This window comes from Pseudomonas sp. lyk4-R2A-8, from assembly GCF_030209095.1.
In the GTDB taxonomy this organism is placed as follows: domain Bacteria; phylum Pseudomonadota; class Gammaproteobacteria; order Pseudomonadales; family Pseudomonadaceae; genus Aquipseudomonas; species Aquipseudomonas quebecensis.
Map to the genome: position 1 here is coordinate 115,343 of NZ_JARVSS010000009.1, position 57,671 is coordinate 173,013.

Annotated in this window: 50 protein-coding genes (2 of these 50 running past the window's edge); 17 read left to right on the forward strand and 33 right to left on the reverse strand. The window is 62.3% G+C overall.

Translation table 11 applies throughout. The features are described 5' to 3' along the window. The 7 genes from QRN10_RS10145 to QRN10_RS10175 all read left to right on the forward strand — a co-directional run. On the forward strand, nt 1–45 hold the 3' portion of the coding sequence (locus tag QRN10_RS10145; RefSeq protein WP_285428332.1) for a transglycosylase SLT domain-containing protein. 1,368 nt of this gene lie to the left of the window's left edge; 45 of the gene's 1,413 nt are visible here — the last part of the coding sequence; the start codon falls outside the window, past its left edge; it ends in the stop codon at nt 43–45. Nucleotides 46–255: 210 nt separating this feature from the next. Beyond that, on the forward strand, nt 256–2,085 hold the full coding sequence (locus tag QRN10_RS10150; protein WP_181077184.1) for an extracellular solute-binding protein: 1,830 nt from the start codon (nt 256–258) through the stop codon (nt 2,083–2,085). Continuing rightward, the gene (locus QRN10_RS10155) at nt 2,082–3,917 is read left to right on the forward strand and encodes an extracellular solute-binding protein (protein ID WP_253506920.1); all 1,836 of its coding nucleotides are present in this window, start codon (nt 2,082–2,084) and stop codon (nt 3,915–3,917) included. The genes QRN10_RS10150 and QRN10_RS10155 overlap by 4 nt, the downstream gene beginning before the upstream one ends. Then, nucleotides 3,918–4,991: a microcin C ABC transporter permease YejB gene (locus QRN10_RS10160; protein WP_181077181.1), complete on the forward strand. Its 1,074-nt coding sequence runs from the start codon at nt 3,918–3,920 to the stop codon at nt 4,989–4,991. Nucleotide 4,992: 1 nt separating this feature from the next. Further along, the gene (locus QRN10_RS10165) at nt 4,993–6,012 is read left to right on the forward strand and encodes an ABC transporter permease (RefSeq protein ID WP_181077179.1); all 1,020 of its coding nucleotides are present in this window, start codon (nt 4,993–4,995) and stop codon (nt 6,010–6,012) included. Between the two features lies 1 nt (nt 6,013). Beyond that, nucleotides 6,014–7,615 carry an ABC transporter ATP-binding protein gene (locus tag QRN10_RS10170; protein ID WP_285428333.1) on the forward strand — a complete coding sequence of 534 codons (1,602 nt, stop codon included), beginning with the start codon at nt 6,014–6,016 and terminating at the stop codon, nt 7,613–7,615. 48 nt (nt 7,616–7,663) lie between these two features. Then, entirely contained in the window at nt 7,664–8,539 is an 876-nt protein-coding gene (locus QRN10_RS10175) for an AraC family transcriptional regulator (protein ID WP_253506914.1), read from the forward strand. Here QRN10_RS10175 and QRN10_RS10180 read toward each other — a convergent pair. After that, complete coding sequence (locus tag QRN10_RS10180; protein ID WP_181077174.1) at nt 8,481–9,068, reverse strand: LysE family translocator; 588 nt, start codon at nt 9,066–9,068, stop codon at nt 8,481–8,483. The two genes, QRN10_RS10175 and QRN10_RS10180, sit on opposite strands and share 59 nt — an antisense overlap. Nucleotides 9,069–9,162: 94 nt before the next feature. Continuing rightward, entirely contained in the window at nt 9,163–10,047 is an 885-nt protein-coding gene (locus QRN10_RS10185) for an NAD(P)/FAD-dependent oxidoreductase (RefSeq protein ID WP_285428334.1), read from the reverse strand. A 145-nt stretch (nt 10,048–10,192) separates the two neighbouring features. Here QRN10_RS10185 and QRN10_RS10190 point away from each other — a divergent pair, with 145 nt between their 5' ends. After that, nucleotides 10,193–10,630 carry an Rrf2 family transcriptional regulator gene (locus QRN10_RS10190; protein ID WP_253506906.1) on the forward strand — a complete coding sequence of 146 codons (438 nt, stop codon included), beginning with the start codon at nt 10,193–10,195 and terminating at the stop codon, nt 10,628–10,630. On the opposite strand, the gene QRN10_RS10195 is transcribed toward QRN10_RS10190, so the two are convergent. Next, the gene (locus QRN10_RS10195) at nt 10,627–11,256 is read right to left on the reverse strand and encodes a ribonuclease T2 family protein (protein ID WP_285428335.1); all 630 of its coding nucleotides are present in this window, start codon (nt 11,254–11,256) and stop codon (nt 10,627–10,629) included. The genes QRN10_RS10190 and QRN10_RS10195 overlap by 4 nt on opposite strands. Nucleotides 11,257–11,292: 36 nt before the next feature. Next, nucleotides 11,293–12,273: a Gfo/Idh/MocA family protein gene (locus QRN10_RS10200; protein ID WP_253506901.1), complete on the reverse strand. Its 981-nt coding sequence runs from the start codon at nt 12,271–12,273 to the stop codon at nt 11,293–11,295. A gap of 125 nt (nt 12,274–12,398) precedes the next feature. On the opposite strand from QRN10_RS10200, the gene QRN10_RS10205 reads away from it, so the two are divergent. After that, on the forward strand, nt 12,399–12,761 hold the full coding sequence (locus QRN10_RS10205; protein ID WP_181077164.1) for an NUDIX hydrolase: 363 nt from the start codon (nt 12,399–12,401) through the stop codon (nt 12,759–12,761). A gap of 329 nt (nt 12,762–13,090) precedes the next feature. On the opposite strand, the gene QRN10_RS10210 is transcribed toward QRN10_RS10205, so the two are convergent. From QRN10_RS10210 to QRN10_RS10230, 5 genes are all read right to left on the reverse strand, one after another. Then, nucleotides 13,091–13,351: a hypothetical protein gene (locus tag QRN10_RS10210; protein ID WP_253506898.1), complete on the reverse strand. Its 261-nt coding sequence runs from the start codon at nt 13,349–13,351 to the stop codon at nt 13,091–13,093. Between the two features lie 106 nt (nt 13,352–13,457). Beyond that, the gene (locus QRN10_RS10215; protein ID WP_181077158.1) at nt 13,458–13,787 is read right to left on the reverse strand and encodes a hypothetical protein; all 330 of its coding nucleotides are present in this window, start codon (nt 13,785–13,787) and stop codon (nt 13,458–13,460) included. A 185-nt stretch (nt 13,788–13,972) separates the two neighbouring features. After that, a complete protein-coding gene (locus tag QRN10_RS10220) occupies nt 13,973–14,410 on the reverse strand; it encodes a DUF3995 domain-containing protein (RefSeq protein WP_253506895.1) in 438 nt (145 codons plus the stop codon). An 84-nt stretch (nt 14,411–14,494) separates the two neighbouring features. After that, the gene (locus QRN10_RS10225) at nt 14,495–15,511 is read right to left on the reverse strand and encodes an ABC transporter substrate-binding protein (RefSeq protein WP_285428336.1); all 1,017 of its coding nucleotides are present in this window, start codon (nt 15,509–15,511) and stop codon (nt 14,495–14,497) included. 128 nt (nt 15,512–15,639) lie between these two features. After that, nucleotides 15,640–16,089, reverse strand: coding sequence for a hypothetical protein (locus tag QRN10_RS10230; protein ID WP_253511822.1), 450 nt, complete (start codon nt 16,087–16,089; stop codon nt 15,640–15,642). 797 nt (nt 16,090–16,886) lie between these two features. Between QRN10_RS10230 and QRN10_RS10235 the strand changes: the two genes are divergently transcribed. Together QRN10_RS10235 and QRN10_RS10240 are read left to right on the forward strand one after the other, a co-directional pair. Continuing rightward, entirely contained in the window at nt 16,887–17,117 is a 231-nt protein-coding gene (locus tag QRN10_RS10235) for a hypothetical protein (RefSeq protein ID WP_181077150.1), read from the forward strand. Between the two features lie 73 nt (nt 17,118–17,190). Next, complete coding sequence (locus tag QRN10_RS10240; RefSeq protein ID WP_181077149.1) at nt 17,191–17,433, forward strand: DUF2789 domain-containing protein; 243 nt, start codon at nt 17,191–17,193, stop codon at nt 17,431–17,433. A 24-nt stretch (nt 17,434–17,457) separates the two neighbouring features. Here the strand turns inward: QRN10_RS10240 and QRN10_RS10245 are convergent, their stop codons facing one another. The 12 genes from QRN10_RS10245 to QRN10_RS10300 form a co-directional block, all read right to left on the reverse strand. Further along, nucleotides 17,458–19,068: a methyl-accepting chemotaxis protein gene (locus QRN10_RS10245; RefSeq protein ID WP_502941391.1), complete on the reverse strand. Its 1,611-nt coding sequence runs from the start codon at nt 19,066–19,068 to the stop codon at nt 17,458–17,460. Nucleotides 19,069–19,232: 164 nt separating this feature from the next. Further along, nucleotides 19,233–19,637, reverse strand: coding sequence for a TraR/DksA family transcriptional regulator (locus QRN10_RS10250; protein WP_003191666.1), 405 nt, complete (start codon nt 19,635–19,637; stop codon nt 19,233–19,235). A 360-nt stretch (nt 19,638–19,997) separates the two neighbouring features. Then, nucleotides 19,998–21,020: an ABC transporter permease gene (locus QRN10_RS10255; RefSeq protein WP_181077147.1), complete on the reverse strand. Its 1,023-nt coding sequence runs from the start codon at nt 21,018–21,020 to the stop codon at nt 19,998–20,000. A 58-nt stretch (nt 21,021–21,078) separates the two neighbouring features. Further along, a complete protein-coding gene (locus tag QRN10_RS10260; protein WP_181077146.1) occupies nt 21,079–22,632 on the reverse strand; it encodes a sugar ABC transporter ATP-binding protein in 1,554 nt (517 codons plus the stop codon). Between the two features lie 65 nt (nt 22,633–22,697). Further along, the gene (locus QRN10_RS10265; RefSeq protein WP_181077144.1) at nt 22,698–23,630 is read right to left on the reverse strand and encodes a sugar ABC transporter substrate-binding protein; all 933 of its coding nucleotides are present in this window, start codon (nt 23,628–23,630) and stop codon (nt 22,698–22,700) included. A gap of 44 nt (nt 23,631–23,674) precedes the next feature. After that, nucleotides 23,675–23,839 carry a hypothetical protein gene (locus QRN10_RS10270; protein ID WP_285428337.1) on the reverse strand — a complete coding sequence of 55 codons (165 nt, stop codon included), beginning with the start codon at nt 23,837–23,839 and terminating at the stop codon, nt 23,675–23,677. Nucleotides 23,840–23,967: 128 nt separating this feature from the next. Then, nucleotides 23,968–24,996: a Gfo/Idh/MocA family protein gene (locus QRN10_RS10275; RefSeq protein ID WP_285428338.1), complete on the reverse strand. Its 1,029-nt coding sequence runs from the start codon at nt 24,994–24,996 to the stop codon at nt 23,968–23,970. 61 nt (nt 24,997–25,057) lie between these two features. Continuing rightward, nucleotides 25,058–26,068: a bifunctional inositol 2-dehydrogenase/D-chiro-inositol 1-dehydrogenase gene (gene iolG / locus QRN10_RS10280; RefSeq protein WP_253506886.1), complete on the reverse strand. Its 1,011-nt coding sequence runs from the start codon at nt 26,066–26,068 to the stop codon at nt 25,058–25,060. A 19-nt stretch (nt 26,069–26,087) separates the two neighbouring features. Next, on the reverse strand, nt 26,088–28,019 hold the full coding sequence (gene iolD, locus QRN10_RS10285; protein WP_181077137.1) for a 3D-(3,5/4)-trihydroxycyclohexane-1,2-dione acylhydrolase (decyclizing): 1,932 nt from the start codon (nt 28,017–28,019) through the stop codon (nt 26,088–26,090). A gap of 69 nt (nt 28,020–28,088) precedes the next feature. Continuing rightward, nucleotides 28,089–28,877, reverse strand: a complete 789-nt coding sequence (gene iolB / locus QRN10_RS10290; RefSeq protein ID WP_253506883.1) for a 5-deoxy-glucuronate isomerase — start codon at nt 28,875–28,877, stop codon at nt 28,089–28,091. A 3-nt stretch (nt 28,878–28,880) separates the two neighbouring features. Continuing rightward, a complete protein-coding gene (gene iolE / locus QRN10_RS10295) occupies nt 28,881–29,768 on the reverse strand; it encodes a myo-inosose-2 dehydratase (protein WP_285428339.1) in 888 nt (295 codons plus the stop codon). Nucleotides 29,769–29,870: 102 nt separating this feature from the next. Beyond that, nucleotides 29,871–31,808 (reverse strand): bifunctional 5-dehydro-2-deoxygluconokinase/5-dehydro-2-deoxyphosphogluconate aldolase, encoded by a 1,938-nt coding sequence (locus QRN10_RS10300; RefSeq protein WP_253506880.1) that lies wholly within the window; start codon nt 31,806–31,808, stop codon nt 29,871–29,873. Nucleotides 31,809–32,091: 283 nt separating this feature from the next. Between QRN10_RS10300 and QRN10_RS10305 the strand changes: the two genes are divergently transcribed. Further along, nucleotides 32,092–33,000, forward strand: a complete 909-nt coding sequence (locus tag QRN10_RS10305; protein ID WP_034096994.1) for a MurR/RpiR family transcriptional regulator — start codon at nt 32,092–32,094, stop codon at nt 32,998–33,000. A 19-nt stretch (nt 33,001–33,019) separates the two neighbouring features. Here the strand turns inward: QRN10_RS10305 and pdxR are convergent, their stop codons facing one another. Next, the gene (gene pdxR, locus QRN10_RS10310) at nt 33,020–34,435 is read right to left on the reverse strand and encodes a MocR-like pyridoxine biosynthesis transcription factor PdxR (RefSeq protein ID WP_285428340.1); all 1,416 of its coding nucleotides are present in this window, start codon (nt 34,433–34,435) and stop codon (nt 33,020–33,022) included. 92 nt (nt 34,436–34,527) lie between these two features. Between pdxR and QRN10_RS10315 the strand changes: the two genes are divergently transcribed. Then, nucleotides 34,528–35,763, forward strand: coding sequence for a multidrug effflux MFS transporter (locus QRN10_RS10315; RefSeq protein ID WP_253506874.1), 1,236 nt, complete (start codon nt 34,528–34,530; stop codon nt 35,761–35,763). A gap of 86 nt (nt 35,764–35,849) precedes the next feature. Here QRN10_RS10315 and QRN10_RS10320 read toward each other — a convergent pair whose 3' ends face one another. Continuing rightward, the gene (locus QRN10_RS10320; protein WP_253506871.1) at nt 35,850–36,743 is read right to left on the reverse strand and encodes a hypothetical protein; all 894 of its coding nucleotides are present in this window, start codon (nt 36,741–36,743) and stop codon (nt 35,850–35,852) included. Nucleotides 36,744–37,035: 292 nt separating this feature from the next. On the opposite strand from QRN10_RS10320, the gene QRN10_RS10325 reads away from it, so the two are divergent. Both QRN10_RS10325 and QRN10_RS10330 read left to right on the forward strand, forming a co-directional pair. Further along, on the forward strand, nt 37,036–37,719 hold the full coding sequence (locus QRN10_RS10325) for a response regulator transcription factor (RefSeq protein WP_181077123.1): 684 nt from the start codon (nt 37,036–37,038) through the stop codon (nt 37,717–37,719). Then, the gene (locus QRN10_RS10330) at nt 37,697–39,088 is read left to right on the forward strand and encodes a sensor histidine kinase (protein ID WP_181077122.1); all 1,392 of its coding nucleotides are present in this window, start codon (nt 37,697–37,699) and stop codon (nt 39,086–39,088) included. Before QRN10_RS10325 ends, QRN10_RS10330 begins: the two co-directional genes overlap by 23 nt. Before the next feature lie 21 nt (nt 39,089–39,109). Here the strand turns inward: QRN10_RS10330 and QRN10_RS10335 are convergent, their stop codons facing one another. The 4 genes from QRN10_RS10335 to QRN10_RS10350 all read right to left on the reverse strand — a co-directional run bounded on the left by QRN10_RS10335 (nt 39,110) and on the right by QRN10_RS10350 (nt 42,839). Then, nucleotides 39,110–39,526: an SRPBCC family protein gene (locus tag QRN10_RS10335; protein WP_181077120.1), complete on the reverse strand. Its 417-nt coding sequence runs from the start codon at nt 39,524–39,526 to the stop codon at nt 39,110–39,112. A gap of 192 nt (nt 39,527–39,718) precedes the next feature. Beyond that, nucleotides 39,719–40,819, reverse strand: coding sequence for an acetoin dehydrogenase dihydrolipoyllysine-residue acetyltransferase subunit (locus tag QRN10_RS10340; protein WP_285428343.1), 1,101 nt, complete (start codon nt 40,817–40,819; stop codon nt 39,719–39,721). Next, nucleotides 40,816–41,835 carry an alpha-ketoacid dehydrogenase subunit beta gene (locus tag QRN10_RS10345; protein ID WP_285428344.1) on the reverse strand — a complete coding sequence of 340 codons (1,020 nt, stop codon included), beginning with the start codon at nt 41,833–41,835 and terminating at the stop codon, nt 40,816–40,818. Before QRN10_RS10345 ends, QRN10_RS10340 begins: the two co-directional genes overlap by 4 nt. Before the next feature lie 26 nt (nt 41,836–41,861). Beyond that, entirely contained in the window at nt 41,862–42,839 is a 978-nt protein-coding gene (locus QRN10_RS10350) for a thiamine pyrophosphate-dependent dehydrogenase E1 component subunit alpha (RefSeq protein WP_266248952.1), read from the reverse strand. A gap of 309 nt (nt 42,840–43,148) precedes the next feature. Between QRN10_RS10350 and QRN10_RS10355 the strand changes: the two genes are divergently transcribed. Beyond that, complete coding sequence (locus QRN10_RS10355) at nt 43,149–45,023, forward strand: sigma-54-dependent Fis family transcriptional regulator (protein WP_266248951.1); 1,875 nt, start codon at nt 43,149–43,151, stop codon at nt 45,021–45,023. A gap of 182 nt (nt 45,024–45,205) precedes the next feature. Here QRN10_RS10355 and QRN10_RS10360 read toward each other — a convergent pair whose 3' ends face one another. Next, nucleotides 45,206–45,985 carry an acetoin reductase gene (locus tag QRN10_RS10360; RefSeq protein WP_253506860.1) on the reverse strand — a complete coding sequence of 260 codons (780 nt, stop codon included), beginning with the start codon at nt 45,983–45,985 and terminating at the stop codon, nt 45,206–45,208. A 169-nt stretch (nt 45,986–46,154) separates the two neighbouring features. Between QRN10_RS10360 and QRN10_RS10365 the strand changes: the two genes are divergently transcribed. After that, nucleotides 46,155–48,305 (forward strand): TonB-dependent siderophore receptor, encoded by a 2,151-nt coding sequence (locus tag QRN10_RS10365; protein ID WP_285428345.1) that lies wholly within the window; start codon nt 46,155–46,157, stop codon nt 48,303–48,305. Between the two features lie 4 nt (nt 48,306–48,309). Here the strand turns inward: QRN10_RS10365 and QRN10_RS10370 are convergent, their stop codons facing one another. The 5 genes from QRN10_RS10370 to QRN10_RS10390 all read right to left on the reverse strand — a co-directional run. Next, nucleotides 48,310–48,747, reverse strand: a complete 438-nt coding sequence (locus tag QRN10_RS10370) for a carboxymuconolactone decarboxylase family protein (protein ID WP_266248947.1) — start codon at nt 48,745–48,747, stop codon at nt 48,310–48,312. 140 nt (nt 48,748–48,887) lie between these two features. Further along, nucleotides 48,888–51,407, reverse strand: a complete 2,520-nt coding sequence (gene uvrA, locus QRN10_RS10375; RefSeq protein WP_285428346.1) for an excinuclease ABC subunit UvrA — start codon at nt 51,405–51,407, stop codon at nt 48,888–48,890. Nucleotides 51,408–51,415: 8 nt separating this feature from the next. Next, the gene (locus tag QRN10_RS10380) at nt 51,416–53,116 is read right to left on the reverse strand and encodes an ATP-binding protein (protein WP_181077102.1); all 1,701 of its coding nucleotides are present in this window, start codon (nt 53,114–53,116) and stop codon (nt 51,416–51,418) included. A gap of 108 nt (nt 53,117–53,224) precedes the next feature. Next, a complete protein-coding gene (locus QRN10_RS10385) occupies nt 53,225–56,317 on the reverse strand; it encodes an error-prone DNA polymerase (protein WP_285428347.1) in 3,093 nt (1,030 codons plus the stop codon). Continuing rightward, a protein-coding gene (locus QRN10_RS10390; protein WP_285428348.1) for a Y-family DNA polymerase crosses the window boundary here: on the reverse strand, nt 56,293–57,671 show its 3' portion. It continues 37 nt past the right edge of the window; 1,379 of the gene's 1,416 nt are visible here — the last part of the coding sequence; its start codon lies off the right edge, out of view — the gene reads right to left on this strand; it ends in the stop codon at nt 56,293–56,295. The genes QRN10_RS10385 and QRN10_RS10390 overlap by 25 nt, the downstream gene beginning before the upstream one ends.

Sequence of the window (57,671 nt, forward strand, 5' to 3'; positions counted from 1 at the left end):
GCGCTGAAGCCAGGCCAGATGCTGGTCGTTTCCGGGCCCCGCTAACGCCTGAAGAACGCCGCAGAACCCATGTGGGAGGGGGCTTGCCCCCGATGGCAGTGTGCCAGTCACCGGATTCACTGGCTGACACACCAACATCGGGGGCAAGCCCCCTCCCACATTGCTCTCCAGTGTTTGCGACTGTCTTTTTCCAACCGGAACAAGCTGTTACTGTACCGATCATAAAGCCCAAGCCGCCTGGATCGGATCTCTGACTTGAAGCGTCCCCTCCTTCTACTAATAAGTCTGGCCTTGAGCTTTGCTGCCAACGCGACGATTACCGAAAGCCACGGTTACGCGCAGTTCGGCACGCTCAAGTACCCGGCCAAATTCACCCACTTCGACTGGGTAAACCCTGCGGCGCCCAAAGGCGGCACCCTGCGGGTGATGGGGTTTGGCACCTTCGATACGCTCAATCCCTACACGTTCAAGGGCTCAAGCCCGGTTTCCACGCCCAATTTCTCGCAATACGGTATCAATGAGCTCAACGAGCCGTTGATGGTCGGCACCGGCCAATACGCGCCGTCCGGCGATGAACCCACCTCCAGCTATGGCCTGATTGCGCAATCGGTGGAGTACAGCGAGGACCGCAGCTGGGTGGTGTTCAATCTGCGCCCGGAAGCACGTTTCCATGACGGCAAGCCGATCACCGCCGATGACGTGGCGTTTTCCTATCGTACCCTGCTCACCGAGGGCCATCCGCAATACCGCACCAATCTGCAGGAAGTTGCGCGGGTGGATGTGCTCAACCCTCACCGAATCCGCTTTGTGTTCAAGCGCGCGGGCAACCCGCTGCTGATCCTGCGCCTGGGCGAGCTGCCGGTGTTGCCGCAGCATTACTGGAAGAACCGCGACTTCAAGGCCACCACCTTCGAACCCCCGCTGGGCAGCGGGCCGTACCGTATCAGCAAGGTTACGCCGGGCCGGCAACTGGTGTTCGAACGGGTCAAGGATTACTGGGGCAAGGACCTGCCGGTTAACCGGGGCTTCTACAACTATGACAAGGTCGACGTGGAGTTCTACCGCGACAGCGATGTCGCCTTCGAAGCGTTCAAGGCCGGCGAGTTCGACATCTATATCGAGCACCAGGCCAAGAACTGGTCCAATGGCTACACCTTCCCGGCGGTCAACCGCGGCGATGTGATCAAGGCGCAGATCGCCCACCAGATCCCGACCCAGAGCCAGGGTCTGTTCATGAACACACGACGCCCGACCTTCAGCCAGGTCAAGGTACGTGAAGCCCTGGGGATGATGTTCGACTTCGAGTGGACCAACCGCACCCTGTTCAGCGGCGCCTACAAACGCACCTTGAGCTACTACCCCAACAGCGAGTTCGCAGCGACTGGCGTGCCGGTGGGTCATGAATGGCTGATGCTCTCGCCCTACCGCGAACAGTTGCCAGCCAGTCTGTTTACTCAGCCCTTCAGCCTGCCCCAGACCGATGGGCGCGGCATCCCCCGCGAGACCTTGCGGCGTGCCCTGGCGTTGCTGGGCGAGGCCGGCTGGAAACTGTCCGGCCAACGCCTGCTCAACAAGGAGGGGCAGCCGCTGCGTTTCGAGATTCTGCTGGTCAACCCGAACCTGGAACGGATTCTGCAACCTTATATCGAGAACCTGATCAGCATCGGCGTCGATGCGCACCTGCGTACCGTCGACCGCGCCCAGTATAAGCAGCGCCTGGATCAGTTCGACTTCGACATGATCCTCATCACCCTCAACCAGACCTTGAGCCCCGGCCTGGAACAGTGGCAGTACTTCCACTCCAGCCAGGCCGCGATCAAGGGCAGCAAGAACTACGCCGGCATCGCCAACCCTGTGGTCGACCACCTGCTGGAACAACTGCTGGCGGCGCAGACCCGCGACGAACAATTGGCCGCCGGCCGCGCCCTGGACCGGGTGCTGCTGTGGCAGCACTACAGCATTCCCAACTGGTACCTCAACTATCATCGCCTGGCCTACCGCAACCGGTTCGCCTTTGTCACCACGCCGCCCTACAGCCTGGGCCTGAGCGCGTGGTGGCTGAAAGCTTCGGAGAAAGCCCAATGATGTACTTGCGTACTGCACTCGCCAGCCTGTTGCTGTGCACCGCAGCCCATGCCGCGCCGCAACATGCGCTGACGCTCTACAACGAGCCGCCGAAATACCCGGCGGACTTCAAGCACACCGATTACGTCAACCCCGACGCCCCCAAGGGCGGCACGTTCCGCGAATCGAGCCTGTCCGGTTTTGACAGTTTCAACCCGTTTATCAGCAAAGGCGTGCCCGCCGACAATATCGGGCTGATCTACGACACCCTGGCTACCCAGAGCCTGGACGAGCCCTTCACTGAGTACGGCCTGGTGGCCGGCAAAATCGAAAAGGCCCCGGACAACAGCTGGGTGCGCTTCTACCTGCGCCCCGAGGCACGTTTCCACGACGGCCACCCCATGCGCGCCGACGACGTGGTGTTCAGTTTCCAGACCTTGATCAAGGACGGCACCCCGCTCTACCGCACTTACTATGCCGATGTCGACGAAGTGATCGCCGAGGACCCGCTGCGGGTACTGTTCAAGTTCAAGCGCACCAATAACCGCGAACTGCCACTGATCCTCGGCCAGTTGCCGGTATTGCCCAAGCACTGGTGGGCCACGCGGGACTTCAACAAAGGCAACCTGGAGTTCCCCCTCGGCAGCGGCCCCTACAAAGTGGCGGAGGTCAACGCCGGACGCTCGGTACGCTATGAGCGCGTCAAGGACTACTGGGGTAAAGACCTGCCGATCAACAAAGGCCTGTACAACTTCGACCAACGCGTCACCGACTATTACCGCGATGCGACGGTGGCCCTGGAGGCGCTCAAGGCCGGGCAATTCGACTATTGGTCGGAGTTCAGCGCGAAGAACTGGGCCAACGCCTACAACGTGCCCGCCGTGGCGCAAGGCCGCCTGATCAAGGAAGAAATCCCCAACGGCAACCCCACCGGCATGCAGGGCTTCGTGTTCAACACGCGCAAGCCGATGTTCCAGGATGTGCGGGTGCGCAAGGCCATCAGCCTGCTGCTGGACTTTGAATGGAGCAACAAGCAGCTGTTCAACGGCGCCTACACGCGCACCCGCAGCTATTTCGAAAACTCCGACATGGCTGCCACCGGCCTGCCCGGCCCCGACGAATTGAAAATTCTCGAACCGCTGCGCGATAAAATCCCGCCGCAGGTGTTTACCGAAGCGTTCGAACCGGCCAGAACCGACGGCAGCGGGATGATTCGCGCCCAGCAGCGCGAGGCCTACCAACTCTTGCAGGAGGCCGGCTGGAAAATCGTCGACGACAAGATGGTCGACACCACCGGCAAACCGGTGACCATCGAATTCCTGTTGGCCCAGACCGAGTTCGAACGCATCCTGCTGCCGTTCAAGCGCAACCTGGCCGACCTGGGTATCGACCTGGTGATTCGCCGAGTGGACGTGTCGCAGTTCGTCACCCGCCTGCGTTCGCGGGACTTTGACATGCTGGTGGGCAGTTTTCCGCAATCCTCGTCGCCAGGTAACGAACAGCGCGAGTTCTGGAAATCCACCAGTGCCGACAAGCCGGGCAGCCGCAATTACATGGGCCTCAAAGACCCGGCGGTCGACGAATTGGTGGAGGCGCTGATCGATTCCGACTCCCGTGACAGCCTGATCGCTCACGCCAGAGCACTGGACCGAGTGCTGCAATTTGGCTACTACGTGATTCCAAACTGGCACATCAAGACGTTCCGCGTGGCCTATTGGAACCACCTCGGTCATCCCAAAGTGTCGCCGCTGTACGATGTTGGCGTGTCCACCTGGTGGAGCAAGCCCAACGTACCCCCCGCCGTGCCATCGGCCCCCCAGACGAACGCCGAAGCGGCGAGCGGAGGCAATTGAATGCTGGCCTATATCATTCGCCGCCTGTTGTTGATTATCCCGACGCTGTTCGGGATCCTGCTGATCAACTTCGTCATCATCCAGGCCGCCCCCGGAGGCCCGGTGGAGCAGATGATCGCCAAGCTCGAAGGCTTTGAGGGCGCCACCAGCCGGATCGCCGGCGGCGGCGCCGAGGTCGCGGTAGCCGGCTCCAGTTACCGTGGCGCCCAGGGTCTGGACCCGGCGCTGATCAAGGAAATCGAGAAGATGTACGGCTTCGACAAGTCGGCGCCGGAACGCTTGTGGATCATGATCAAGAACTACGCGCGCCTGGATTTCGGCGACAGCTTCTTCCGGGACGCCAAGGTCATCGATCTGATCAAGGAAAAAATGCCGGTGTCCATCTCCCTCGGGCTATGGAGCACGCTGATCATGTACCTGGTATCGATCCCACTGGGGATCGCCAAGGCCACGCGGCACGGCAGCCATTTCGACGTGTGGACCAGCTCGGCGATCATCGTCGGCTATGCGATCCCGGCGTTCCTGTTTGCGATCCTGCTGATCGTGGTGTTCGCCGGCGGCAGCTATTTCGACTGGTTCCCGCTGCGTGGCCTTACCTCCAACAACTTCGACGAGTTGAGTTGGGGCGGCAAGATCCTCGATTATTTCTGGCACCTGGCATTGCCGATCACGGCGCTGGTGATCGGCAACTTTGCCACCATGACCCTGCTCACCAAAAACAGCTTTCTCGACGAGATCAACAAGCAGTACGTGATCACCGCCAAGGCCAAGGGCCTGACCAACCACCGCGTGCTCTATGGCCATGTGTTTCGTAACGCGATGCTGCTGGTGATCGCCGGTTTCCCCTCGGCGTTCATCGGGATTTTCTTCACCGGCTCGTTGCTGGTGGAGGTGATTTTCTCCCTGGACGGCCTGGGCCTGATGAGTTTCGAAGCGGCGATCAACCGCGATTACCCGGTGGTATTCGGCACGCTGTTTATTTTCACCCTGCTGGGGCTGATCGTGAAACTGATCGGTGACCTCACCTACACCCTGGTCGATCCGCGCATCGACTTTGCCAGCCGGGAGCATTGAGATGAACCTGTCCCCCCTCAATCGCCGCCGGTTCGAACGGTTCAAGGCCAACAAGCGTGGCTGGTGGTCGCTGTGGCTGTTCCTGACGCTGTTCGTGCTCAGCCTGGGCGCGGAGCTGATCGCCAACGACAAACCGCTGGCGGTGCACTACGACGGCGGCTGGTATTTCCCCGCACTCAAGCGCTACCCCGAGACCACGTTCGGCGGCGAATTCCCGCTGGAGGCCAACTACAAGAGTCCGTATATCCAGGAACTGCTCAAGGCCAAGGACGCCTGGACCCTGTGGGCGCCGATTCCGTTCAGCTACCAGAGCATCAACTACGATCTCAAGGTGCCTGCTCCCGCGCCGCCGTCGTCGGTCAACCTGCTGGGCACCGATGACCAGGGCCGCGACGTGCTGGCGCGGGTCATCTACGGCTTTCGGGTGTCGGTGCTGTTTGCCCTCACCTTGACCGTGCTCAGCTCGATTATCGGCGTGATCGCAGGGGCGTTGCAGGGTTTCTACGGCGGCTGGGTCGATCTGGCCGGGCAGCGCTTCCTGGAGATCTGGTCCGGGTTGCCGGTGCTGTACCTGCTGATCATCCTCGCCAGTTTCGTGCAACCTAACTTCTGGTGGCTGCTGGGGATCATGCTGCTGTTTTCGTGGATGAGCCTGGTGGACGTGGTGCGCGCCGAGTTCCTGCGCGGGCGCAATCTGGAATACGTGCGCGCGGCAAGGGCGCTGGGCATGCAGAACGGCGCGATCATGTTCCGCCACATCCTGCCCAATGCCATGGTTTCGACCATGACCTTTATGCCGTTCATTCTTACCGGCGCCATCGGCACCCTCACCGCCCTGGACTTCCTCGGCTTTGGCCTGCCCGCCGGCTCACCGTCGCTGGGCGAATTGGTAGCCCAGGGCAAATCCAACCTGCAGGCGCCGTGGCTGGGCATGAGCGCCTTTGCCGTGCTGGCGATCATGTTGAGTCTGCTGGTGTTTATCGGCGAGTCCGCTCGCGATGCCTTCGACCCGAGGAAATGAGATGAATCAGGACAATCTGATCGAAATCCGCGACCTCAGCGTCGAGTTTGTCACCGGCGAACATCATCACCGCGTGGTGAACAACGTCAGTTTCGATATCAGGCGCGGCGAAACCCTGGCCCTCGTGGGCGAAAGCGGATCGGGCAAATCGGTGACGGCCCACTCGATCCTGCGCCTGCTGCCCTACCCGTTGGCGCGGCATCCGTCCGGCACCATCGAGTACGCCGGGCAGGACCTGCTGACGATCAAGGAAAAAACCCTGCGGCATATTCGCGGAAACCGCATCGCGATGATCTTTCAGGAACCGATGACCTCGTTGAATCCGCTGCACTCCATTGAGAAGCAGATCAACGAAGTGCTCGGCCTGCACAAGGGGCTCACCGGCAAGGTCGCCACCCGGCGCACCCTGGAACTCTTGGAACTGGTGGGCATCCCAGAGCCGCACAAACGCCTCAAGGCCCTGCCCCATGAGCTTTCGGGGGGCCAGCGCCAGCGGGTGATGATCGCCATGGCGTTGGCCAACGAGCCGGAGCTGTTGATCGCCGACGAACCGACCACCGCCCTGGACGTCACCGTACAGCTGAAGATTCTGGAACTGCTCAAGGAGCTGCAGGCACGGCTGGGCATGGCGTTGTTATTGATCAGCCATGACCTGAACCTGGTGCGGCGGATTGCCCATCGAGTGTGCGTGATGCAACAGGGCTGCATCGTTGAGCAGGCCGACTGCGAGACCTTGTTTCAGACGCCGCAGCACCCTTACACCCAGGAACTGTTGGCGGCCGAGCCCAGCGGCGGCCCGGCCGATAATGCGGTCGGGCCGCCGGTGCTGGAGGTCGATGACCTGAGAGTCTGGTTTCCGATCAAGAAGGGTTTTTTGCGCAACACCGTCGATTACGTCAAGGCGGTGGACGGCATCAATTTCAGCCTGCCCCAGGGCCAGACCCTGGGTATCGTCGGCGAAAGCGGCTCGGGCAAATCCACCCTGGGCCTGGCGATATTGCGTTTGATCGCCAGCAAGGGCGGCATTCGTTTCGAGGGCCAGCAACTCGACGCCCTCAGCCAGCAGCAGGTGCGACCGCTGCGCCGGGAAATGCAGGTGGTGTTTCAGGACCCGTTCGGCAGCCTGAGCCCGCGCATGTGCGTCAGCGAGATCGTCGGCGAAGGCTTGCGCATCCACAAGATGGGCACCCCGGCCGAACAGGAAACCGCGATTATCGCCGCGCTCAAGGAAGTCGGACTGGACCCTGAGTCCCGCCATCGCTACCCACACGAATTCTCCGGTGGCCAGCGCCAGCGCATCGCCATCGCCCGCGCCCTGGTGCTCAAGCCGCGCCTGATCCTGCTGGACGAACCGACCTCGGCGCTGGATCGCACCGTGCAACGGCAAGTGGTGGAATTGCTGCGCAACCTGCAGGCCAAGTACAACCTCACCTACCTGTTCATCAGCCACGACCTGGCGGTGGTGAAAGCGCTGAGCCATCAGTTGATGGTGGTCAAGCAGGGGCAAGTGGTGGAACAGGGCGACGCGCAGGCCATTTTTGCCGCTCCGCAGCATGCCTATACCCGGCAATTGCTGGAAGCCGCGTTCCTGGTCCCGGCCTGACGGAATGCGGTCCACTGTTTTCGATGTGCGCCCGCAGGAGTACTGCTTATGACGGCTGCAACCGCTCCATTTTTCTGGCGAGACCCCGCACTGGCGTTCATCGAGGCTCGTGCCATTGCCGACGGGCGCAAAGTCACCTACGCGCGGCACGCCCACGAGCATTTTTCCATCGGCGCGATCACCGCCGGGCGCAGCTATTACCATTACGGCGCCGAGACCTTTGAGATCAGCGCCGGCACCGTGGTGTTAATGAACCCAGGCGATGTGCACGCCTGCAATCCTATCGCCAACGAGCCGTGGTCCTACCGGATGCTGTACATCGACACGCCCTGGCTCACCGACCTGCAATACCAATTGGGTTTCAGCACCGACCAGGGTTATCGGCCGTTCAATACGCCTTATACCCGCGACCCGCTGTTGTATCGTGGCCTGCTGGCGCTGTACCGCACCCTAGTGGATGAACAGGCCGAACACCTGCAAAAGCAGAGTGCGCTGGTGAGCTACTTCAGCGATGTGCAGCAACGCCTGAACCCTTCGCCGACGCCGATGCGCGAGGTCAACCACAAGCTGGAGCGTGCGGCCGAGTACATTCGCGCGCACTGCACCCAGGCGTTGAAACTGGAAGACATCTGCCTGGCGGCGCAGCTGTCGCCGTCGTACCTGATCCGCGCATTCAAGCAGTATTACGGGCTGACGCCTCACGCGTTCCTGGTCAACCAACGTATCCAGTTTGCGCGCAACCAACTGCGCCAGGGCGAGCTGATCGCCGACGTGGCGCTTGCCGCCGGCTTCGCCGACCAGGCCCACTTCCAGCGCGCCTTCAAACAACATTTCGCCGCCACGCCAGGCCAATACCGCGACCGGCTCATGCCATCAGCAAATAACCCACACTGGCCACCAGCAACGCGGCCATTGAACGGTTAAACACCCGCACGCCGCGGGGGTTGCCCAGGTAACGGCGCAGAAAAGTGCCGGCATAAGCCCAGCACGCCACCGACAGATAGCAGATCACCAGGTAAAGCGCGGCGAATATCCAGACCTGGGCCGCATCGCCGTCTGCTACGAACAAGCCCATGCCCGCCACACACGCCAGCCAGGCCTTGGGGTTGAGCCACTGCATGATCGCGCCATAGAGCATCGATGGCGCCGTCGCACTGCCCTGGGCATCCAGGCGCCCGTCGTCCACCGCCAGTTTCCAGGCCATGTACAGCAGGAACACTACGCCGCCCCACTGGATCAGCTGGGTCAGGACCGGCCAGCGCTGCAGCACTTCGTGCAGGCCCAGGCCGATCAGCACCAGCAGCAACGTGAACCCGACCGCGGCGCCGAACACGTGCTTCTGGCTGGCGACAAACCCGAACCGTGCGCCGGAACTGAGCGCCACCACATTGACCGGGCCAGGCGTGATGGAGGTGGCGAGCGCGAAGGCGGCCATGGAAATGATCAGGCTCATGGTGGTTCCCTTTTCATGAAGGTACATAAACAGGGCATCACGATAAAAGGTGCGCGCGCGGCAGTATTGAACAAAATCACCCTTGGCCCTGGCTTCAACCGTTGATCAACGAAACATGCGCGCCCACCCCGGCGCGCACGCCCTCGCCCACCGCCAATGCCACCGAACCGGCGGCCAGGGACAGGTCACCACAGGCGAACACCCCGGTCACGGAGGTCTGGCGGGTTTCACCGGTCAACAGATAAGGACCGGAGGGACCGTCGATACGTTCACACCCCAACTGCTCGGCCAGCGGGCTGATCCGGGTGCGGGACTGGGTAAAGATGCCGTCCATCTGGATCACCCGACCGTCAACCAACTCAAGGTCCGCGTGTTCACCGCTGATGCGAGTCACCCTAGTGGGTTCCACACGCACGCCACGGCGCTCCAACTGCGCCTGCTGCTCGGCATCGGGTGTGAACACCCCATTGGTAAACAGGGTGGTGGTGCCCCAATCCGGCAGCATCAACGCGTGGTGCATCGCCAGGGCAGACGTTGCCAATACGCCGATGCGGCCTTGGTCCAGCTCATAACCGTGACAGTACGGGCAATGGAACACCCGCTTGCCCCAACGCTGCGCCAGGCCGTCGATGGCGGGCAATTCGTCGACCACGCCGGTGGCGAGGATCACCCGCAGCGCGCTGAACTCGCCGTTCGACTGAGTGCGCAAGCGCAAACCGCCCGCGTGAGCGTCGGCCTGGATCACACTGTCCTGCACCCAGCTGACGGTCGGATACGCCATTAACTGGCTGCGGCCGGCATTGGCGATAACGTCGGGCGCCTGGCCGTCCTGCCCCAGAAAACCGTGAGAAGTGGCGGCAAATCGGTTGCGCCGCTGACCCGCATCAATCACCAGTACAGTGCGCCGCGCCCGCGCCAGTTGCAGGCCTGCGGACAAGCCGGCATAGCTGCCGCCAACGATAATGACGTCGTAGATCATGAGTATGGCCTCGTGTCAGATGCACTCGGGTATCCGGATGCTTTCATGACACACCATAAGTTACATGAAAATAGAGCGTCAAGCATCTCGCAACTTTTCAGGTTACGAAGGATACTTTCGACCCATTCCACCTTGGGGCTGATCAATGAGAAACGACACGCGGCTATCGCGCATGCTGCATGTGCTGATCCACATGGGTCGCCACGACGAGCGCGCCACCTCGGAGACCATCGCACAGATGCTCGGCACCAATCCGGTGGTGGTGCGTCGCACGTTGGGGCTGCTCAAGGACAAGGGCTATGTGCGTTCGGAGAAGGGCCATCAGGGCGGCTGGACCCTGGGCAGGCCTTTAAATGAGATCACCTTGCTGGACATTCATAACGCCCTCGGCACGCCGTCGATATTTGCCATCGGGCTGTCTACCGACCACCCTGAATGCCTGGTGGAACAAGCGGTGAACGCGGCACTGACGGATGCCTTCGAACAGGCCCAGGCGCTGCTGCTGCAGCGCCTGGGCCAGGTGAGCCTGGCGCAATTGGCCGAAGACTTCGATGAGCGCTTTCGTGTGGCGATGCAGCCCTAACGCTGCGCAGGGATGCGAATCTCGCCCTGGCGGCATTGGGTCTTGACGCTGCGGGGGCAACCGGCAAAAGCCAGGTCCTTGGTCAGGCATACCCGCACTTCCGACAGCACCTTGCCTTTGCAGATCACTGCCAGCCCATGGTCGCCCATGCGTGGGTTGCTCTGGCGGAACAGCGTCTCGATCTCGCGGGCCGACAGCGATGCCGGCGTGTGGAACGGCTGAAGTTGCTCGGGAATGGACACCACGCCCAGGGCCGTGTCGGTTTTTTCCAGATACGCCAGTGGTTCAAGGCCGCTGCAGGTGCCGTGCCGGGCCCATTCATGCTTGAGCAGCGCCGCCGTGGGGAACAGCGCGGCGCCCTTGGCCAGGGCTTCACGGCTCAGTGGTTGTTGCGGTGCACAGGAGGCCGGCCAACCGCCCCGGGCAAATTGCGGCCACAGGCCGTGCAGCACGAAGCCATAGCCCTTGCCGGAGCACTGTTCGTTGTCCGGGTGCGTGAGGCAAAACGTCGGCGACCACGACAACGACAGCACATAGAAATCAAATTGCCCCGGCGTCCCTGGGTCACGCGGCGCCGCCAGGGCGCCGGTGGTCAGCGCCAGCCACATCACCATCCAGTATTTCATGCGTGTATTCCTTTGGAAAAAACCGGTGTACCGCAGTTAGCCAGGATGATTGGGGTTACGTTGCAACACCTTGTCCAGAATCCGATCGGTCTTCAGCGCCTCGATGGCCAAGGACGGATGCTCGGCTTCGCCGCGAATATGCGCGTTCATGGCCAGCACGTGATGCCATTGGATATGCGCATGGCACGGCACCTCCAGCACTTGATCGCACTCCCCTTGCAGGCGCAGCGGCTGGTCTTCGAACACCGAAAACTGAATGCGCCCGCGGCTGCCGATGAGCTCGACGCTGTCTTCGCGACGGTCGGCGACAAAGTTCCAGCAGCCCATGCCCAGGGCGCCCGAACTGAAGGTCCAGCAGGCCGTCACTGCATCTTCGGCCGCGTAGCGCCCGGCCTGGCGCGCAGTGAAGCCCGACACTTCGACGATGTCCCCGGCCAGGTACTGAAATAAATCGAAGCCATGGCTGGCCAGGTCGGCGAAGTAGCCACCGCCGGCAATCGCCGGATCGGTACGCCAGTTGGCGGCACTGCCATCCTCGGCGCCCGGCGGTTTGCACAGGGTCCAGGTCAAGTGGCGCAGTTCCCCAATGCGCCCCTCGCGCAGCCACTCGCGTACTTGCTGGAAACGCGGCAGCGAACGCCGGTAGTAGGAGACGAACAGGTGCAGGCCGGCACGCTCGAACGTGCGCTGCATCAGCGCACTCTGTTCGGCGTTCAGCGCCATGGGCTTTTCAACGCAGCAATGCTTGCCGGCCGCGGCCACCATCAGGCTGTATTCGAGATGGCTGTCGGGCGGTGTGGCGATGTACACCGCGTCCACTTCAGGGTCGTCGATCAGTGCCTGGGCGTCGGTATAGAAACGGGCGATGCCGTGGCGTGCCGCATAATCGCGCACCGCCTCCTCGCGACGCCCCATCACCGCCACCAGGGCCGAACCTGGCGCTTTATAGAATGCGGGTCCACTCTTTACTTCAGTGACACTGCCACAGCCGATCATGCCCCAGCGTACGGTACTCATCTGTTTACCTCGTGCTTTTGGATCAATCGGGCAGTATCCACATACCCGCGGCCACGCGCCATAACCACTTAGCATGACAATTGCATTACACTTTTGTGACAGTCATCACCTGAAGGGCACAGACGATGAAAATCAGGGCTACGGTCATTTGCGAACATGAGGGGCATATCCTCTTTGTGCGCAAGGCCCGATCGAAATGGGCGTTGCCCGGTGGCAAGGTCGAACGCGACGAACGTCCAGTGGGCGCGGCTGCACGTGAGCTGGAAGAAGAAACCGGATTGAGCGTGGACGGTTTGCTGTACCTGCAGGAACTCAAGGCCCGCGACACCGTGCATCACGTGTTCGAAGCCTCCGTGGTGAACATCGAAGAGGCCCGTCCACGCAATGAGATCGTCGATTGCCATTGGCATGCCTATACCGCCATGGATCAGCTGGACACCACCGACGCCACTCGCCACATCGTCAAATCCTTTGTGCGCCGCCTGTAAATCAGAGCTGGGTCAGCGTGGTTGACTGGGTACAGCGCGCGGCGTTTGCCGAAGATCAAGTTTGACGCCAAGGTTAAATCCCAGGCAAAAAAAATCCCAAGTAGCTGATGGAAACTTGGGATTTAAAAATGCATAAACCGTGGGAGGTGAACGCGAGGCTATGTTAACCGCAGTAAAAAGCTGTAACAAGATTACCGGAGTCCTTTCGTCGGAATAAAAGCGCTGTAAGTCCTTCAATAACCACATCTTTTTTAGGGCAACAGAACATCCAGATGCCACTTTTTGGTGCAACTAACAGTATTAGTCCTTAAATAACCAAGGGTTATTACTTATAACTGCGGCGTACTTTTCTGCGATTGTTCGCTTAATTGCTCACATGTATCGCGCACATCCAGGCTGCCGTTCGCAGTCACACTGGCGACCCGCGCCACTTGCTGGCACAGCGCCAGACGCTCGGCAGCCATCGCTCGCTCGCGATCAGCCTGGGCATTGATATGCATGAAATAGGCGCCAAGCATCAGTGCAATGCCGACCACGGCGGCTATCAGGTAGCGCAGGCTGTTGGATGAAGGGTGATGTGGCTGCTGCATGACCGCTGGCGCCCTGCTCAATTGGCAATTACGGGCGCAATTGTATGCAAATGCAAACACAGGGTTTGTGGGGGATTTGTAATCCCGCGCACGCAGCGCCGCTCGCTTACTTGCGCGCCACCTTATAACGCACACAGTCCTGATAAAAACTCTGGCGAATGGCCTCAGGTTTGAGCCGTGACCGGCTGTCATACGTCTGTTCGGTAATCCCCATGGCCATCATGCGCATCCAGGACTTGCTGAACTTGATGGTCTGGATCTTCTGCCGGGCGGCATACAACGACACACCCGACAGCTTCAACTCTTGAGCCCTGGCGGCCGTGCCCGCACCCCAGCTGCACATGTACTTGTCCCCTTCGCGCAACTCCCGCGCCTGCACCGCAGCCGCACCGCCCGCCAGGGAGCAAGCAATCAGCATGATTCCAACATTGCGCATTTGCATCCCCGCCTAACCACCTGAAAATAAACGCGATTCTGGCGAGGATTTTGTTACAAAGGGGCCATTAAAATGCCTTATTGGGTTATGCGGTCACGGCCTCAATTCACATCGAATTACAAGGGAGCAAGCGCTCTGATCACGGCCTCGGCGCCGTACCAGCGCTGTATAGACGTCTGTGTGCTTCACACCCACGCCACCACCAGCAACCCTACCCCCAGCACCAGGCACAGCGGCGAGTACAGGTATGTATCCCATCGAGCAAACGTCGATCCACTGACTTTCTTGAAAAAACCCACCAGCTCCGAATCGCCAATCGCCCTGGCAAACATCAGTACGGCAATGACACTGATACCCCATTGCAGCGCACGGTGGGAAACCGGGGAAAAGTACAGGCCGGCGCGCAGGCAGACGAGCAAGGCAATCGCCACCAGCCCCATTGCGACCAGAAAGGTGCCCAGGGCCGAAGGCTTGAATGCCGGGCGCGGACCGCTGGCGAATTCGCCGGGCAGTTGGGGGATGGCGGCGAGGCTGCCAAGCTTGCCGCCGGCGGCCCAATACAAATGCACCACGCTGATACCGGTGAATATGCCGACGATCCACCGTGCAATCACCAAGCTCATGACGGGCTCTCCATGAAAAGATGCGCAAGAGAATAGCCGCCCTGGCTTTTTTTGCCGGTATTTCGTCGCACAGCAACCCGTTGCCTACTTCAGGCTGGCCTCGACCTTCTGCGCCACATCCTCGGTCAGCCAGGCTTTCCATACCTCGGGATGGTCCTTGAGAAACGCCTGGGCAACCTCCCTTGGCGGGGTGTGATTTTCGCTCATGGTCGCCAAGGCTTTGTTCAGCGGCTCAATGGGAAATTCGACCTTCTGGAAAAAATCGGCGATCTGCGGGTGGTCTTTCTGGAACGGCGTCGACACGCCGATACTCAACTTCGACGCCAGCGAGCGGGTCGGTTTCGGATTGGGGTTATCCGCATCCGTCAGCGTCTTCCAGGCCTCGGCATCGAACGGTGGTTCTTCCAGCTGAATCAGTTTGTAGCGCCCCATCAAGGGCGTCGGCGACCAGTAGTAGAACAGCACTGGCTTGCCGCGGCGGATCGATGAAGCAATTTCCGCATCCAGCGCCGCGCCCGAGCCGCTGCGGAAGTTCACATAGCTGTCGTCCAGGCCATAAGCTTTGAGTTTCTGCTTGTTGACCACTTCCGAGGTCCAGCCGATGGGGCTGTTGAGAAAGCGCCCCTTGCCGGGCGATTCCGGGTCTTTGAACACGTCTTTGTAGCGCGCCAGGTCATTGACGCTCTTGAGGTCCGGCGCCAGCGGCTTGATGCCTTTGGCGGGGTCGCCCTTGACCACGTACTCCGGCACCCACCAGCCTTCGGTCGCGCCCTTGACGGTATCGCCCAGCCCCGCCACCTTGCCTTCGGCCTCGGCTTTGACCCACACGGGGCTGCGGCCGGCCCACTCTTCGCCGATCACCTGGATGTCATTCTTCGCCAGTGCGGTTTCCAGGGTAATGGTCGTGCCTGGCAGGGTGTCGGTGGGCAAGTCGTAGCCCTTCTCGACGATAAACCGCAGCACTTCGGTAATCAGGCTGCCGCTTTCCCAATTCAGGTCGGCAAAATGCACCGGGGCCTGCGCGGCGCAAACCGGCAAGGAGGCCATCGACAGACTCAGGCTCGTCAGTGACGCCGCCAACAGGGTTCTCAAACCTTTCATGCCTACCTCGCGTTACTGCAGCCATAGCGGATGGCTTTGCTGCGAACGCGCGAAGCCCCTGAATAGTTAAGTCAACTCAACTGTAGTAGAGGTTCCGAAAGACACCGCAAGGGGGTGTTATAAATGCGTTACTCACTGGCCTTGAACGTCACCAGCTCACCCTTGCGCCACTTGGCGGCCTTGGCGGTCACGGCCTTGAGGGTCTTGGTCAGGCCTTCCTGCAATTGTTCATGGGCGGCGAACACCAGCATGACGCTATGGCCTTCCTTGAATAGGATGCCCTCGCCTTCGGCCGAAGAAACAAAGGCGTAATCGCCCAGGCCATATACCGTTAACTTGATATCGCGAAACTTCAATTCAAACTTGCCACCTTCACGACTGGGCAATACAGCCGCTCGAAAATGGTCGCCTACCTTAAGTTCCAGATGCTGCTTGTCATCCACCACCATCGCCGTTTCAGTATCGATTTCGGCGATGTAGATACCTTCAGGCGTCTGCTCGGTGACGTAAACAAAACGGGACTGGAACTGTTTGACCAACTTTGCGCGTAAATCACCCAGCACGAACAGTGCGTGCATATCCAGATTACTGACTGCCAAGGAAAAGCCCCCACATCAAAAAAAGTGCTGTCCGCAAAAACGGGCAGCACACAAAACGGCCGTAACGGCTCGATGACACAACCTATTCGTTGAAAACCCGAAGAAACATCCTGCCGCGCCGTCGGTGCAGGCGCACATCGATCGACCTGATGCCAGGTCAACGGCGTTCACAGGAAATCACAGGTTCAGTGACCGGAGAATACCGGTCGCGCCTCTTCAGAGAAAAACCCGATGGAAAACGTCGTTTTCCGACACTCAACACTTAACAAAATACCTCGGCATGGAACCGAGTGTCGACCGACAACAACAATCATACTAAAGCAGCCACATAGGGCCAAACCACTCTGCAACGCTGCCGTTCAATTCATAAGACTGATCGAAAGGAGCTGACCATGCAACGCAGTCATGACCCCGCTACGTCTTTCAATACGCGTTCAGCATGTACCGACGCGCGCCAATATTACTGTGTGCAGAGCCTGAATGGGTACTCCAATTCCGTTCTTTACCAAGTGGTGCCGGCCGGAAGAGATTTCTTTCATATCATGGAAGTCACCAGTGGCCGGATTCGAGGCTTTCGCAGCGGCCACGGCAAGGCCTGCGAACTGGCCAAGCAACTGGAAGCCATGCTGTATGACGGGATCGTTTCGTCACCTGGCTGACTTTACCGCGCCGTTGCCCTCCAACTACTGCCATACTGGCCCGTCCATTGAAGTTTGCCCCCCTGTGCGGGTCAGGTTTCATCAGTGCAGTTGAATACCTCGAAGGGAAGGCTATACGTGACGGAATTTGATATCGGCGAATTTTTTATTCGCGGCGAAGCCAGGGAAGTAGACGGGGAATTTCAAGCAGTGATCGTGATGCGCGCCAAACCACCTTCAAGTGCGATGAGCACCCACCAGGTAGAAAAAGACCGCTGGTTCAAGACCGAGGAAGCGGCCGCCCATGCTGCCAGAGAGTCGGCCCAGGCCCTCAAGACCGCCGTGGATGCAGGCGCGCTGACCTCCTGACAAACTAATTCGAACTCTGCATTGCCAGAAGTCTCCCATGCATAACGCCCCTCAGCCCGCATGGAGATATTCGATGGACACCACGACCCCAACCCTGGAAACCCTGTTCGATCAACTCGGCCTGGACTCGTCCCAGGAAGCGATCGAGCAGTTCACCGCCGCTCACCGTCTGCCGGACGACGTGAAATTGATCGATGCGCCGTTCTGGAGCGAGCAACAAGCGAGCTTTCTCAAGGAGCAATTACACGTCGACGCCGAATGGGCGCCGGCGGTGGATGACCTGAACGCTCTGTTGCATGAGCCCGCCAAGGCGTGATGCGAGCGACAGTCGCGTCTAACCTCAGCGCTTGGCACTTTCCGGTTTATAACCCAGGCGCAAACCGCCCCAATGCCGGCCGTTGACCATGATCGGTACCGACAGATCATGCATCAGCTCGCCGGTATCGCGGGTGTAGGTCTGCAGTAACACCGCCTGCTGATGACTGCCGCAGCGAATCCCCGTGCGGTCGTCGAATTTGCGCTTGGTGCGGTTCTGTACCGCATCCACTTGCGCATCCCCGGTCAACGGCTGGGAAAACGCCGCGTTATGGGTGGGCACATAGCCCTGCGGCGTGCAGGCAATGGCAAACACCAACCCTTCGTGACGCGGCAACAGTGCCTCCTGGATCGGTGGCAGCACTTTGTCGGTATAGCCGTCGAAGCGGGTGTGGTACTTGCTCGGGCTGGTGTTGGGAATCGGGGTGTAAGTACGGTCGAACAGGTCATCCAGGCTGATACGGTTCTGCTGCACGTCCGCTTCGAACTGCGCGCCTATGCGGCTCGCGCCTTCACGCGCCAGGTCATAGACCCGCTGGTGATAATCATCAAGCCCCACCGCCGCGAGACGTTCGCTGATGATTTCGGCCTGCCCTTCCATCTGCACGGCGGCTTCGGCCAACTGGCGGGTCTGCGCATCGCTGACGCTTAAATCGCTGCGCATCTGTTCGACGGCATGGAACAGGCTGTCGAGCTGGGCCTGGTTGGTGTCGGTGCCCTGGGCGATCTGGTTGACCTGGCCTTCCACATCCGCCGCCAGGCTGGCAATGTTGTCCAATTGCTCCCCCGCGTGTTCCACCTGCTCGACACCGGTGTGCAGATCTGCCGACAATTGGCGGATCTGCTCCACCACCTGGGCCGTGCGCTGCTGGATATCCGCCACCATCACCCCGACCTCATCGGTGGCCGTGGCTGTACGCCCGGCCAGGCCGCGCACTTCGTCGGCCACCACCGCGAACCCGCGCCCATGTTCGCCGGCCCGCGCCGCCTCGATGGCGGCATTGAGCGCCAACAGGTTGGTCTGGCTGGCGATGGACTGAATCACCAGGGTCACCCGTTGGATTTCCTCACTGCGCTGGCTCAAGGCTTCGATCAGCTCGCGGCTGGCATTGGCGCGCTGGCTCAGCTGACGCATGCGGGTGATCGATTGCACCAGCACTTCCCGGCCTTCGGTACTGCGTTGATGGGCCTGGCTGGCGGCACCCAGGGCCTGCCGGCTGAGTTGGGACGTGACCTGCTCGGTGCTGATCATGACTTCAGCATTGCCGACAATCTGCTTGGCCGCCGTCAATTGGGATTGCAGGCGCGCCGCCAGTTGCTTGACCGAATAGGCCACGCCGGCCGCGGACAGCGCGTTATGGCTGGTGGTATAGGACAGGTCGCGGGTGAGTTCGCCAATCGCATCGGCGTTAGAGGCAGCGACAGTGTCCGGCGCGCGCGCCTTCAAACGGGGCAGCCAGACCACCAGCAGCGCCAGCGTCAGGCACAGGTAGATCGGCAGATTGGCAAACGCCAGGCCCAGCAGCACCAGCACCAGAGCGGTGCTCTGCAACAGCGGCGTCAACCAGCCGGGCAAGCGGCGCGCCACTGCGTGTGGCGGCACTGCTGCGCCCATCAGAGATCCGTCCCCAGCCATTTCGTCACCCCACTGTTTGTCTTTATTGTCACGGCATTAAACGCCACTATCGGGCCATTATCCATGGGCCTTTAGTGGGGTGCCGTGCAGTAGATCAATAGTAGACGGGGTGTAGCGGGTCTTCCTCCAGGGAACCGTAGGAACGGTTCCCCGGCTTCACCGCATCAGGCTTGGCGCTGATGCTTGTCGATCTGCTCGTGGCGCTCTTGCGCTTCTATGCAGTACTTGGTGGTCGGGCTGATCAGCAGGCGCTTGAGGCCGATAGGCTCGCCGCTGTCATCGCACCAGCCGAAGGAATCTTCCTTGATGCGTTCCAGGGCACGCTCAAGCTGCGGCAGCATGCGCTGGTCGCGGTCGATGGCGTTGACCAGCCAGGTGCGCTCTTCTTCCACGGAAGCAGCGTCGGCCGGGTCAGCCGGGGTGTCCAGGCTTTCAATGGCGATACGGTTCTGTTCAATGCGCTCGTGGTGTTCCACTTTCATGTCTTGCAGCAACTTCTCGAAAAAAGCGTGCTGTTCGGCATTCATGTAGTCATCCGCCGGCATGGCCAGCAACTTTTCCTTTGTCATTGATTTCTCTATAAAAAATACGTGCATTAAGGCGAATAAGGGAGCGTTCCGGCCGACCTGTGCAGGTCTCGGAAGGGCGCCGTCCATTCCAAGCGCCACCCGGCACTCAATTTACGAGGGGCGGCAGTCTAAGGCCGACTTGAGGGCGCAGCAACTGAAAAGACAGGCATTTTTACCGATATAACCCCCAAAGACACCAGGACGGGCTTGGCGAATGGTTATCGGAGTGCGTTTATAGCAGGAAAGTTCGTAGAGCAGCTATAAGCCGCAAGCTGCAAGCGACAAGCTGTAGAGCCAATCGGACTTGCAGCTTGCAGCTTGCAGCTTGTGCCTTGTGCCTTGTGCCTTGTGCCTTACAGCTCAGCGTTTAAGCTTGCGCTTATTGCGATATTGATCGATCACCACAGCCACCACGATGATCAGGCCCTTGATGATGTCCTGGATATACGCATCCACCCCCACAAACGTAAACCCGCTGGCCATCACGCCCAGGATCAGTGCGCCAATCACCGTGCCGGTAATGCGCCCTACCCCGCCCGCCAGGCTGGTGCCGCCGATCACGGCGGCGGCAATCGCATCCAGCTCGTAAGACATGCCCATGCCGGCCTGGCCTGTCGCCGCGCGCGCCGACGCCACCACACCCGCCAGGCCCGCCAGCAGACCGGCGATGCTGTAGACAATGATCAGGTGGCGCTTGACGTTGATCCCCGACGTACGCGCCGCCTGCATATTGCCGCCGATGGCGTAGGTGTACTTGCCGTATTTGGTGTAGCGCAGGGCGATGTGGAAGATGACCGCCACCACCAGAAAGATGATCACCGGCATCGCGCCGTGGCCGATCGCGGTGTAGGAATCGGACAGCATGCTCACCGGCTGCCCTTCGGTGTAATAACGCGCCAGGCCACGTGCCGAAACCATCATGCCCAGTGTGGCGATAAACGGCGGAATACCGGTGACGGCGATGATACTGCCGTTGATCGCCCCCGCCAGCAGCCCTACTCCCAGGCCCATGGCTACCGGGATCCACACCGGCAGGTCGGTCAGGCTGGGAAACACCGCCCGCGAGAAGTCCGAGGTCTGCGCCAGGCTGGCGGCAATCATCGCCGACAATGCCAGCACCGAGCCCGAGGACAAGTCGATCCCCGTGGTAATAATCACCTGGGTCACGCCGATGGCCAGCAGACCGATGATCGACACCTGCAGGATCATCAACACCAGGCGCTGGGAGTTCATCAGGAAGCTCTGGTCACGCACGATCCAGCCGAACACCTCAAACACCAGGCCGATGCCGATCAGCACCAGGAAGATGCTCAGCTCGGTGGGTATTCGCCGCCGGTGCTTGACCGGGGCCATGGCAGGCTTGTTGTCTGTTATTGCGTTCATAACCCTTCACCTTCTTATTCTTGGGCGCGGGCCAGACACCGGCCCGTGCAGCTGTTTGTCAGTGGACCGCGGTCATACCGGAGGCCAGCTGCATGACTTTTTCCTGGGTCGCCTCACTGCGGTCGAGGGTGCCCATGAGTTCGCCTTCGTGCATCACCATCACCCGGTCGCTCATGCCCAGCACTTCGGGCAATTCCGAAGAAATCATGATCACCGCCATGCCTTCGCTGGCAAGGAAAGCAATCAACCGGTAGATCTCGGCCTTGGCACCGACGTCGATGCCCCGTGTCGGCTCGTCGAGGATCAGCAGGCGTGGGTTGGTCATCAGCCAGCGCGCCAGCAACGCCTTCTGCTGGTTGCCGCCGGACAACGTATCGATGCACTGCTCCAGCGACGGCGTTTTCACCCGCAGCTTCCTGCACATGTCTTCGCACAGCGCACGCAGGGCTTTTTGCTGGATAAAACCGTTACCCGAATAGTGCGGCAGCACGGCCATCTCCATGTTTTCCAATACCGACAGACAGGGGAACAGCCCACTGAGCTTGCGATCCTCGGTCAGCAGCGCGAAGCCTTTGTCGATGGCCATGTGCGGGTCGCTGATGCGCACCGGCTCGCCATCGAGGGTGATCCGGCCGCCGTCCGCCGGGGTAATGCCGAACAGGGTTTCGGCCACATTGGTACGGCCCGAGCCCATCAGCCCGGCGATCCCGAGGATCTCGCCGGCGTGCAGGTCGAACGACACCCCCTTGAACACCCCGTCCAGGCGCAGGTCGCGCACCGACATCAGCCGCTCGCCGATCGGGGTTTCGCGCACCGGGAACAGTTGGCTCAGTTCGCGGCCCACCATCATCGAAATCAGGCTGTCGCTGTCCATGCTGTCGGCGCGCTGCAGGCCGATGTAGCGGCCGTCGCGAAATACCGCCACCTCGTCGGCGATGGCGAACACTTCGTTCATTTTATGCGTGATGTAGACGATGCCTTTGCCTTGTGACTTGAGGTCGGCAATGATCGAAAACAGGTGGGCCACTTCCTTCTCGGTAATGGCCGATGTCGGTTCATCCATGATCAGGATGTCGGAGTCATAGGACACCGCCTTGGCAATCTCGACCATCTGTCGCTCGGCGATGCTCAGGTTGCCTACCTGCTCCTCAGGGTCCAGGTTGATACGCAGGCGCGCCAGCAACTCGGCGGTGCAGCGGTGCATTTCACGGTGATTGACCATATGCAGGCCGTTGAGCTGCTCGCGGCCGATCCAGATGTTCTCGGCGATGGTCATGTGCGGCATCAGGTTGAGTTCCTGATGGATCATCGCGATCCCGGCTTTCTGGGCGGCCAGGGGCGTGTCGAACACGATCGGCTTGCCGCGCAGGCGAATTTCGCCGCTGTCGGGCTGGTAGATTCCGGCGATGATTTTCATCAGCGTCGATTTGCCCGCTCCGTTCTCGCCCATCAGCGCCAACACGGAGCCAGGGCGCACGCGCAGCTGCACATCATCCAGGGCCACGACACCGGGGAAGCCTTTGCTGATGTTGACGATTTCCAGCAGGTAGGGCTCCTCCAGCGTAAGCGGCTGGATACCCGGGTGCTGCGGGACGGTGGCTTGAGCGAGCATAGGCAGGTACTCCATCGGCGGAGCGGGCATAACCGCCCCGCCGGCTTATTATTGTGGTGTGAGGGCTACTTGAAGTCTTTGACGTTATCCGGGGTGATCAGCTTGAACGGGATGACAATGTTCTGCTCGATCGTCTCGTTCCTGGCCAGCTTGCGCGCCGCTTCCACTGAACCGACAGCCTGGCCCTTGGCGTCCTGGAACACCGACACGGCCATTTCGCCCTTGGTAATCGCATTCAAACCGTCCGGCGTGCCGTCGACGCCCGCGATCAATACACTGCCCTTTTCCTTGCCGGCCGACTTGAGCGCCATGGCTGCGCCGATTGCCATCTCATCGTTATTGGCCAGTACCGCCTGGAAATCGCGACCTTGGGTCAGCCAGTTGTTCACCAGATCCATGCCGGTCTGGCGCAGCCACGTCCCCGTCTGCTCCTGCTCGATTTCGATGCCTGGGTATTTAGCCAGAATCTCTTTCACGCCCTTTGTGCGGTTTTGAGTGGAGTTGTTCGCCAGGTCGCCCAACAGAATGACGATCTTGCCCTTGCCGCCCAGTTTGTCGGCGATGTACTGCATTTGCAGCTTGCCGGCTTCTTCATCGTCGGAAGTCACGGCCGCGACGCCTTTGGGCAAGTCTTTCTGGTCGGGGCGACGGTTGACGTAGACCAAGGGAATTCCGGCCTCAATGGCGGCCTTGCTGATTCGCGCCGTGGAGGCGGTATCCACCGGGTTCACGATGATCGCATCAACTTTCTGGCCGATAAAATTCTCGACCTGGCTCAGTTGCTTGACCACATCGGCACGGGCGTCTTCGAACTGCAGTTGTACGCCATCTCCCTTGGGGTAGGACTTGGCTTGTTGGTCCATGTACTTGCGCACATTGGTCAGGTAGTTGTCATCGAATGAGGACATGCTCACGCCAATCTTCAGATCGGCGGCCATGGCAACACTACTCAGCAACAAGGACAACGCCAGCGCGGTAAAACGGATCGGGGTCTTCATGAACGGTCTGTCTCCACCTTCTTGTTGGTTTTGTTTGGACGTTCTCAGAGCGTGGCGGGCAATCGCACGATCGGCGCGCCGGGGATGCAGCACACCAGCGCGTCGTTGTTTTCGACGCACAGCACATTAAGGAAGGAGAAGTAGAACGGCCGGGCGCGTGGCGCAGAGAGGGAGCGTAAAACTCGCAGTACAGCGTTGAAGATTTTCATCTGACGGTACCTGGTTGTTTTTGATCTTGTTTTTGTTGAGCCGTGCGGATCGAGCCCGCGACGTACTTTTTGCAACCTGGAAAAGACTTTATTGGAAAATAATTTCCATATCAACCTGTTTTAGAATTTTATTCTATTTTTGTTGAAACCACTTGCTGGCGCTCGGCGCTCAGGCGTGCAGCGTCCAATATGCGGGTGGTTTCCAGCGCGTCATAAACGTCCACGGGCAGCGGCCTGTGCCCTTGTACCGCCGCTTGAAACTGGCGATAGAACTGAGTCCAACAGCCTTTTTCCGATGGCACGCGCTCACGTTCCGGCCCTTGCTCGAACCAGCCCCAGCGCCGGTGTTCCTCGGCGCCCCAATGCTCGCCTTCGGTTTTCGGCGTTTTGCCGGCCATCAGCGCTTCTTCCTGACCGTCCAGCCCCTCGACGGTGTAGCAACCCAACGTGCCGCTCACCCGAAACCGCGGCGCCGGGCTGTTCTGCAGGGCGTTGCCCCACAGATGGGAAATCACGCCGTTGGCGTGAGTCAGGGAAACGAAGAAGCCATGATCGACCGTAGGATGCTCGGCGCTGTAATGCAGTTGCGCAAATACCCGGTCCACCGCGCCGAACAGTTGCAGGGCCTGGTCCACCAGGTGGCTGCCGAGGTCACGCAGCCAGCCGCCTCCACTGGCATTGCCCAGTGCCTGCGGGCTGTAGCGTTCCACACGGGATTCAAACCGGGTGATGCGGCCCAGGGCGCCGGCGTCGATCAGTTTGCGCAGGGTCAGATAGTCCGAGTCCCAGCGTCGGTTCTGGTAGACGCTGAGCAACGTGCCCTGGCGTTCAGCCGCCGTAATCAACGCCTGGGCCTGTTCGGCGTTGGCCGCAAAGGGTTTGTCGCTGACCACCGCCACCCCGTGTTCGATGGCTTCCAGCACCAGTGCCGGGCGACCTTTCAGCGTGGTGGAAATCACCAGCGCATCGACACCGGCTTCGACGATCTGGCCGATGCTGTCAAAGGCCTTCACCCCTGGAAGATCCATGCTCAATTGCTGGCGGCGTTCGGCCGAACGGGTCACCACGCCGACAAACGTGGCACCCGGCAGGGTGGCAATCAGCGGCGCATGAAAGAAGCGCCCTCCATGGCCATAGCCGACTAGTCCGATTCGCATATCGACACTCCTTACTTGAAGTGAAAACCCAATCCATTTTTTTCAGCGTGCCTCCAGAAGTTCAGCCGTAGAAGCGTGGGCGTTCCGGCAGGCTGACCTTGACGATCTGCCCACTGCCCTGCGCCTCGATGCACGCATCCGCCGCCACCGCGGCGGCAAAGCCATCCCACGCCGACGGCCCGCCCACCTTGCCGGCGCGCACGCTATCGATGAACGCTTGCAACTCCACGTCATAGGCGCCGATAAAGCGATCCTTCCAATCCATCAGGATCGCATTCGACAGCTTGGCCTCACTGCGCAGCTGCACCTGGGACGGCTCCGGCAATTTGGCGATACCGGTCTCCCCCACCACTTCGCACTGGATGTCGTAGCCGTACTGGCAGTTCACGAACACTTCCACGTCGATACGCGTGCCCTTGGCGGTTTCCAGCAGCACGATCTGCGGGTCACGCAGGTGAGCCAGGGCCTTGCTGGTCTTGCGTGGAAACACCACCTGCACCGACACGTAGTCGTCGTCGAGCAACCAGCGCAGTACATCCAGCTCGTGGATCAAGGTGTCGGTGATCGCCATGTCGGTCTTGTAGTTTTCACCCACCCTGGGATTGCGGTGTGCACAGTGCAGCATCAGGGGTTCGCCGATCCGGCCGCTGTCGATCACGGCTTTAAGGGCGCGATAGCCCTCATCGTACGGGCGCATAAAGCCCACCTGCACCAGGCGCTTGCCATGGGCCACTTCGGCTTCGACGATCTTGCGGCAGCCTTCGGCGGTCACCGCCAGCGGCTTTTCGCAGAACACCGGTTTGCCGGCGGCAATCGCCGCGAGCACGAATTCTTCGTGACTCGGCCCCCAGGAGGTCACCAGGATCGCTTCAACCTCGGCCGAGTTGATCAGCGCATGGCCGTCGGGGTACACCTCGGCGGCCAACTGCAAGTCGGCAACTACCTTGGCGGCCTGGTCCAGATTGATGTCGGTCACCGCCACCACCTGGCTATTGAGCAAGGTCTGGCTGCAACGACGGATATGGTCGCGGCCGATGGCGCCGGTCCCGATAACACCTAGCTTCAAAGACATACACACACTCCTCTTGTTATTAGTACTGCCGGGCCTTGGCCAGGTGCTCGTTGAGTTTCTTCGCTGCCGCGTTCGTGCGTTCGCTGGTGGACACCTGCGCCACTCCCACCCGCCACCAGGACAGGTAGCCGTGAACCATGGTCTTGGGCAGTACCTTGATATCGATCAGGGTCGAGACGGCTTGCGTGCGCGCATCGGCCAGGGCCGCTTCAAGCTGCTCCACAGTGCTGACCTTGTAGGTCTTGCAGCCATAGGCCGCCGCGCTCATGGCGAAATCCACCGGTACCAGGCTGCCGTCAAGCTTGCCGCTCTCGGGGTTGCGGTAGCGGAACTCGGTGCCGAAGCTGTCCATGCCGTTGCCGATCTGCAGGTTGTTGATGCAACCGAAGGCCATGTTGTCCAGCAACACCACGTTGATCTTGCGCCGCTCCTGAATCGAGGTGGCCAGCTCGGAATGCAGCATCATGTAGGAGCCATCGCCGACCAATGCGTAGACCTCCTTGCTCGGCTCGGCGAGCTTCACCCCGAGGGCGGCGTTGATCTCATAGCCCATGCATGAGTAGCCGTATTCAACGTGGTAGGTATTCACGCCCTTGCTGCGCCAGGCGCGCTGCAGATCGCCAGGCAGGCTGCCGGCGGCGGCGACGATGATCGCGTCGTCGGCCAGGCTTGCATTGAGCACGCCGAGCACACGGCTCTGGGTCAGGCACGAGCCGGTCAGCTCGATAAATTCGCGCAGTACGGCGCGGTCCAGACGGTCATCGACCTCGGGCACAAAGCCATCGCCGTGGTACTCCACCTGATGCACGCGCTCGACTTCGGCGTCCAGTTGCGCCTTGGCGGCGGCAATCTGTTCGCCCCAACCTGCGCGGTAGTCACCGAGGGCATCGGCCAGCGCCTCGAGGGCGACCTTGGCGTCGGCCACGACTTGCACGCCGTCGAGTTTCAACGCATCGCAGGGGCTGATATTCAGGTTCAGAAATTGCACCTCGGCATGCTTGAACAGCGATTTGGACGAGGTGGTGAAATCAGTGTAGCGGGTGCCGATACCGATGATCAGGTCCGCTTCAGGCGCCAGCAGGTTGGCCGCCAGGCAACCGGTTTCGCCGATGCCACCGACGTTAAGCCGGTGCCCGGACACGATTGCGCTCTTGCCCGCCTGGGTCTCGGCGAAAGGAATGTCGAAGCGCTCGGCAAAGGCTTGCAGCGCGGCATTCGCGCCGGCGTACTTGACCCCGCCGCCGCAGATGATCAGCGGTTTGCGCTTGCCCCGCATAACCTCCAACGCATCGCCGATCATCGCGGCGGTGGCCGGACGGCGGTCGATACGGTGCACGCGCTTTTGCAGGAAGTAGTCCGGATAGTCCCAGGCCTCGGCCTGCACATCCTGGGGCAGCGCCAGGGTCACCGCGCCGGTTTCGGCGGGGTCGGTGAGCACGCGCATGGCATGAATTGCCGCCGTCATCAATTGCTCGGGGCGGTTGATGCGATCCCAGTACTTGCTCACGGAGCGGAACGCATCGTTGGTGCTGATGCTCAGGTCGTGGAACTGCTCGATCTGTTGCAGCACCGGGTCGGGCTGGCGGCTGGCGTACACATCGCCCGGCAACAGCAGCAACGGAATACGGTTGGCCGTGGCAGTCGCCGCAGCGGTGAGCATGTTCGCCGCGCCGGGCCCGACCGATGCGGTGCACGCGTAGATTTTGCGACGCAGGTGCTGCTTGGCAAAACCGATGGCGGCATGAGCCATGCCCTGCTCGTTACGGCCCTGATGCACCACCAAATCACCGCTGTCCTGCTCCAGCGCCTGCCCCAGGCCGAGCACATTGCCGTGGCCGAAAATCGTGAACACGCCGGCGACGAACTTGCTCTGCACGCCGTCGACTTCGATGTACTGGTTGTCCAAAAACTTCACCAGGGCCTGGGCCATGGTTAATCTTGTTGTGGTCATGTTCGCACCTTGTAGGAATGCAAATCCGTCGGTATCCAATGTGGCACGCGCTCGCTCGCGCCAACCCGTCTAAAGATCCAGCAGCCAGCTGTGCTGCGGGTCGTTATGGAAATGCCAGGCGCGCTTGGGGCCCGCCATTACGTTCAGGTAATACGACTCGTAGCCATAGGGCACGCTGACCGGGTGATACCCCTTGGGCACCACCACCAGGTCGCTGTGTTCCACGGCCATGGCCTGGTCGATGCTGCGATCGTCGGTGTACACCCGCTGGAACACAAAGCCTTGGGGCGGGTTGATCTGGTGGTAGTAGGTTTCTTCCAGGAAGCTCTGGTGCGGCAGGTCGTCGGTGTCGTGCTTGTGCGGCGGGTAGCTCGACGAATGCCCCGACGGCGTGCGCACTTCCACCACCAGCAGCGAATGGGCCGGTGCGCTGTCGGGCAGGATGTCGCACACATAGCGGGTGTTGGCGCCTTTACCGCGCACGCTGCGCTTGCAGTCTTCGGGACGGATCAGGCGCGGTTCATAGCCTGGCGCGCCGGGTGCGGCGCACACGGCGATCTGCACATCGCTCAACGCGGTGACCTGGGCGTCGGTGCCCGGTGGAAGGTACGCGGCGAACGGCGATTTTTCCTCAAACACCGACTGGCGATCACCGAGGTTCTGCCAGTTGAAGCCTTCGCCTTCGATAGTGACTCGGCCACTGAGCAGCACCAGGCACAGCTCTTTATCAGCGGCACTGACCGGCAGGGTTTCGCCCAGGCTCAGGCGGTAGGCCGAGAAGCCTACGTACTCCAACCGCCCTGCTTCCAGGGCAACCATGGTGTGTCCGCGTTTGCTGCTTTTGACCAACAAGCTCATCACTCAAGTCCTCTCGTCGAGCAGCGCACGCAAGGTGTCGTAGCCCTTTTTCGCATAGATATAGCTTGGCGCCACGGCTGGGTCCTGCTCGGCCTCAACCACCAGCCAGCCCTCATATTTCGCGGCCATCAATGCATCCAGCAACTCGGCAAAATCGATATCGCCGTCACCGGGCACGGTGAACGTGCCGTTGACGATGCAGTCGGGGAAGCTCCACATCTGGTTGCGCGCCAGCTGCACCACCGGCTTGCGCACATCTTTGAAATGCACATGGCAAATCCGCGCGATGTGTTTGCGCAGCACTTCGATAGGTTCGCCACCGCCCATATAGCAGTGGCCGGAGTCGAACAGCAGACCGACCTCCGGGCCGGTGCGCTGCATCAGTTGATCGATGTCTTCAGGGGATTCGACATAAGCGCCCATATGGTGGTGGTACGCCAGGCGCACGCCCTGGGACAGGGTGAAGCGCGCCAGCTCGGTAAGTTTGTCGGCGTACTCCTGCCAGGCCTGCTCGCTGTGGAATCGCGGGCGTTCGATCAGACGAATGCGCGAGCCCTGGATCGAATCGGCCACCTCGCCGTACACCAGCACCTTGGCGCCGTTTTGTTTGAGCAACTCGACATGGCCGGCGATGGCCTCGATTTCCTCGGCCACCGAGCGCCGGGCCAGGCGGCTGGAATACCAGCCCGACACCAGCGCCAGGTCATAGGGCCGAAGCACATCGCCGACGCCTTTGGCGTCCTTGGGGAACTTGCCGCTGAGTTCGAAGCCTTCGTAGCCGATGTCCTTGCCTTCGCTCAGCGCGGTGCTCAGCGGCGTTTCACCGCCCAGGGCCGGCAGATCGTCGTTGCTCCAGGAGATCGGGTTGATGCCAATTCGGATTGCGGGCATGGCTGCACCTTTATTATTTTCGGGTATCACTGAGTTCTGCTTTTTGTGGGAGGGAGCTGGCCCCTCCCACATTGGAATTGCAGCGCACATTCAAAGCTGTGGTCAGGTTCGCGCGCTGCGCCAGGCGTTGATCAGTTGTTCGAAGGTCGCCTGCACTTGCTGAATCAGGGTCTCATCATCGATCTCCCCCGCCATCCACAACCGGCTCGGTTCCTGGAAGATCGTGCGGCCCACTGCAAATCCTCGGCACGTCGTGCTCTGACTGGCCTGCTGGAACCCGCTGGCCAAACATTCCGCCGAGGCATTCAAGCCCAGCAGCACCACGCCACGGCAGTACGGGTCGCGCGCCTGGATCAGCTCGTCGAGTTTCTTCCAGTCTTCGGCCGACTGTGCCTCGATCTTCCACCACGCCGGGTAGATGCCCAGGTTGTACAGGCGCTTAAGGCTACGGTAGAGCACATCCGGGTAGGTCGATGGGTGTTCCTTGGGCGGGATGACTTCCAGCAGCAGCTCGTGGCCGCTGACCAGGGACGCGTCGTACACCGCCTTGAGTTGGGCTTCCTGCTCCAGGCGCAGCATGGGTTCATCGTCGGGATGGTATTGCACCAGGCACTTGATGATCTGCTCCTGGGGCCAGGCGATCAGGTTGCTGCCGATGGACCGTCCATGCTCGAAGGTCAGCGGCCGCGAGTTCTGCACTTCCACCGGGCGCGCGATCCACCAGCCGCGCCCGCTGGCCGCATTGAGTGCGTCCTGGCCGAAGCGCTGGTCGGCGAGCAGGCCCACATCGGCCTCCACGCCCTGCTCGGCGAGCTTGCGCTCCACGCGCTCGACGGCCTGGATAAACAACTGCTTGATGTCGCTGATACGCGCCGGGGCCTGGCCGCCGCGCTGGGCCAGGTCCACCAACTGCCAGCGGTGATCGAAGGCGAAGATAAACAATTGCTTCCATGCCTTACGCGGCACGGTCACGCGGTGCAGGCGTTGCAGGGTCTCGTCCTGATCGGGCCGGGTGATCGGCACCGGGCTGCTGAACAGGTAATCCAACTCGGCAGGCGTGGGCATGGCCGGCGCACAGGCATGGCGCGACACCACCAGACCGCCGCAGGCATTGGCCAACTGGCTGCAACGCTCGTCGCTGGCGTCATTCAGCCAACCGCTGAGAAAGCCCGACATAAAAGCATCGCCGGCCCCCAGTACGTTGAGCACTTCTACCCGTACGCCGGGGTAGATCGCACCGTCTTCCAAGCGTGCCGGGATCGCGCCGTGGATCACCGTGCACCCTTGCGGGCCGAGCTTGACCACCAGCGTCGCCGGCGTCAGCCCGCGCACCGTGCGCAGGGCCGTGAGCAAATCCGCACTGCCGCCGGCGATCAAAAACTCTTCTTCGGTGCCGACGATCAGGTCGAAGCGCGGCAGGATGCTTTGCACGTGCTGGCTCACCTTCTGGTCGGCGACAAACCGGGTTTCGCCATCGGCCTTGCCCGCCAGCCCCCACAGCACCGGCCGATAGTCGATGTCGAGTACGCGCTGGACGTTATGTTTGGCCGCGTAGTCCAAGGCCTGGATGCTGGCCTTGTACACGCCGTCGGTGGAGAAATGCGTGCCGGTGATCAACAGCGCCTTGCTGGAAGCGATAAACGCTTCGCTGATGTCTTCGGCGCGCAGGGCCATGTCGGCACAGTTCTCGCGGTAGAACACCAACGGGAAGGTTTCGCGGTCCTTGAGGCCGAGCAGCACCAGCGCGGTGAGGCGTTCCGGGTCGACCTTGATCGCACTGACGTCACAGCCCTCACGGGCCAGGGACTCCACCAGAAAACGCCCCATATGGTCGTCGCCCACGCGGCTGAGCATTGCCGACTTGAGCCCCAGCCGCGCGGTGCCGAAAGCGATATTGGCGGAGGAACCGCCGAGGTACTTGGCGAAGCTGGACACGTCCTCAAGCCGAGCACCGACTTGCTGTGCATAGAGGTCGACGCCCAGGCGCCCGAGGCAAATCAGATCCAATTGACGCCCACTGGCAAAACGAGTCTGGCCCATGCTGGCTCCTATTATTTTTATCAGCCTGCGTTGTGCCGCCGTGGCGACGGCAAACGCTCTTGGTGGAGCAGACTAGAACGTTCGGCGGCACCAATCAATATTTATTCCATAATTATTTTTAGTGGAATATTTTTTCCAATAAGCCGGCATAATGGCACGCCAGCCGCCGTGCATCGTTTCAGCCAGCCCCGCCGGCCGTGATGCCGGGGTATTTTTTTGCGCCTACCCTGTAGACTGGCGCCACCCATCAGCGCACCAGACGAACACGCCAGAAGGATTGCCCATGTCCCGCACCGATCCCGAGACCACCCTGGAAGACACGATCGCCAGCCCTCCGATCAATGCCGAACGCCTGCTGCAGCTGATTACCGACGAATACGAAAGCCTGCCGCGCCAACTCAAACGCATCGCCAGCTACATGAGCCAGCAGAGCGACCGCATCATGGTCGACCGCATCAGCGACATCGCCCGCGAATGCGAAGTGCACCCCTCGGCCATCGTGCGTTTCTCCCAGCGTTTCGGGTTCAGCGGGTTCAGTGAGATGCAGGCGCTGTTCCGCGAGGCGTACACCCACAAGACCACCCCGGTGCAGAACTACCAGCAGCGCATCCGCAGCATGATCGCGAACAAATCGCAGAAGGCCAGTGGCGGCGACCTGGCACGTGAGTGCGTCAACGCCACCCTCTCCGGCATCGAGCGCCTGGGGCTGGAGCTCGATGACGCCATGTTCGAAAAAGCCGTGGACCTGGTGGTCAATGCCGACAACATCTACGTGGTCGGCGTGCGCCGCTCCTTTGCCGTGGCCGACTACTTGGTCTACAACCTGCAGCACACCAACAAGCGCATCCACCTGATCTCCGGCCTGGGCGGCAGCTACCGCGAGCAGATGCGCAGCGTGCGCGCCAATGACCTGGTGATCGCCATCAGCTTTACGCCCTACGGCAAAGAGACCCAGCACTGCCTGCGCATCGCCCAGCACCATCAGGCCAAGACCCTGATCATCACCGACAGCAACCTGTCGCCCCTGGCCAAGCGGGCCAACGCGGTGCTGCTGGTGAACGAGGGGTCTTCGTTTGCGTTCCGCTCATTGAGCGCCACGCTGTGCCTGTGCCAGGCATTGTTTATTGCGGTGGCGTATCGCCTGGAATTGAAAGTGGATGAGATTCACGAGCAGGTCGGGTTCGAGGATTGACCCCACGACCTGTCACTGCTCACTGAAACAACGCCGCCAGTGCCCGGCCGTGGTAACGGATCTGCGCCAAGGTCAGCGCGGTGTAGCCAATGATCACCGCTGGCGGCAACCTCGCCTCATGGCAGAACGCGCCCAGCGGCTGCAACGTCAGCCCGGCAGATGCCGCCCGGGCACAGAAGTCCGCTTCTTTAACCCCTGCCGGCAGCCACAGCACAAAATGCAGCCCGGCCTGCTGGCCACTCACGACGGCATGCCCGCCGAGGCATTCGAGCAGCGCATCGCGACGGGCCAGATACGCCTGGCGTGAAGCGCGTAAATGACGCACAAACGCCCCGCTGCCAAGTAACTCCACCAAGCCCAATTGATCACTGGCGCCGACCGAATGCCCGGTGAGGTGCAGGGTGCGCAGCAACGCCCGGCGCAGCGTCTTGGGCACCACCATAAAGCCCACTCGCAGACCGGGAAACAGGTTCTTGTTGAAGCTGCCGCAGTAGATCACCCGGTCATCGGCGTCCAGGGCTTTCAGGGCGGCCAGCGGCGCGCTCTGGTAGTTATATTCGCTGTCGTAGTCATCCTCCACCACCCATGCCTGCGCGCGTGCGGCCCAGTCCAGCAAAGCCAGGCGGCGCGATACCGACAGGGTCATGCCCAGCGGTGCCTGGTGCGCCGGGGTCACGTAGACCAGGCGGGCCGCATCGGGGAGCCGGGAGGTGTCGAGCCCGTCCGCGCCGACCGGCACCGCCTGCACCTGAGCGCCGCACAGTTCGAACAAGCGTCGTGCCGGTGGGTAGCCAGGGTCTTCGACACAGGCCGTGTCGCCGGGCTTGAGCAGGGTGCGCGCAATCAAATCGAGGGCATGCCGAATGCCGGTGGTAACAACCACTTCATCCGCCTCGCACTGCAGGCCGCGATATCGGCGCAGGTAGTCGGCGATCCGGGCGCGCAGTTCCGGCACGCCCGCCGGATGGGATGCTTCCAGCGCGCCCGGCCCTGCCGCGAGCAGCCCACGGGACAGGCAGCGGGCCCAGGTCTTGAGGTCGAACAGACCGGCGTCCGGGCGCCGTGCGACAAAAGGCACATGGCTTTGCACACCCGCGTACGGGCGGTCCGCCTCGACCGGGCGACGCGACGTCTGGCGTGCGTTCGGCGCCGCGATAAAGTGTTCGGGGATGACCGCGCAGACGCGCGTGCCGGAGCCCGCAATGCGTTGCACATACCCCTCTTCCTGCAAGCGCTCGTAAGCCGTTTCCAACGTGCCGCGCGACACCTGCCAACGCTCGGCCAGGCTGCGCGTGGACGGCAAACGGCTGCCTCCCGGCAATTGCCGGTTGAGAATCGCGCCGCGCAGTGCCTCGTACGCGCCCTGCTGTTTGCCCGCATCCAGCGTGTCGGGGCGCGGCAGGTCAAGGGCGGATGCAGTTTTACCTCGGCTCATAGTGGTCCATTCGTTTTCGGCATAAGTGGCTCACAGGATTAAACCACAAAGCCGCTAGAGTGCCGGCTCCACTTCTTGCCAAGAGCTTGCCCATGACTCAACGCGCCCTTTCCCTGGGATCCTGGCTGGTGCTGCTGACCGTATTGATCGGACTGCCGCGCGTCGCACTGGACATGCACCTGCCGGCACTGCCGGCCATGGCCGACTACTTCCAGGCCAGCGACAGTCAGCTGCAATTGACCCTCACGCTGTATACCCTCGGCTCGGCGATTTCGCTGCTGATCAGCGGCCCGCTGACTGACCGCTTCGGCCGTCGCCCGGTGTTACTGGCGGGACTGGCGCTGTATGGGCTGGCCACCTTGGCCTGCGCCTTGGCCGACAGCCTCGGCGTGCTGATTATCGCGCGACTGTTCCAGGCCCTGGGCGGCTGCTGCACCACGGTGATCGGGCGGGTGATCGTGCGCGATCACTTCGAGCGCGACGAACAGGCACGCCTGCTGGGATTAATCTCCATGGCGATGGCGGTATCGCCCATGGCCGCGCCGGTCTTGGGCAGCCTGTTGCTGCCATTGATTGGATGGCGGGGCCTGTTCCTGCTGTTGGGCGCGATTGGCGTGGTGTTGTATGGGGTGGTCCATCGGCGCCTGCCGGAAACCCGCCCGACGCAAGTGGCGGCGACAGCGCCGGGCAATCTGTTGCACCTGTATGGGCGGTTGCTGGGCGACCGCTACTTCCTGCGCTACGCGCTGGCCATCGGCTGCGTATACAGCACCTATTTTCCCTTTATCAGTGAGTCATCGGCGCTGCTGCAACGGGGCTTTGGCTTGTCCGCCACGGCTTATGCGCTGGTGTTCGCGGCAACCATCAGCGGCTATATGCTGGGGGCGAATCTGTTTCGTCGGCTGGTGCTGCGCTTTGAAGCGGATCGATTGATCAGCGCAGCCATCGCACTGAACGTGGTCGGCAGCCTTCTGCTCGCTGCGGGCACGGCCGCCTGGGTGCAGCAATGGCTGGCGATCGTACTGCCGATGGTGGTGATCATGGTGTCGGTGGGGATGGTGATTCCGGCGTGCCAGTTGTCGGTGTTGCAACCTTATGGCGCAATTGCCGGCACGGCCTCGGGGCTGTTCTTCTTCATCCAGATGTTCCTCACTGCGGTGAGCAGTTGGGTCACCGGTGTGTTATCGGACGGCACATCGCAGCCGTTGCTGATCATGACGGGTGTGGCCAGCACCTTGCTGGTAGCGACCTGGCTGACGCTCCACCCAAAGCAAAGTGGGAGGGCGCAAGCGCCCTCCCACGAGGTTCCGAGCAGTACTCGGGTTTAGTGCATGAAGATCGCGATCAGAATGATGACCGGGATAGGCACGCCGAGGAACCACAGCAGTAATGAGCGCATTGTTTTCTCCTTGAATTAACGGACGTAATGTTCGGTTTCGACATACACCACGGCATCCCGACGACGACCGCCGAAGGTCGCAGCGAAGCTGGCAAAGAAGGCGCCGATCAGCAGCGCGACAAACATCCACAGCGCGGTCCAGGCAGCGACTTTGGCGGCGGTGTCAGCGGCTTGCTTGGCTTTGAGCTTGGCGTCTTCGACGGCTTTACGGGCATCGCCGTAAACCTTGTCGATGCGCGCTTCGGCGTCGGCCTGGCTGAGGTTGGTGCGCTGGCTGATCAACTGGGCCAGGTAGGTACGGTCTTCAGCAGCCAGTTGACCGTCATTGCTCAGGGTGCGGGCAAAAATGCGCGCAACCACGGCATGGGCGGCGTCATCGCTGACTGCGGCTGGGCGGTCATCGCGGAACAGGCTGTCGACGTAATAACCGAAGTCATCACCCTTGACGCCCTGTGCTGCGCTGCCGGCGGCTTGCACCGCACCCGAGGCGACACTGGCGCTGGCCTGCACGCCGCCACCGACCACACTGCTGACCGAACTGACCACCAGGGTCGCGGTGATCAACGTGGCCACGGCCCAGGCGAGGAAGCCATGGGCGGTGTCGCGGAAATACACTTCATCGCCATGCATATTGGCCCACTTCACGCGCAGACGGCCGGCAATGTAACCGCCCAAGCCGGCGGCGACGATCTGGGTAAATGCCAGCCAGACAATCGTGGATATACCCAGCCCTTTGGCGCTCACACCACTGTTGGCCCACGGCGACACGGCCGAAAAGCCCAGGCCAAAGCCCAGCAGCACCAGGATCAGCGAGAGTGCGGCCGCCGCAGCGGCCCCGGCAAAAATCGCCCCCCAGGAAACCCCGGAGCGCGCGCTCGATTCTTGCAGCGTGGTTGAAGGTGTGATCATTGTTGTTTTGCTCCCGGCAGGAAAAATAGTGTTACAAGTCTCAAAAGGGACAGTGCAGGCAGCGTGCCAGTCGGCATAAAAATAAAAATCCTTTATTTTCAATATGTTAGATAAGTTGAACTTCCTAAGACCATGCAACTTGCAAGAACCTGGCAATCAGAGCGGGCGTATTGCATTCCAATATGGGAGGGGGGTGTCGGATTTGCCTCCATGAAGTTTTATTTAGGAAGCGTTCAGCCAATTGTTGGCAAAATGCACCTCTTCTAGTGTGAATCGCTCGCCAGGTATGCCTATGACCCGCATTTTGACCATCGAGGATGACGCCGTAACGGCCCGCGAGATTGTCGCCGAGCTGAGTAGCCATGGACTGGAGGTTGATTGGGTGGACAACGGCCGCGAAGGCCTGGTCCGCGCCGTGAGTGGTGATTACGACCTGATCACCCTGGACCGCATGCTGCCGGAACTGGATGGCCTGGCCATCGTCACCACCCTGCGCACCATTGGAGTATCGACGCCGATCCTGATGATCAGCGCCCTCTCCGACGTCGATGAACGCGTGCGCGGCCTGCGCGCCGGTGGCGATGACTACCTGACCAAGCCGTTCGCTTCCGATGAAATGGCCGCACGTGTAGAAGTGCTGCTGCGCCGCAAAAGTACGGTCAAGGAATTCGAGACCGCCTTGCGCGTGGCCGACCTGGAGTTGAACCTGATCAGCCGCGAAGCCACTCGCGCCGATCAGCCGCTCACCCTGCTGCCCACCGAATACAAACTGCTGGAATTTTTGATGCGCAACACCGGGCAGATCCTGTCGCGGATGATGATCTTCGAGGAAGTCTGGGGCTATCACTTCGACCCCGGCACCAACCTGATCGATGTGCACATCGGACGCCTGCGCAAGAAAATCGACCCACCGGGCCTCACACCGCTGATCCGCACGGTACGAGGTTCCGGTTATGTCATTGCTGAACCCCTCTAAGGGCTGGCGCTCATCCAGCAGCCGCCTGCTGGCACTGTACAGCTCGCTGTTCGTGGCCTGGAGCTGCATCCTGATGGGGGTGCTGTACTTCGAAGTGTCGGGTTACCTGGGGGATTTGTCGCGCCACTCGCTGTTGCAGCGCCAGCACCTCTTTCAACGTTTCGACGGTGAGGAACTGGTGGAGGCGCTGACCACCAGCATGACCTTCGATATGAAGGGCGTTGACGCCTACGGCCTGTTCGACGAACAGTTCCGCCCGTTGAACGGACCGATCCGCGCAATTCCGCCGGACCTGCCTCTGGACGGCAAGATCCACGCCCTGACCAATTGCGTGGACTCCGACGATCCCAAATTGCCCAAGGACAGCTGCGATGCCGTCGCCACCCACACCGGCGATGGCCGCTGGCTGGTACTGGTGCGCGCCAACGGTTCGCTGTTCGGCGTGACGCGAATCATCTGGCATGCGCTGCTCTGGGCACTCTCGCTGACTATCATTCCCGGTGTCGCGGGCTGGCATTTGCTGCGCCGTCGTCCGCTGCGACGCATTCGCGGGATCCAGGCCAGCGCCGAAGCTATCGTCGCCGGCGACCTCACCCATCGCCTGCCGCTGTCCAACCGACGCGACGAATTGGACATGCTCGCGGCCATCGTCAACGCCATGCTCGACCGCATCGAAAAGTTGATGAACGAGGTCAAGGGCGTGTGCGACAACATTGCCCATGATCTGCGCACCCCACTGACGCGCCTGCGCGCGCAGTTGTATCGCATCCGGCAGGAGGCCGAGCAGGACTCGGGCTACGCGGTAAAACTGGATGATGCGATTGCCGAAACCGACACCCTGATGGCGCGTTTTCGCGGGCTGTTGCGTATTTCGGAACTGGAAGACCACCAGCGCCGTTCAGGCTTCCTGGTGATGGACCCGCTGCCGCTGCTGAGGGAATTGCACGATTTCTATCTGCCGCTGGCCGAGGAAGGCGAACTGCAACTGGTGCTCGACATGCCACCCTCCCTGCCGTGGATCACCGGCGACCGCGCGCTGCTGTTTGAAGCCGTGGCGAACTTATTGAGCAATTCGATCAAGTTCACCCCGCCGGGCGGCGAAGTCATTTTGCGCGGGCTCAACGACGCGGGCAGCACCCGTATCGAAGTGCACGACTCGGGGCCAGGCATACCGGCGGCCGAGCGTGCCGCTGTGTTCCAGCGTTTTTACCGCGTGGACGAAAGCGACCAGCCCGGTGGGTTCGGGCTGGGGTTGTCGATTGTCGCGGCGATCATCAACCTGCATGGCTTCAAGCTGGAGGTAGGCAGCAGCGCCCGGGGCGGCGCGCGGCTGATCCTGGAGTGTCGCCAGCAACTGATGCCCGAATGAGCGAGTGGGGCCTGCTGCGACTCAGGCCTTGAAGTTGGCGCGCAGCGCTTCGACCCCACCCTTGTAGACACCGGCGAACAGCTCCTCCACCGCCTCGTCCGTGGTGCCCGCCGCCGGTGTGAACACGCCCGACCACGTCACCTTCGTCGACGCGTCAGTCAAGGCTTCCACCTGCAACGTCGCCAGGTAAGCGCTCACCGGAAACGGCGATTGCTCGATGGTGTAGCTGTAGGCACGCGAAACGTTATCGAACGTCTGCAACCGCTCGACGATCACGCCACCGTCGGCGGTTGTCAGATGGCGCAGGCGGCCACCTTCGCCGGGCTCGCTCTTGGCAATCAGCGGCAACCAGTCCGGCAGGCTGTTGAAGCCGCCGACCAATTGCCAGACCTGATCGGCCGATACCGGGATTTCTATTACTGCGGATGCGGTTGGCACGGTCAATCTCCAGAAGTCATGGAAAACGTCGCCCAGACTGCCACGCCTGGCGCGTCATTGCATCCCTTCTGAATGCTGGGATAGGGGGTGACTGACGCCTCGCAATCGGGGGCAAGCTCCTTCCCACACAGTCAGTACTGTGGGAGGGGGCTTGCCCCCGATTGCAGTGGGTCAGGCCCCACGGATCTCAGCTCAATGGCGCTTGAGGAACGCCAGCATCAACGGGTTAACCTGCTCCGCCGCCTCCAACTGCACCATATGCCCCTGCCCCGGCAGGATTTCCACCTGGGCCTCCAGCCCTTGGGCATGAGCGGCCGGGATAATGGCGTCGTCGCTGCCCCAGATCACCAGGCTCGGCTGTCGACCGACAACATGGCGCATATCCAGCTTCTGCCGTCCGCCTTCAAACAACGCAGCATTGAGTTGACGCAACGCCTGGTCCACGCCTTCCAGGCGCTTGAACTTAAGCATGTCTTCCAGCATTTGCCGTGTCACCAGGCCCGGATCGCTGAACAGCTGGGTCAACTGCGGCTTGAGTGCGTTGCGATTGCCGGCTTCGGCAAACCCTTGCAGATAATCGCCATTGATATCGGCGCCCAGCCCGGCGCTGGCGATCAAGGTCAGCGAAGCAATGCGCGCAGGCGCCTGGTCCGCAACGGTCAGCGCGACCAGCCCGCCCATGGAATGGCCGGCCAGGTGCACGCGCTCCACGTGCAGATGATCGAGCAGGCCCAGTACCGCCTGTGCCAACTCCGAGGCGTCGCCGCTGCGCAGCGTCTTGCCCGACTCGCCATGCCCCGGCAGGTCGAGCGCGATCACACGGCGGTCGGCGGCCAGGGCCGGTTGGTTGAACAGCCAGTTGTTCAAGTCGCCGCCAAAGCCATGCACCAGCACCAGCGGCGTGCCGCCTTCGCCGAGGTCCAGGTAACGCAGCAAGCGCCCGCCCACCTCGACTTTCTGCGCACTCGGCCCCGCCGTTTCGGCCTCGGCGGCACTGGACACGAACCCGGCCTGGAAGCGTTCGATTACCGCGTCGATCTCGGCGTCGCTGGCCTCACCTTCCACCACAATCCCCAGCAAGGCGCCGACCGGCAGGGTTTCATCGCTCTGCGCCAGCACTCGGCGCAACACGCCACTGAACGGCGCCTCGACGCTGCTGGAAATTTTGTCGGTCTCCACATCCAGCACTTCTTCGCCCTTCTCCACCCGCTCGCCCGGCTGCTTGAGCCAGGTGTCGATACGGCCCTCAGTCATCGATAGCCCCCACTTGGGCATGGTCAAGGTATGGATCATGCGGCGTTCCTCTTGTCGGCGATCTTCAGCACGGCGGCTTCGATCCTGGCGGCGTCGGGGATGTACAGGTCTTCCAGCGCATCGGAAAACGGCACCGGCGTATGGGGCGCGGTGACCATTTCGATGGGCGCGCGCAGTGCGGCGAATGCGCGCTGCGCCACCAGGGCGCTGATGTCGGTGGCAATCGAGCAGCGCGGGTTGGACTCATCGATCACCACCAGGCGCCCGGTTTTCTCCACGCTTTCCAGGATGCTGTCCTCATCCAGTGGGCTGGTGGTGCGCAGGTCCAATACTTCGCAGTCGATGCCTTGGCGTGCCAGGTTGGCGGCGGCGTCGAGGGCGATATGCACCATGCGCCCGTAAGTTACCAGGGTCACGTCGCGGCCTTCGCGCACAAAGTTGGCCTCGCCGAACGGCACGGTATACAGCTCTTCGGGCACGTCGCCTTGCAGGCTGTAGAGCATTTTGTGTTCGAGGAAGATCACCGGGTCGTTATCGCGGATCGCCTGAATCAGCATGCCCTTGGCATCATAGGGCGTGGCCGGGCACACCACTTTCAGGCCGGGAATGTGGGTCCACATCGAGGTGAGCATCTGCGAGTGCTGGGCGGCGGCGCGCAGGCCGGCGCCGTACATGGCGCGGATCACCAGCGGTGTGGTGGTCTTGCCACCGAACATATAGCGAAACTTGGCGGCCTGGTTGAGCAACTGGTCAAGGCAACAGCCGATAAAGTCGACGAACATCAGTTCGCACACCGGGCGCATGCCCCGGGTGGCGGCGCCCACGGCCATGCCCACGTAGCCGACCTCGGACAACGGCGCATCCAGCACGCGCCCGGGGAACTCCGGGTACAGGCCTTTGGTGACGCCGAGCACGCCGCCCCAGGCGTCCTGTTCGCCGGGCGACCCGGTGCCGCCGGACACATCCTGGCCGATGATGAACACGCTCTGGTCGCGGCGCATCTCCTGGGCCAGGGCTTCGTTGATTGCCTGCTGATAGCTGATTTTGCGAGCCATGAAATTCTCTCCGGGTCTTGTTGTTATTAGCGGTAGGCGACGTAGACATCGCTGAGCAGATCGGCCGCCTGGGGCTTGGGGTCGGACTTGGCCAGGCGCACGGCATCTTCGATCAACTGTGCGACCTCGCCGTCGATACGCTCGAATTGCGCGGCGTCCAACCAGCCTTCGGCCTGGCAACGCTGGCGGAACAGCACCAGGCAATCCTGGGTTTCGCGCAGGTTCTTCACTTCATCCACACCGCGATAGGTTTGGGCATCGCCTTCGAAGTGGCCGTAGAAACGGCTCAACTTGACCTCCACCAGCGTCGGCCCTTCGCCGTTGCGTGCACGCTCTACCGCCACGCCCAGCGCCGCGTGCACGGCGAAAAAATCGTTGCCATCGACGATCACCCCCGGCATGCCAAATCCCACGGCGCGCTCGGCGATGTCCTTGCACGCCACCGACCAGCCGGAACCGGTGGCTTCGGCATAGCCGTTGTTTTCGGCGACGAACAGACAGGGCAATTTCATGATCGAGGCCAGGTTCATCGCCTCGAACACCGCGCCCTCGTTGGAGCCGCCATCGCCAAAAAATGCCACGGCCACGCCCTGGCTGCCCTTGAGCCTGGCGGCCAACGCCGCACCGGCCGCCAACGGTGCGCCGGCACCGACGATGCCATTGGCGCCGAGCATGCCTTTCTCCTGATCGGCGATGTGCATGGAGCCGCCCTTACCGCCGCAGACGCCGGTTTTCTTGCCGTAGATCTCGGCCATCATGCCGAACACATCCACCCCCTTGGCGATGCAATGACCGTGGCCACGGTGGTTGGAGGCGATGCAATCGTCATCGTTAAGATGGGCCATGACCCCGGCGGCACTGGCTTCCTGGCCGGCATACAAATGCACGAAGCCGGGAATCTCGCCGGTGGCGAATTCCACATGCAGGCGTTCTTCGAAATCACGGATGGTGCGCATCACGGTGTAGGCATGCAGCAATTGATCGGTGGACAGGTGGGTGGACATCTTGTTGTTCTCCAGGTTGTCTCGACACACAAAAGGCTGGCGTCGACCAGCTACAGGCCACTCAGCACAGCCTGTGCCATAACCGCCAGGAACCTGGCAAAGCGTTGATCCAGAGCAGCGCCGCCCCTTTGTACGTGCGCACTCAATACACCCGGACTGAGACGTTGCAGCGCAGCTTGCCGATGGCGTCTCAAGGCAAATGAGACGCTGCGTCTCAGCGTCGGCAGTTGGTCAGCCCGCCCTTGTCCACCCGCGCGCGCAGGCGCTTAATGGCGGGCATAACAACAAAGCTCGAGAACCGGAGGCCCTATGCTCGCCGCGAACTCCAGGGAGCACGTCGACTGCGTCAGTCGCGTGGTCCGCAATGCCGATCGCCTGCCCCAGGCACCGGTGCCCGCATTGATTTTCGATTCCTGGCGCCGCTCCATGGAACAACACCACCTGGACCCAGGCTCCCTGCAGGGCCCCCGTATCCTCAGCGAACCCTTGCTCAAGGAATGCCGCGAACGCGCCGAGCTGTTCATGCGCATCGCCAGCGAAGAAGTCGGGCAACTGCACCATCGCGTGCGTCATGCCGATTACTGCGTGATGCTTACCGACGCCCAGGGCCAGACCCTCGACCACCGCGTAGACAGCAGCATTCGCAGCGACTGTCGCAAGGCCGGTCTGTACCTGGGCACCTGCTGGTCGGAAGCCGAAGAAGGCACCTGCGGCGTGGCCACAGTATTGACCAGCAAGGCAGCGGTGACCGTGCACAAACGCGATCACTTTCGCGCAGCGTTCATCGGCCTGACCTGCTCCGCCGCGCCGATCTTCGATCCGCAGGGCAATCTGCTGGGGGTGATGGACGCCTCGGCGCTCAAGTCGCCGGATGACCGGCGCAGCCAGCACCTGGTGCGCCAGATGGTGGCCCAGAGCGCCCAGGCCATCGAGAATGCGTTCTTCATGCACAGCGCCCGCCAGCATTGGGTGCTGCAGGCGCACAGCACACCGGGCTATGTGGACAGCCAGCCCGACCTGCTGCTGGCCTGGGACCAGGACGGGTGCCTGCAGGCCCTCAACAGCAAGGCACGCCAGGCCCTGCGTCGACGCTTCGGCCAGGTGCCGGCGCATATCGGTGAAGTATTCGACCTGGATGCCTTGCGTGCGGTGACCGACCAGCGTGCCCAACAGTTGCACTGGCTGGGCGAACCCGGCGCGCTGCATGTGCGGGTCAACACGCCCCAACGTTGTTCGCGCACGCGCGCGGCGCCGAGCCATCAGGTCGACCCCCGTGTGGAAGAACACCTGCGCCTGGCCGTACGGGTCAAGGACCGCAACCTGCCGGTGCTGGTGCAAGGCGAAACTGGTGCCGGCAAGGAAGTCTTCGCGCGCCAGTTGCATGAACGCAGTGCGCGCCGCCAGGGCCCATTCGTGGCGGTGAACTGCGCGGCGATCCCGGAGAACCTGATTGAAAGCGAGCTGTTCGGCTATGTGGCAGGGGCGTTTACCGGTGCCTCCAGCAAAGGCATGCCCGGCCTGTTGGTGCAGGCCGACGGCGGCACGCTGTTCCTCGATGAGATCGGCGACATGCCGCTGGCGTTGCAGACCCGCCTGTTGCGGGTCATTGCCGAGGGTGAAGTGGCGCCCCTGGGCGCGGCCAGAACCCGCACGGTGGATATCCAGGTGATCTGCGCCAGCCACCGCGACCTGGCGGCGCTGGTGAGCGAGGGGCGCTTTCGCGAAGACTTGTACTTTCGCCTCGGCTGCGCCCGGGTCAGCCTGCCGCCGTTGCGCGATCGCACCGACAAACTGGCCCTGATCCACCGCCTGCTGGAGCAGGAATCACAGCGCGGCACGGTCGCACTGGGCATCAGCCAGGCGGCGCTTGAAGTGCTGTTGAGCCATGGCTGGCCCGGCAATGTGAGGCAACTGCGGCATGTGCTGGCGTATGCCTGCGCGGTGTGCGACGGCCAAACCCTGCAACTGGCGGATCTGCCGGTGGAAGTGCGCGGCGAACAGGTCGCGGCGCCGACCGAACAGAGCGCCAGCCCGGAACGGCAAGTGGTACTGGATGCGCTGATCCGGCATCGCTGGAAACCAACACCGACCGCCCAGGCGCTGGGCATTTCCAGAGCCACCCTGTACCGCCGAGTCAACCAACTGGGCATCGATATGCCCGGCAAGGCTTCCCTGACACAGTGAGGTCGCTTATAGCGGCGTGTCAGTGACACACATGTTGCCTGAGCGAAAGCTATCGGGGGCAAGCCCCCTCCCACAGTGGGACCTCGCTGTCGCAGGTAATGTGGGAGGGGGCTTGCCCCCGATGGCGGTGGGTCAGCGAAAAAAATACTAACTGAACCACCACCAACGCACGCTTTGCGAGATCAGCGGTAGACCAACCCACCATCGATCAGGGGCGCCTGCCCGGTCATGTAGTCCGCATCCGGACCGGCCAGGAACGCTACCAGCCCCGCCACGTCTTCCGGTGTTTCGGCGCGGCCCAGAGCGATGCCGTCCACGTATTGCTTGTAGGTCGCGCCCACCTCGGCCCCAGTGATCTCAGCCATGCGCTTGTCGATCTCCACCCACATATCGGTGCCCACGACGCCCGGGCAGTAGGCATTGACGGTGATCCCCGCGCTGGCCAGCTCCTTGGCCGCCGCCTGGGTCAGCGCACGCACGGCGAACTTGGTGGCCGAGTACACGCCCAGCAGCGCAAACCCTTCATGGCCGGCGATGGAGCAGGCGTTGATAATCTTGCCCTTGCACCCCAGCGCCTTGAACTTCTTGCCGGCGGCCTGGATGCCCCACAACACGCCCTGCACATTGATACCCAAGGTGCGTTCGACCTGTTCCGGGGTCACCTCCAGCAGTGCATCGATCTGCGCCACCCCGGCGTTGTTGACGATGATGTCGAAGCCGCCCAGGGTCTGGTGCGCATGCTCCACCGCCGCCACAACCTGTTCGCGCTTGGACACATCGGCGATAAACACCGACGCCTTGCGTCCGATGGCCGTGATTTCGGTGGCCACGGCGGCGAGTTTGGCACCATTGATGTCCACCAGGGCGATATCGGCGCCCTCCTGAGCCAGGCGCAAGGCAATGGCCCGGCCGATGCCCTGCCCGGCGCCGGTGACCAGCGCAACTTTTCCAGCGATACCCATGACGATCTCCTGCACGAATGAGAGAAGCCTTGTCTATCGCAGCTACACCAGGCGGCTGTCGAGGCCATAAGGCTGCGGCGAGTGAGCTGAGACGGGACGTCTCGCTTGTAAAACCGCGCCGTAATGCCTAGCTTATGCGCCCCCTGCCCCGCGCTCTAAGGCCCAGCCCATGGTTTTGCGTTTTCGCCCCGTCGTCACTTCACGTGTTGCCCTCGGCCTGCTGCTCAGCGGCGGCATCGGCAACAGCCTGGCGGCCGCGCTGGAACTGCCGGCGCTGCAGGTACAGGGCGAAGATACGTCCGGCTATCGCGCCGAAACCGCCTCGGTCGGCGGCTTCCATGAAACACCGCTGCTCGACACCGCGGCCTCGGTCAGCGTGTTCAACGCCGCGCTGATCAAGGACCAGCAAGCGCGCCTGCTCAGTGAAGTGCTGCGCAACGATGCGTCGGTGGGCGACAGCTATGCGCCCATCGGCTACTACGAAAACTTCGTGGTGCGCGGTTTTTCGCTGAACGCGGCCAGCAGCTACAAGATCAATGGGCGCACCATCACCGGCGAACAGAACGTCGCCCTGGAAAACAAGCAGCAGGTGGAAGTGCTCAAGGGCCTGGCGGGCTTGCAGAGCGGTATTTCCGAACCCAGCGGCGCGATCAACTATGTCACCAAGCGCCCGGAAGAGGTGCGCTCGGTGACCGTGTCCACCGACGATCGCGGCAGCGGTTACCTGGCCACCGATGTCGGTGGCTGGTTCGGCAGCGAGCAGCAGTTCGGCCTGAGGGCCAACGTCGCTCATGAAGACCTGCATTCCTACGTGGAACACGCCAACGGCCAGCGCGATTTCCTGTCCCTGGCGTTCGACTGGAACATCAGCCCCGACGCCGTGCTGCAACTGGACGCCGAATACCAGAACAAACAACAGCGCTCGGTGCCGGGTTATCAGTTGCTGGGCGGCAGCGCAGTGCCCCATGGGGCCTCGCCGAAGAAACTGCTGGGGCACCAGAGCGGCGCCAAACCGGTGGACATCGATTCGCTGAACCTCAACGGCACGTTCGACTATCGCTTCAACGATCAATGGACATCCCAGATCAGCGCCGCGCGCAGCAAAGTGGTGATCGATGACTACAGCTCATTTGCCTGGGGTTGCTATTACATCGGCAGCTGCAATGCCAACACCTTCAGCCCCGAAGGCGACTACGACATCTACGACTACCGCAGCCCCGACGACACGCGCCGCGACGACGAGGTGCAGGTCGCCATGACCGGCCGGTTCGACACCGCGGGCCTGGGCCACGAATTGACCTTCGGCACCAGCGCGTTTCGTCGAGTGATCGACCAGCGCAAACCCGTCAACGAGTGGATCGGCAGCGGCAACATCCACCGGGACGCCGCCACCTTCGCGCCGACCGACGTGCCGCTCAACGACAGCCATCGCACCCTCGACAGCCGCCAGTACGGCCTGTTCGTCACGGATCGCCTGCGCTTCAACGAGCAGTGGCAAACGGTCCTCGGCGGGCGTGAAGTGCGCCTCGATGAACAGGCGTTCGACAGCGACGGCAACCCGTCCCGCCACACGCAGCAATACGTGTTTCTACCCCAGGCGGCGCTGATCTATAAGCCGGTGGACAGCGTTTCGCTATACACCCGCTACGGCAAAGGCTTGTCTCTGGGAGGCACCGCGCCATGGTTCGCGACCAATGCCAGTGAGACCCTGGCACCGACCACCTCGCGACAGATCGAGGCCGGCGTCAAATACGACTGGCGCCGCATCAGCTTCGCCGCCGCGCTGTTCCAGACCCGACAGGGCTACCAATACGCCCGACCCGACGGCGCCGGCAGCTTCACCTATGTGCAGCAGGGCGAGCAGAAAAACACCGGGCTGGAAGTGTCGGCCAATGGCTGGGCCACCGACCGTTTGCAGATCGCCACCAGCGTGGCGGCGATTCGTGCACGGGTGAGCGGCAGCGGCACGGCGGCCTATGAAGGGCACCAGGCGATCAACGTGCCCAAGCTGCGCGCCAGCCTATACGCCGACTATGCGCTGCCGTGGGTCAATGGCCTGGCGGTGCTGGGTGGCGTGCAATACAGCGCCAAGAAGTACGCCAACCGCAGCGGCAATGTGCAGGTGGGCGATTACGCGGTGGTCAACGTCGGCAGCCGCTACACCACCCACCTCGACGGCTACGAAACCGTATTGCGCCTGAGCGTCGACAACCTGTTCGACAAACGTTACTGGCGCGATGCCGGCGAGTACCTGGGCGACGACTACCTGTTCCAGGGCGCACCACTGACGGCGCGCCTGAGCGCAACGGTCAATTTCTAAGGCATTACTTGGGCATTTTGCGAAAACCCACGGCAAGGCGGTTCCAACTGTTGATGGTAGCAATGGCCAGGCTCAAATCGACCTGTTCCTGGGCGCTGAATTCGGCCGCCAGCGCGGTGTAGTCCGCATCCGGCGCGTGCGTCTGGCTGAGCAGGGTCAGGCTTTCGGCCCAGGCCAGTGCGGCGCGCTCACGCGGCGTGAAGAACGGCGTCTCGCGCCAGGCCGACAGCGTGTACAGACGCCGCTCGGTCTCACCGCCCTTGCGGGCGTCGGCGGTGTGCATGTCCAGGCAGAAAGCACAGCCGTTGATCTGCGAGACCCGCAGGCGAATCAGTTCCAGCAGCGGCAGTTCGATGGAGAGTCTGCCGACGGCGGTCTCCAGGGCGAGCATGGCCTTCATGGCATCGGGGGACGCGGTGTAGAAATCGGTACGGGTTTGCATGGGGTTCTTCCGAGGATGGGTTGGCGCTCAGGTTAGTCAGGACGTGTGAGCCGTGGAATAGCCAATTCCGGGGAAGAACGGGAGGCCAATGGCCGGGCACCGAAGCCATCAAGGGCCAGCCCTTCCCGCGAGGCTGACGGCTAAACCAGCTCGCGCCGCAAAAACGGTGCCGTCCGACTCTTCTTGTTCTTGGCCACCGTGTGCGGTGTGCCACTGGCCACCACCTGCCCACCCAGGTCCCCTGCGCCCGGCCCGATATCGATCACCCAGTCACTCTGCGCCACCACGCGCATTTCGTGCTCCACCACGATCACCGTATGCCCGGCATCCACCAGTTGGTTGAGCTGGCTGAGCAGGCGATCGACATCCCGTGGATGCAATCCGGTGGTGGGCTCGTCCAGCACATACAACGTGGCACCGCGAGCATTGCGTTGCAGTTCGGTGGCCAGTTTGATGCGCTGCGCTTCGCCACCGGACAGTTCGGTGGCCGGTTGGCCCAGGCGCAGGTAACCCAAACCGATATCCCGCAGCACCTGCAACGAGCGCAGCACACCCGGTTGGTCGGCAAACACCTCCACCGCCTGGTCCACCGTCAGCCCCAGTACCTGAGCGATGTTCAGGCCTTGCCATTTGACCGCCAGGGTCTGGGGGTTGTAGCGCGCGCCATGGCAGGTCGGGCACGGTGCGTAAACGCTCGGCATAAACAGCAATTCGACGCTGACAAAGCCTTCGCCCTCGCAGTTCGGGCAGCGGCCCTTGACGACGTTGAAGGAGAACTGCCCGGCATCGTAACCGCGCTTCTTCGCCGCCGGCGTGGCGGCAAACAGTTTGCGCACGTTGTCGAACAGCCCGGTGTAGGTCGCCAGGTTGGAGCGCGGCGTGCGGCCGATGGGCTTCTGATCCACCTGCACCAGGCGGCGGATATGTTCCAGCCCGGCGCCGATACGCCCGCCGCTGGTTTGCGGCGCGTCGTCTTCCAGGCTCGGTTCTTCATCGGCTTCCACCACGCGCCCCAGACCGCTGCCCACCAGTTCCAGCAATGCCTGGCTGACCAGGCTGGACTTGCCCGAACCGGACACGCCGGTAACGGCGGTAAAACAGCCCAACGGGAAATCGACGTTCAGGTCCTTGAGGTTATTGCGCGTTACGCCCTCCAGCGCCAGCCAGGCGCTGGGCTCACGACGCGCGGCGGCGGCCGGGCGCGGTGCGGCAAACAGGTACTCACGGGTCTGCGACGCCTGCACCTCGGCCAGGCCGGCGGGCGGGCCGCTGTACAGCACTTGCCCGCCCTGCTCGCCGGCAGCCGGGCCGACATCGATCAGCCAGTCGGCGCGGCGCATGGTTTCCAGGTCATGCTCGACCACAAACAATGAATTGCCCGCCGCCTTCAAACGCTCCAATGCGGTAAACAGCGCTTCTCCATCCGCCGGATGCAGCCCGGCCGAAGGTTCGTCCAGCACATAGATCACGCCGAACAATTGCGAGCCCAGTTGAGTGGCCAGGCGCAAACGCTGCAATTCGCCGGACGACAAGCTCGGCGTGCTGCGCTCCAGGGACAGGTAGCCCAGGCCCAGCTCGATCAGCGTGCCGACGCGCTCAAGCAAATCCTCAGCGATACGCTGGGCCGCCAGGCGTTTTTCCACCGACAATTTCATACGGTCCTGCCCCGCCGCCACCGGCCGCAGCAAGTCGGCCAATTGGCTCAACGACAGCTGCGACAACTCACCGATGTCCACCCCGGCGAACTTCACCGACAACGCCGCGCGGGTCAGGCGTTTGCCCTCGCACAGCGGGCAAGGGCTGCCCTGCATAAACTGCGAGACACGCTTTTTCATCAGCGCGCTCTGAGTGTGGCTGAAGGTGTGCAGGATATAGCGCCGCGCGCCGCTGAACGTACCTTGATAGCTGGGCTCCAGCTTGCGCTTGAGCGCCTCGCGGGTCTGCTCAGGGGTGAAGCCGGCGTACACCGGCACGGTGGGCGTTTCCTCGGTGAAGAGAATCCAGTCGCGCTGCTTTTTCGGCAGGTCGCGCCAAGGAATATCCACGTCGTACCCCAGGGTCACCAGGATGTCGCGCAGGTTCTGGCCCTGCCATGCCAGCGGCCATGACGCCACCGCGCGCTGCCGGATGCTCAACGACGGATCGGGCACCATCAGCGCCTCGGTCACCTCATACACGCGACCCAGGCCATGGCATTGCGGGCATGCGCCCTGGGGCAGGTTCGGCGAAAAATCCTCGGCATACAGCATGGCCTGCCCCGCCGGATATTGACCGGCGCGGGAGTACAGCATGCGAATCAGGCTCGACAGGGTGGTCACACTGCCCACCGACGAGCGCGCACTTGGCGTGCCGCGTTGCTGTTGCAGGGCCACGGCCGGCGGCAGGCCTTCGATGCTGTCCACATCCGGCACGCCGACCTGATCGATCAGGCGCCGCGCATACGGCGCCACCGATTCGAAATAGCGACGCTGAGCCTCGGCATACACGGTGGAAAACGCCAGGGACGACTTGCCCGAGCCGGACACGCCGGTGAACACCACCAGGGCATCGCGCGGAATGTCCACATCGACGTTGCGCAGGTTGTGTTCACGGGCGCCGCGCACGCGCACAAAGCCGGCGCGCGGGGACGTGGTCGGCGGGAGGTTGCGTTGTGAGGTCATGGTCAACCTTATCGAGCGGTGAGCACGCTGCGCACCCGTTGCGTCAGGGCTTCGGGGCTGTAGGGCTTGCTCAGTAGATGAATGTCGGGAGTCAGCAGATGGTTGCTGGAGAGAATGTCGCGGGTGTGGCCGGAGGTGAACAACACCGGCACCGGCGGGCTCTGTTCGCGGGCCCACTCGGCCAGGTCGGTGCTTTTGACCCGGCCCGGCATCACCACATCGGTAAAAATCAGCTCCGGCTGCAGGCCCGCTTGCAGCTTGCGCATGGCCTGGTCGCCGTCTTCGGCGGTGAGCACGGTGTAGCCCGATTGTTCGAGCACTTCCACCACGGTCAAGCGCACGCCTTCGTTGTCCTCGACGACCAGAATCGTTTCCTGCCCATATTCGGTGACGAGCGGCTCGGCCGGCACTTCGGCGCATTCCTCGCCCAGGCTGCGCGGAAAATACAACTGCACCACGGTGCCCTTGCCCTCTTCGCTGCACACGTCCACGTGACCGCCGCTCTGGCGCACAAAGCCGAACACCATGCTCAAGCCCAGGCCCGTGCCGTGACCGTCGCGCTTGGTGGTGAAGAAAGGCTCGAACACTTTGGCCTGAATCGCCGGCGACATACCTACCCCGGTATCGGCTACGGACAGACGCACGTATTCACCGGGATTCACGCTTTTGCCCACGCAATCGTCGGGATTGAGGATGATATTTTCGCCGCTGATGCGAATCACGCCCTCGCCTTTCATCGCGTCCCGGGCGTTGATCGCCAGGTTGAGCAAGGCGTTTTCCAGCTGATGGCGGTCGACATGGATGCACCAGGGGTCGCGGGGCAGTTGTACGTCGATATGAATGGTTTCACCGAGGGCGCGCTGCAGCAGCTCGCCCAGGGTTTCGTAGATGCGCAGCGGGTTGTACACCGCCGGCGACAGCGGCTGGCGCCGGGCAAACGCGAGCAATTGCGCCGACAGCTTGGCACCACGGTCCACTGCGGCAATCGCGGCGCTGACACGGCGTTGCACATGCACATTGTCCGGTTCATGGCGGGCCAGCAAATGCAGGTTGCCGGAGATCACTTGCAGCAGGTTATTAAAGTCGTGGGCCACGCCGCCGGTGAGGCCGCCAATGGCCTCCAGTTTCTGCGATTGACGCAACTGGTCCTCGGCGGCGGATCGCGCCTGCACTTCAGCGGCCACCCGTTGCTCCAGGTTGTGCGTGAGCTCCTGGCGCACCTGTTCGGATTTGACCAGCTCAGTGGTTTCCACCACGATCGCCAACACCCCGGCCGGTTGCTGGTTATCGCCGGCCACGGGGCTGTAATACAAGTCCAGCCACACGGTCTCCGGCTGGCCGTTGCGCAACAGCACCAGGTCTTTGTTGTTGAACGACAAGGTGCCGCCGGCCAGGCAGGTATCCACCACATGGCGGTTGAAATCCGCCACTTCCGGCCAGCCCAGCTCAACCGGCGTGCCCAACAGATAAGGGTGACGGCCACCGGCAAAGGCCGAGTAACTGTCGTTGTAGATCATGTACCCCGCCCGCCCCCACAGCATTACCATCGGCACGGGGGACGCCAGCATCATTTGCACGGTGCAGGCCAGGCTGGTGGACCATCGATCGATCGGCCCAAGGTCGGTGGTTGACCAGTCAAATGCGCGAATACGCTGGGCCATTTCACCGGCCCAACCTTCACAGCCGTGTGGGTTGGATAAAAATTGCATCGTTCGGCTCTGCGCAGAGAAAGGACGGTCGCAACGGTTGGAGCGCGCCAGGGGCGGATCGTTTCATTTGCATACGTTAGGGGCAATTCGCCGCACACGCTACTTGGCTCAGTGAAAATCCCGGCTGCGTACATCCATGCCATCGAGCAGGGCGGACAGATCGGTCAGCCGCCCGGCGATCAGATGCCGCACCTCGCCCACCGCTTCCCAGCGCCCATCGACCTTGAGCAGGCGCGATCCCACCAGGGCCAGGCGCTGGCGTTCGGCGAGGTCGCGCCAGACCACCACGTTCAGGTTGCCGAATTCATCCTCCAGGGTCACGAATGTCACCCCGCTGGCGGTGCCGGGCCGTTGCCGCCCGGTGACCAGCCCGGCGACGCTGACGTTGCGCCCATGCTCCACGGCCATCAGCTCGCGGGAGCTGCGGCAGCGACGCTGGCGCAGCTCGGCGCGCAGCAACGCCAGCGGATGCGGGCCGAGGGTGGTGCCGAGGGTGGCGTAGTCGGCGTGCAGGTCTTCGCTGACCGTGGGCGCCGGCAATGCCACCGCGGCTTCGTCAGGGCTGGGCAGGCCGGCAAACAGCCCCAGTTGTTTATGCACCCCCGCCACCTCCCAACGTGCGCGGTGGCGATTGCCGGCCAGGGCGCGCAGGGCACCGGCATCGGCGAGCAACGCCTGGGCACGCGAGTCCAGCTCGGCACGCCGGTCCAGGTCGGCGATATCGCTGAATGGCTGCTGCCGGCGCGCCGCTACGATGCGTCGGGCATCCTCTTCGCGAAACCCCGAGATCAAGCGCAGGCCCATGCGAATCGCCGGTTGCGCGCCGTCGATGGGCTCCAGGCTGCAATCCCAGTCGCTGGCCTGCACATCCACCGGGCGGACCTGCAAGCGGTGACGCCGCGCATCCTGCAGGATCTGGTCCGGGCTGTAGAACCCCATGGGCCAACTGTTGATCAGCGCGCAGGCAAACGCCGCCGGTTCATGGCATTTGAGCCAGCAACTGGCATAGGTCAGCAAGGCGAAACTGGCCGCGTGGGATTCCGGGAAACCGTAGCTGCCGAAGCCCTTGATCTGCTCGAAAATCTGCGCGGCGAAGGCCTCGGTGTAGCCGTTTTTGAGCATCCCATCGCGCAACCGTTCGCGGTGCGGTTCAAGACCACCGTGGCGTTTCCAGGCGGCCATGGAACGGCGCAGCTGGTCAGCCTCGCCGGGGCTGTAGTCGGCGGCCACCATGGCGATCTGCATCACCTGCTCCTGGAACAGCGGGATGCCCAGGGTGCGTTCCAACACGGTTTTCAATTGCGGGGATGGATAAGTCGTCGGTTCTTCATTGTTACGCCGCCGCAGGTACGGATGCACCATGCCGCCCTGAATCGGCCCGGGCCGCACAATGGCGACCTCGATCACCAGGTCATAAAAGGCCTTGGGCCGGAGCCGTGGCAGCATGGCCATCTGCGCCCGCGATTCGATCTGGAACACGCCAATGGTGTCGGCCTTGCTGATCATGGCGTAGGTGGCCGGGTCATCCTTGGGGATGCCAGCCAGCGACAGGTCGCGACCGCGATGCTGGCGCAGCAAATCGAAGCAGCGACGGATCGCGCTGAGCATACCCAGGGCAAGAATATCGACCTTGAGCAGGCCCACCGCGTCGAGGTCGTCCTTGTCCCACTGGATGATGGTGCGCTCGGCCATGGCGGCGTTTTCCACCGGCACCAGGGTGTCCAGCGGGTATTCGGAAATCACGAAACCGCCGGGATGCTGGGACAGGTGCCGAGGGAAGCCGATCAGTTGCTGGGTGAGGGTCAACACGCGATGCAGGATCGGCGTGTGCGGGTCGAAGCCTGCTTCACGCAGGCGCTCCAGGGGCGGCGCATCGTCACTCCAGCGTCCGCAGCAATCGGCCAGGGCGTTGATCTGGTCCGGCGGCAGCCCCAAGGCTTTGGCCACGTCACGTACCGCGCCGGCGGCGTGATACGTGCTGACCACCGCCGTCAATGCCGCGCGGTGGCGGCCGTAGCGCTGGAACACGTACTGCAGCACTTCTTCGCGGCGTTCGTGTTCGAAGTCCACGTCGATATCCGGCGGTTCATTGCGTTCCTTGGACAGAAAGCGCTCGAACAGCAGGCTGGTCAGGCTCGGGTCGATCTCGGTGATGCCCAGGGCAAAACACACCGCCGAATTGGCCGCCGAACCGCGCCCCTGGCACAGGATCGAACGGCTGCGGGCGAAGCGCACGATGTCATGTACCGTGAGGAAATAGCTTTCGTAGCCCAGATCGCTGATCAGCTCCAGTTCGTGGTCGATCTGCTTTAACGTCTTGGCCTCGACGCCGTGGGGCCAGCGCCGCGCCATGCCTTCTTCGGTGACGGCCCGCAGCCAGGTTTTAGCGGTATACCCCTCGGGCACCAATTCACGCGGGTAGTGGTAGCGCAACTGGCCAAGGTCGAAGGTGCAGCGGCGCGCGATAGCCAGGCTTTCGTCGAGCAGCGCCTGCGGGTACAGCGCGCCGAGGGCATCGAGGCTGCGCAGGTGCCGCTCGCCATTGGGGTGCAGGCGCGTGCCGGCCTCGGCCACGCTGACGTGATGGCGGATGGCAGTCATGGTGTCTTGCAGCGCGCGGCGCCCACGCACATGCATATGCACATCGCCACAGGCTACCGCCGGTATTTGCAGGCTGGCGGCCAGGTTCAGGCGTTGCTGCAAGTGGCGCGCATCGTCCTGGCCGCAATGCAGATGCACCGCCAGCCACAGGCGCTCGGCGAACGTGCGGCGCAGCCATTGGATCGACGCCTGGGTGTCGTCGTCAGCCGCCACCCACAACGCCAGCAGGCCGGGCATCGGTTGATCGAAATCCTCTTGCAGCAGGCGATAACTGCCTTTTTCCACGCGGCGGCGCGCCACGGTGATCAGCCGGCACAGGTGCTGGTAGCCGCTGAGGTCTTGCACCAGCAGCACCAGTTTCGGGCCGTTTTCCAGGCGTACCTCGCTGCCGATAATCAGCGGCAAGTCCACCGCCTTGGCCGCCTGCCAGGCGCGCACGATGCCCGCCAGGCTGCACTCATCGGTGATTGCCAGCGCACTGTAGCCTTGGGCCTTGGCCCGCTCGAACAACTCCAGCGCGCTGGATGCACCGCGCTGGAAACTGAAATTGGACAGGCAATGCAGCTCGGCGTAGCTCATGCGAACCAGCCTTGCAGCCATAAGCCATCGCTCTGCCCCACGTTGCGAAAAGCCCAGCCGCGCTGGCCGGTGCGGGTCTGCACCAGGTAATAATCGCGGCGGATGTCGGCGCCGTCCCACCAACCGGACTCGATGCGCTCCGGGCCCATAAGGATATGCACGCCCTGCTCGGCCAGCGGGCTCGGTTGCGGCAGCAGCCAGCCGGGGCGCTGCACCTTGTTCAAGCCCTGGCAGGCACGCGGGTCGGCCGCCGCTTGCCAGGCACACTCCGGACGATGGTCGGCATGAAAGCGCAGGCCCTGCACGGCGTCATCCCCCAGGCGCGCGCGCAGGCGTTCACGCAATTGCTCCCAGGGCAGGGTTTGTTGCGGGCGCTCGTCGAACAGGTCCTGGCGTTGCGGCACAAATACCGGCAGGTCTTCGGCCAGCAGGCGAAGGCCGCGCACCGGTGCACTGACCTGCACTTGCTCCAGGCGCCCACGGGCCAATTCGAACAACATGCCCGGTTCGCGCTCGGCGCTGAGCAGGCCGACCTTGATCACGCTGTCGGCGGCCTGGGCGTGCTCCAGGTGCAGGTCGAAACGTTGCACGCCACTGTCGCGACCACAGAGGAAGGCGGACAAGTCGGCGGTCAAGCGTCGCAGCGGGAACAGCAGCGCCTGGTGGGAATGCACGTCGAAATTCAGTTCGATGCGCACATCGAACTGGTCCGGCGGCTGGTAAAAGTCCAGTGCCAACGGGCGCCTGCCGCTCAAGGCATCCAGGTGCTGAAGCAGCCCTGCCTCAAACCGACGCGCCAGGGTGTGCCGAGGCAACGCCTGCACGTGGGCCAGGGTGCGCAGGCCCATGCGCGACAATGCGGTGGCTGCCTGTGGCTCCAGGCCCGCGCGGTCGATGGGCACCGGGGCCAGGGCCTGCAGCAAGGCGGCGTCATCGGCCACGGCCAGGCCATCGTAGAGATTGGCCAGCACCCGCGCCGCCGCCGGGTTGGGCGCGGCGACGATGCGGTGGCGAAAGCCCAGCTCGGTCAACTCCTTGCGCAGGCGCGCTTCGAACAGCGGCCAGGGCCCGAACAGCCCCAGGCTCGATTCGATTTCAAACAGCAAGGCGCGGGGGTAATACACGCTGACCTGGGAACTGAAACGGTAGGCCCAGGCCGCCAGAAATTGCTGCCAACGCTCAATCTGTACGGGGTCGTATTCGGCGCTGGCAAAGGCTTTGACCAACGCATGGGCCGCCGTCAGGGACTGACCGGGCCGCAAGCCCAACGTACGCGCGGCGGCATTGACGGTTTGCAGCACGCGCCGCTGCGGCGTACCGGCGAGCAAGGCCAGGGGCGCATCCGGCTCGGGGTGCAGGCGCTGCACCCCGTCCA

Bases quoted from the DNA above. Each gene is read 5' to 3' on its own strand.
- QRN10_RS10155 (WP_253506920.1), top strand. From the start codon at position 2,082: ATGATGTACTTGCGTACTGCACTCGCCAGCCTGTTGCTGTGCACCGCA.
- QRN10_RS10160 (WP_181077181.1), top strand. From the start codon at position 3,918: ATGCTGGCCTATATCATTCGCCGCCTGTTGTTGATTATCCCGACGCTG.
- QRN10_RS10165 (WP_181077179.1), top strand. From the start codon at position 4,993: ATGAACCTGTCCCCCCTCAATCGCCGCCGGTTCGAACGGTTCAAGGCC.
- QRN10_RS10170 (WP_285428333.1), top strand. From the start codon at position 6,014: ATGAATCAGGACAATCTGATCGAAATCCGCGACCTCAGCGTCGAGTTT.
- QRN10_RS10175 (WP_253506914.1), top strand. From the start codon at position 7,664: ATGACGGCTGCAACCGCTCCATTTTTCTGGCGAGACCCCGCACTGGCG.
- QRN10_RS10180 (WP_181077174.1), bottom strand. From the start codon at position 9,068: ATGAGCCTGATCATTTCCATGGCCGCCTTCGCGCTCGCCACCTCCATC.
- QRN10_RS10185 (WP_285428334.1), bottom strand. From the start codon at position 10,047: ATGATCTACGACGTCATTATCGTTGGCGGCAGCTATGCCGGCTTGTCC.
- QRN10_RS10190 (WP_253506906.1), top strand. From the start codon at position 10,193: ATGAGAAACGACACGCGGCTATCGCGCATGCTGCATGTGCTGATCCAC.
- QRN10_RS10195 (WP_285428335.1), bottom strand. From the start codon at position 11,256: ATGAAATACTGGATGGTGATGTGGCTGGCGCTGACCACCGGCGCCCTG.
- QRN10_RS10200 (WP_253506901.1), bottom strand. From the start codon at position 12,273: ATGAGTACCGTACGCTGGGGCATGATCGGCTGTGGCAGTGTCACTGAA.
- QRN10_RS10205 (WP_181077164.1), top strand. From the start codon at position 12,399: ATGAAAATCAGGGCTACGGTCATTTGCGAACATGAGGGGCATATCCTC.
- QRN10_RS10210 (WP_253506898.1), bottom strand. From the start codon at position 13,351: ATGCAGCAGCCACATCACCCTTCATCCAACAGCCTGCGCTACCTGATA.
- QRN10_RS10215 (WP_181077158.1), bottom strand. From the start codon at position 13,787: ATGCGCAATGTTGGAATCATGCTGATTGCTTGCTCCCTGGCGGGCGGT.
- QRN10_RS10220 (WP_253506895.1), bottom strand. From the start codon at position 14,410: ATGAGCTTGGTGATTGCACGGTGGATCGTCGGCATATTCACCGGTATC.
- QRN10_RS10225 (WP_285428336.1), bottom strand. From the start codon at position 15,511: ATGAAAGGTTTGAGAACCCTGTTGGCGGCGTCACTGACGAGCCTGAGT.
- QRN10_RS10230 (WP_253511822.1), bottom strand. From the start codon at position 16,089: ATGCACGCACTGTTCGTGCTGGGTGATTTACGCGCAAAGTTGGTCAAA.
- QRN10_RS10240 (WP_181077149.1), top strand. From the start codon at position 17,191: ATGGACACCACGACCCCAACCCTGGAAACCCTGTTCGATCAACTCGGC.
- QRN10_RS10245 (WP_502941391.1), bottom strand. From the start codon at position 19,068: ATGGCTGGGGACGGATCTCTGATGGGCGCAGCAGTGCCGCCACACGCA.
- QRN10_RS10250 (WP_003191666.1), bottom strand. From the start codon at position 19,637: ATGACAAAGGAAAAGTTGCTGGCCATGCCGGCGGATGACTACATGAAT.
- QRN10_RS10255 (WP_181077147.1), bottom strand. From the start codon at position 21,020: ATGAACGCAATAACAGACAACAAGCCTGCCATGGCCCCGGTCAAGCAC.
- QRN10_RS10260 (WP_181077146.1), bottom strand. From the start codon at position 22,632: ATGCTCGCTCAAGCCACCGTCCCGCAGCACCCGGGTATCCAGCCGCTT.
- QRN10_RS10265 (WP_181077144.1), bottom strand. From the start codon at position 23,630: ATGAAGACCCCGATCCGTTTTACCGCGCTGGCGTTGTCCTTGTTGCTG.
- QRN10_RS10270 (WP_285428337.1), bottom strand. From the start codon at position 23,839: ATGAAAATCTTCAACGCTGTACTGCGAGTTTTACGCTCCCTCTCTGCG.
- QRN10_RS10275 (WP_285428338.1), bottom strand. From the start codon at position 24,996: ATGCGAATCGGACTAGTCGGCTATGGCCATGGAGGGCGCTTCTTTCAT.
- iolG (WP_253506886.1), bottom strand. From the start codon at position 26,068: ATGTCTTTGAAGCTAGGTGTTATCGGGACCGGCGCCATCGGCCGCGAC.
- iolD (WP_181077137.1), bottom strand. From the start codon at position 28,019: ATGACCACAACAAGATTAACCATGGCCCAGGCCCTGGTGAAGTTTTTG.
- iolB (WP_253506883.1), bottom strand. From the start codon at position 28,877: ATGAGCTTGTTGGTCAAAAGCAGCAAACGCGGACACACCATGGTTGCC.
- iolE (WP_285428339.1), bottom strand. From the start codon at position 29,768: ATGCCCGCAATCCGAATTGGCATCAACCCGATCTCCTGGAGCAACGAC.
- QRN10_RS10300 (WP_253506880.1), bottom strand. From the start codon at position 31,808: ATGGGCCAGACTCGTTTTGCCAGTGGGCGTCAATTGGATCTGATTTGC.
- QRN10_RS10305 (WP_034096994.1), top strand. From the start codon at position 32,092: ATGTCCCGCACCGATCCCGAGACCACCCTGGAAGACACGATCGCCAGC.
- pdxR (WP_285428340.1), bottom strand. From the start codon at position 34,435: ATGAGCCGAGGTAAAACTGCATCCGCCCTTGACCTGCCGCGCCCCGAC.
- QRN10_RS10315 (WP_253506874.1), top strand. From the start codon at position 34,528: ATGACTCAACGCGCCCTTTCCCTGGGATCCTGGCTGGTGCTGCTGACC.
- QRN10_RS10320 (WP_253506871.1), bottom strand. From the start codon at position 36,743: ATGATCACACCTTCAACCACGCTGCAAGAATCGAGCGCGCGCTCCGGG.
- QRN10_RS10325 (WP_181077123.1), top strand. From the start codon at position 37,036: ATGACCCGCATTTTGACCATCGAGGATGACGCCGTAACGGCCCGCGAG.
- QRN10_RS10330 (WP_181077122.1), top strand. From the start codon at position 37,697: ATGTCATTGCTGAACCCCTCTAAGGGCTGGCGCTCATCCAGCAGCCGC.
- QRN10_RS10340 (WP_285428343.1), bottom strand. From the start codon at position 40,819: ATGATCCATACCTTGACCATGCCCAAGTGGGGGCTATCGATGACTGAG.
- QRN10_RS10345 (WP_285428344.1), bottom strand. From the start codon at position 41,835: ATGGCTCGCAAAATCAGCTATCAGCAGGCAATCAACGAAGCCCTGGCC.
- QRN10_RS10350 (WP_266248952.1), bottom strand. From the start codon at position 42,839: ATGTCCACCCACCTGTCCACCGATCAATTGCTGCATGCCTACACCGTG.
- QRN10_RS10355 (WP_266248951.1), top strand. From the start codon at position 43,149: ATGCTCGCCGCGAACTCCAGGGAGCACGTCGACTGCGTCAGTCGCGTG.
- QRN10_RS10360 (WP_253506860.1), bottom strand. From the start codon at position 45,985: ATGGGTATCGCTGGAAAAGTTGCGCTGGTCACCGGCGCCGGGCAGGGC.
- QRN10_RS10365 (WP_285428345.1), top strand. From the start codon at position 46,155: ATGGTTTTGCGTTTTCGCCCCGTCGTCACTTCACGTGTTGCCCTCGGC.
- QRN10_RS10370 (WP_266248947.1), bottom strand. From the start codon at position 48,747: ATGCAAACCCGTACCGATTTCTACACCGCGTCCCCCGATGCCATGAAG.
- uvrA (WP_285428346.1), bottom strand. From the start codon at position 51,407: ATGACCTCACAACGCAACCTCCCGCCGACCACGTCCCCGCGCGCCGGC.
- QRN10_RS10380 (WP_181077102.1), bottom strand. From the start codon at position 53,116: ATGCAATTTTTATCCAACCCACACGGCTGTGAAGGTTGGGCCGGTGAA.
- QRN10_RS10385 (WP_285428347.1), bottom strand. From the start codon at position 56,317: ATGGCTGCAAGGCTGGTTCGCATGAGCTACGCCGAGCTGCATTGCCTG.